The sequence below is a fragment of the Wolbachia endosymbiont (group A) of Lasioglossum morio genome (assembly GCF_947250585.1).
Lineage (GTDB): Bacteria > Pseudomonadota > Alphaproteobacteria > Rickettsiales > Anaplasmataceae > Wolbachia > Wolbachia pipientis.
Map to the genome: position 1 here is coordinate 57,672 of NZ_OX366327.1, position 57,671 is coordinate 115,342.

A 57,671-nucleotide genomic window follows, 5' to 3' on the forward strand; every position below is an offset into this window, starting at 1 on the left:
TATGTCTTTTAATAACTTGCTCTAGCTCATTTTCAGAAAAGTTTTTATTGCCTATAAATCTTATATCCTTAATTTTAGAGGTTTTGCCTTCTTTTATTTTGAAAATTAGATTGACCCTATTACTATCGAGCTTCTCCAACTCATATTCAATTTTAACGCCAACCTTACCGTTATTTCTATAAGTAGTGATTAAATTCATTAAATCGTTTTGCAATTTTGTTTCAGTGAAAATAGTTAGCGATTTTGACTGAATCACATTATTTAGTAACTCTTTGCTATTAAATAACTTATTACCCTTTAATATTATCTTGTTAATTAGTGGATTTTCTTGAATTTTTATTACCAAATTTTTTTTATCATCTATGTAAGCATTAACACTAGCAAATAACTTTGTTTTATATAGATCTTTTATAATTGAGTCTATATCATCGTCGTTTATATAATCACCAGATTTTAGTTTTATATAGAACCCTATTGTCTGGTTGCTTACCCTCTCATTACCAATACATTTGACATCTTTCACCTGCACTTTTTCCGCAGTTCCTAAAGCAACAAGCAGGGCAGGAAAAGAAATAAAAACCACTACCAGTATATAAAATAGCTTTTTCATATTTTATTTCAAAAAAGATCCCTAATATCATTTGACATTCCAGTTGCCATAAGCAAAAACAACACTAAAGCACCAAAAATAGCTGCATATTTTTGACATTTCAAGCTTAAATCCCTACGTATAACCGCTTCTATGATATAATGAAATAAATGCCCACCATCTAGCAGTGGTATTGGCAGCAAGTTAATTGCAGCTAAATTAGCTGAAATGATTGCCATAAAATATAGAACCATAATAAATCCCTTTTTAGCTGATTGTCCTGAATATTTTGCGATTTTTATTGGTCCACCTATTTCATTGATACTCCTTTTACCAACAATAATGTGAAAGAGAGCTTTGATCGTTAAGCACATAGTGTGGTAAGTTTCACTTACTGATAAGCTCACAGCCCCAAGAAAAGACGACTGCTTTAATGTATTGACTGAAATAATCCCTATAGTTTCTCTTTCTATTGTGTTGCCAAAAACGTCTTTGTCCTTGATTATTAATGGAGTTAAACTGGTCCTGTGCTTCTCATTATTTCTGCTATACTCAATCTCCATTCTTGTTTTAGGATTCGACATTATCACACGTGAAATATCTTCAAAGTATTTTATTTTATGCTCATTGATTTGTGTAATAGTGTCACCTGGCAACAAACCAGCTTGCTTAGCTGCACTACCTTCGATTACATTTTCAATCACCGGTGGAGTGCGATAATAACCTGCTATGCTAAAAAATATTGTAAAAGCTATAACAGCAAATACCATGTTTGCAAAAGGCCCTGCAAAAACTACTGCTGCTTTTTTATGACGCGGTTTTGTATGAAATGAATACAATTTTTCTTCTTCCGTTAATTCTTGTTGATCAGCTGGGACACTCGCTGCATTAGTATCTCCTAGCATTTTAACATAACCACCCAATGGAACAACGCTTAATTTCCATCTAGTTCCAGACTTATCGTTAAAACCAAAAATTTCAGGACCAAAACCTATGGAAAAAGATTCAACTTTAACTTTGCATGCTTTGGCAACAACATAATGCCCATATTCATGCACGAATACTATGACAGAAATTATTAAAGAAAATGATAAAAAATAATATATTCCATCGCTAAATTGATGGATAAGATTAGAAATTAATTCCACCTGTATATTTAGATCTTAACAAAATGTTAAGTATATTAAAATGCGCCTCGCTTGACAAGTATTTAGTTTAACTTTTAAATTAAAAAAAGTTTAATTGTAATGACAGATACCTCACTACTCAGAAGAAAATTAATATATAGAAGCTGGCATAGGGGTTGCAAAGAAACCGATATACTTTTAGGGCATTTCGCATTGAAATATCTTGATAAATTTTCCTTAAGCGAACTAATCGAATACGAAAAAATAGTTGATCTTGATGATTACGAATTATATTGTTACATAACTCGTAAGACAAACCTCCCCCCTGGCTTGAATAGTCAGATAGTCAATTTAATTGCTTGCTTTATTGAAGCTAATCCTTTATGCACTCAAGATTAGTGATAATCTTATTTACCTTATCTAGTACCTCAGTATATTCTATTCTTTTCTCGTTTCTATACTTTTCGCGCTCTTGATTTACTTCATCTAATCGCTTTGTTAATTCTAAAATTTTATCCTCAAGAATTAGTGCTGCAAGTAAGAAATTTAATGCATCCGAACCCTTACCTCCAATTTTTTGAGATACAGAACCAACTAGCTTGTCAAAACTATTAGCAAGGCGTAATAAATGGCTCTTCTTCCCACTTTCGCAAGATATTTTGTATGTGTTATTACGTATAACTATTTCTACTACTTGCATATGATGCTAAAAATTTTTACTGTACAATATAAACTTAAATTCCCACTTTTATCTTATTTATGGTATAAGTTTTTATTCATTTACCAAATCAGACAATTTTTTACTGCTACGAAAATATGTTTTAAAGTATTGATTCTTTGTAAACTTCTGTAACATTAAATGGCTTGCTTCTTTCAAGTTATAACTTCTAACTGAAAAAGAACCAAATCCCCTAATTTCGACTCTATTATGATGTTTCAATGTGTTTGAAAGTATCCCAAAAAATCTATCAACTATAGCTGCTATAACAATCTTATCTAAAAAAGGATGTCTTTTTGCTACCCTCGCTATTATATCAGACTTTGTTGCCATTTATATGAAGCCAAAATAAGTAAACCTTATCACTTAGCAGATAATGCTATGTTATATTCTTCAACACCCAATACTTCAACTTCTATTTTTTCTGATATAGAGAATTTTTTATTCTCTGGTAAATGCTCTTGATCTATTAGAAGGGTTACATCGTTCTCAACTTCAACGACTAGTCCATTATCTTCTCTCTTACCTACAATAACCTGTATTTTATCACCTACCTTAACTTTCTTTATCAGTTCTTCAAGAGGATCATACTCTATTTGTTTTATTCCAAGATAAATTCTTGCCCGATTCACGTTAGCCCTTATTACTTTTGCTTCTATTTTATCACCTACATTATACTTCTTTATCTCATCTGAACCATTTTTAGACCAACTAAAATCTTTCACATATATTGTTCCTTCTACGTTCTCATCTATTTCAGAATCACCGAAAGCAACAGATACATATGAGCCGGTATTATTCTTCACTTCACCAGAAACAATAGAACCAGGAGGATATTTATTGATAAATACTTGCCAAGGGTTGTCTACACACCTTTTCATGCTTAAACTCATCCTACTCTTAGCAATGTCAATACTGAGAATTTTTACATATACTTCTTGTCCCCTTGTTACGAGACTACTAACTGGTAAATTACTCTTAACCCAAGTTATTTCTGACGAGTGCACTAAACCTTCAATTCCAGGTCTAAGCTCAACAAATAATCCATAATCTTCTATGCTTGTTACATAACCCTTATGCACACTATCAACTGGATATTTTGACTCTGCATCTTGCCAAGGGCTATCTTCTAGCTGCTTCACACCCAAGGAAATTTTAGCATTTTCCTTATCTATTTTTATAATTTTAACTTTTATAGTCTGACCACAAGTAAAAACTGCAGACGGATGACTTACCCTACTCCAAGAGATATCTGTAATATGTAACAATCCATCTATAACTCCCACTACATCTGATTCATGAATACCGACAAATACACCGTAATGAGTGATACTTTTTATTTTCCCTTCTATTATATCGCCTTCATTTAAAGATTCTAAAAATTTAATTTTTTCACCAGCGTGCAATTTTTCTAACACCAGCTTTCTTGATACTACAATATTGCCCTGCTTCTTATCCATTTTAAGCACGATGAACTTTTGTTCAGTTTCAATAAGGTGCTTCGCATCTTTTACTTGCTTCAAATCCACATGACTCAGCGGTAAAAAAGCGCTTATTCCGTCACCAAGATCAACAATAAAGCCACATTTAATTGAGCGTTTAATAACTCCGCTTACTTCAGCCCTTGTAACTGTATCTTCTTCCAACTTATTCCATTTTTCGTCCCTAATTGCTTTTTCACGACTAAGAACAACATTACCATGATAATCTTCAATTCTTTCCACATAAACTCTGATTTTCGAGCCAATAATGACCTCATCATTACAACCGAGTTCCTTGATCAGAATTCTCCCGTCAGATTTTAAACCAATATCAACCACAACGTCGTTAGGGTTTATTCTTGTAATTACACCTTCTACCACATCTCCTTCTTTAATTTTGTTAACAAAAGAATCTTCAAACAAGGTATTATCTTGATCCTCAAATTGGCCTTGACATATCTCTTCTATAAATTTGTTTGATGATAGCTTTCTGATAGTAACCGGTAGATTTACGACTGGATTATTATTATTCATACCTTTAACTTAAACTTTATTAGAACTCATATATTATATAATATTAACAATTATTGACAAGTAATTTTTCATTAACTCATTTCGAGAATTGTTTAAGCTATATAAAATATAGTGAGAAAATTATATATGTATCAAGAATATGCTATTTAAGAATAGCAAGTGGATTAGATCGTTCTCCAGAAGGTCCAGGCTAAAACCTGATGTTGATGAAATATTGGAAAAATATTCTATTCAAAACAGCAAGGAATCTATAGAGAAGATTGTAAATTCACAAAAAAGAATATGGGTAGAAATAGGCTTTGGCAACGGTGAAAATATGCTTTACCAGGTGCTCAATGAACCTGATCTATTATTTATAGGATGTGAGCCCTACTTAAAGGGGGTTTCTCGCTTGCTGACAAACATAGAAATACAGAACATAAAAAATATTTTAATGTGGACAGAAGATGCAAGAGAATTGATTGCAAATTTTCCTGATAACAGTGTTGAAAGATTCTTTATTCTCTTTCCAGATCCATGGCCAAAAAGAAGTCACAATAAAAGACGATTAATTAATACGGAATTTTTAAATTTATTAGCAAAAAAAATACTTATAACAGGGGAAATATTCATTGCAACCGATCATCAGGACTATGCAGAGTGGATAGCATCACATATAAAGCAGTGTAACTCTTTAATCTATAGGGAAGACGATTTCACAAGTTATACTCTTACAAAATACCACAGAAGAGCGCTCAAAGATCAGCGTAAAGTGAGGTTCTTTAAAGTAAGTGTTATTAATAATTTGCAGACTATGGATCAATAGAGTTTTTGCATATCTCTTTTACGTTAACTATAGATTAAAAATAATAAAAAAAGAGGGAGAAATAGAGTAAATTCCTTTAACTACTTCTCCTTATGAAGGAATAGACTTCTTGCATAACCCAAACTAAGTAGAAAAAAGGTATCATCCAAGTAGCCCCTTTCTCGTCATGCCGCTGCGAATCTTCATACCGCCGCGGCGCTAACAAGTAGCGGGATGATGAGGCTTATCGTCATGCCACCGCGAACCGTCATACCGTCACGGTATCTCTTAGCCGCTAACAAGTAGCGGGATGACGGTTGTCAGGTTAGCTGTTATCCCAGTTTTTGACACTGGGATGACAACGAAGGGCTACTTGGATGACAGGGAAGGATGCTGAAATGAAGGTTTTTCAAATTGTCGATAAACCTAAATCTATAATAACTATTTGCCTTTTTTCTAGGTTATGCAAGAAGTCTACTGAATAACAGTAAGATTTTTCAATCCTGTTCCACAGCAAATTTTAGTGCCATGTGAGTAGTTATGGTGCTGTTAACAATCAAAATAACAAAAACTAAGATGGTGATTAGTAGTGTATAAATATTCAAGGATAAATTTTCAAATTGAGTTAGCATTTTAAAATACACAAAGGTTGGCATTATCATTGGCAAAACAAGAATTTGCGATACTCCTGATGCTAAGTTGTTTTGACCAATCATCAATGCATTTCCAGTAGCTGAAATATTAGTGATTATCAGCGTATTAAATAATAAAGACACTCCAACTGCTATTGAGTGTTCAATACTATTGCCTAGAATTGCAAAGCTGAATATGGAAGAAATTACTGAAATCGGTAACCCAAATAATAACCAGTGAGCGAAAATTTTATAAGCAACTATAAGCCTAGAAGAGAGTGGCTGTACAAAGATTTGCTCTAATATTCCATCATGATAATCAGATGTAAACAAATTATTTGTAGAAATCTGCAAAACAAATGTAGCACATATCCATGTTAATGTTAACATAACTTCTTGTTTATTGTTGTTTTTAAGTGTAAATGAAGATAAACTTAACATTATGATAAAAATACATACTATATAGGTAAAGTTCTTATCATCTATTACTAATTTTTTTACTGAGTCGATCATACTAGGCTTTTAAATGTTTATTATAAATTATAGTGTTTACTTTGAGGTAGTATAATTTTTTGTTCATAAATTATATAGGTTTTATTATTTTTTTGATAATGCAATTATGGAAAAGTTACCAAAAATAAAGTCACCAGAAGATTACACTCCTTCAGAAGATGAAGAATATATGAGCGTAAAACAACTGGAATACTTCAGCTTAAAGTTACAGTCAATACTCGCTGAGCTGGAGAAACAAGAACTAGAAGAGAATAGTATTGATACATACTATTCTGATGGAGATAGTGGAAACGAGGAATTAATCAAGCGTCGAAAAGATAGAAAAGAAAAAATTAAGGAGGCGTTAGAAAAAATAAAATTAGGCACTTATGGTTACTGCGATGGAACAGGAGAAGAAATAGGAGTCGAAAGACTTAAAGCTAATCCGCTTGCTATATATTGTATTGAAGAGCAAGAGAGAGTAGAAAAAGAAAAGAACGTGTACAACATTAACGATTAATTTACACATAAGTGGTGAACCCATAGGACTTCAAGAGGAGCAAGAGGCGCTGAAGTATGTCATGCTATAAAGAAAGTGGAAAATTGGACATTCTCAACTTGACTCCTGCAGATTAAAAATTAAGTTGTATCCGTTCAGACAATGGCGTCAACTTAAGGAAAAATGTCAGAGATTGTGTATAAAATTTCTCTCTAAAATTTTTACCATTAAATTACCCAAAAGCTGCAATAAACAGCACTTTTGTTTCTGTTTTATTTCAACAAAGAAGTCTAAAATGTGTCCTTTTTAGGTGAAATATGCAAAAAGGAAAAAACCTTATTCTACAAATTAAAAATATAATATACTCGAAAACTTTTCAGAAAATCCATTGTGTTGAGTTTTACACGAACAAGCTTTTTCGACAGTATTTTCTATGATTTTAAAGTTAGTTAAAAAAAGTTTGGGAATAGAATGTGAACTTATGGAGCCATTGACATGTACCCTCAAAGCAAGCTTTTTCTAAAGCAAGATATAAGATTTGCCATACAGGCTTTCAAGAATTTAAGCATCCAAACAGCCTATCAGGATGAACCTGAGTTGGAGAGGCTATAGACTTATTGCAGCAGATGGTTCTGGTATGAGATTACCCAGCTCTGGGGAAATTGTATCCGAGTTTGAACCAAATGGAACAACAGGCACCATTGGCAATTTGTTTGTTGATTTGTGTACTTCATTGATTTGCAGTGCTCGTCTTGCAGCTTGGAATATAGGTGAACAAACGTTGGCGGCAGAGCAATTACCCGAAGTTATCACTCAAATGCGTTTATTAAATCAAGAGAAATTATTATTTATCTATGATCGTCTTCAGTAAAATTCATTCAGCAGCATTATGATTTGGAAGTAGATTTTATTTTTCGCTTGCAAAAAAGAAATTATAGTAAGCTATGGGAACGCTGGCGAATTAGATTTTGATTTTATATTAGAAAATGAAAAGCTAAAAAATAAAATGAAAGGACAGAAAGTAAGAGTTATAGTGCTGACATTAGCCAACTGAGAAACAGAGTTTTTGACCGAGACTTTGGAGCAAAGCTTATGTGTTAAGGTGGCACATAGAGGAAACGACTCAAAGTAGGAGCAGAGTTAGAGAATTTTTCTGGAGAGGCTGTATTACAAGAATTTTGGGCAAACTTGGTCATGTGCAATATATTATCGCTTCATATGTGTGATGCACAATGGCCTTGGAACCCAGATCAAATTACTGAGTATCGTTTAAATTTTTCAATTTTATTTGGTGTAATGAGGCAGAAACTCTATCAGGTACTTATTGCGCCAAAAAACTTTCAAGCCCTTTTTAAGTATACGCGCTAAAGTTAAAATCCGACCGGGACAGCCGCAATAAAGTAGATAAGCCTAAACGCCATCATGTCTTTAGGAGAGTTTGCTAATGAAAGTTCTTAAGTTGACGCCATTGGCTGAACGGATACGGAATGACACCATCCTTTTTTCTGGATTCCAGACTGGAATGACACCTCTGGACACTTCCGTCGTAAAGGAACCAGTGTCAGCTACTCGGATGACACCTTTTTTCTACTTAGTTTGGGTTATGCAAGAAGTCTAATGAAGTGAAAATAAATTTATTTACCAAAATAGAGTTGCCTTGGTCTACAGATCTTAGTTTCTTTATCATTTATCATTTCATACCACTGAGTAACCCAACCAGTGGTTCTTGCAAGTGCAAAAATAGGCGTGAACATATTTGAGGGGATATCAATAGCATTCATTATTATACCTGAGTAAAAATCAACATTTGGATATAACTTACGCACGATAAAATATTCATCCTTTAAAGCTATTTCTTCAAGTTTTTTTGCAATTTTAAGCAGTTCATTATTTTGTTCTAGTTTACTTAGAACCTCATGGCAAGCGCCTTTCAATATACGCGCGCGCGGATCATAATTTTTATAAACACGATGTCCAAATCCCATCAATTTAAATGGATCTTTATCATCTTTAGCTTTTTCGATGAATTTATCTATATCTCCACTTTGCTCTATCTCTTTTAGCATATTTATAACTGTCTCATTAGCTCCACCATGTGCTGGTCCCCAAAGTGTAGCAACTCCTGCAGAGAGGCTTGCAAACAGATTAGAACCAGCCGATCCCACCAATCTGACAGCCGCCGTAGAAGCATTCTGTTCATGATCAGCATGGAGAGTAAATATTTTATCCAGAGCTTTTGCAAAAAGGGCGCTTTTATCATTATCAACAGCATCGCCAAATATCATCTTTAAGAAATTTTCACTGTAACTTAATTCATTGTTAGCATTTATGAATTCCTGATTATTGATATGCCTATAAATCATTGCAATAATTGTGGAAACTTGCGCTATTGCAGAAATTCCAAAATCTAGGTCTTCACCATTGACATTGTTGCCATGCTTTTCATGGTAAGATGCTGACAAACTTGCAAAACATGCAATTAAAATCGACATAGGGTGAGCAGTCTTTGGAAATGCTTTGATTACATTTGTAACTTGCTCTGATACTTTGGATAATTTTTGTATTTTGAGAAGAAATTTTTTGTGTTGCTCTGAACTGGGTAATTCACCATAGAGCAATAAATAAATCACAGCAGTAAAATTATTATTCTCTGCCAAATCAGCTATATTATGTCCCCTATATTTAAGAACTCCTTCATCTCCATCAATGAATGTAATTGTAGAAGAGCATGAAGCTGTAGAAACAAACCCTGGATCGTAAGTGAATAATCCTGTCATCTTATATAAATCCTTGATATTTAACACATCAGGACCTGTTGTTCCGCTTAATACAGGTAGCTCGATTTTTAATCCATTACTTAGTTCTAATAGCACTTTTTTATCCATCACTTAAGCTACTTAAATTTTATACAGAATATACAAACTGAGGAGTATATATTAATACAGTTAACTTTACATTAACCGTATTAAGCGGTCATCAATGCTTTTACTTTTGCATTTAAGCGACTTATTTTACGCGCAGCAGTATTCCTATGAATAACACCTTTATTCACACACTTGTGTAAATTAGATTCAGCATTCCGAAATGCCAGAACAACATTTTCTTTGTCGCCAGACTTGATTATATCAACCAATTTTCTAATAGAGGTGCGAGTTTTACTTTTCCGCATCTTATTTATTAAAGTGCGCTTTGCTATTACCTTTATCATTTTTTTAGCACTCTTATGATTTGCCATATATTAATACCTAAAATACTGTACTTTTCTTTTAATTATAAAGTTTTTTTGTTAATTTGCAATATCAGTTTTTCCTATGGTTAATCTACTGCTTCTCTCTTCAATAATTTTTTCTAAACTTTGCAAGAATTCATTTTTGTTTAACCCAGGATATATTGGGGGCAATATTTCTATTACTGCCTTTCCGGGATTCTTTCTCAGAGAAAGTATGCTTTTTGGCCAAAACAAACCAGTGTTTAAAGCAACCGGTAACACAGGAACAGATAATACGCTATATAAAGCAGCAATACCTGGTTGATATTTTATATTTTGGTTTATAGTTGTTCTTGTACCTTCAGGAAATATTATTATGCTTCTATTTTCTTTTATACGCATTTTTGCTAGTTTGATTATATGGCGTATAGAACTGATACCATCTGAACGGTTAATAAAAATCATTTTCAGCGCTATAAGATGCAAACCAATGAATGGAATCCATTTCAATTCACGTTTTAAAATAAAAACCGCTTTTCTAAATAGTAGTATAAAAATAAATGTTTCAAATGGAGATTGGTGTTTAGATGCAATGATAAAAGGTTGCTTAGGGATGTTTTCCATTCCCCTCACTTCATATTTAATGCCACATAATAAACGCAGCATGAATAATACAACTCTCACCGAACAGACGAGGAAAATGGTTATTACACACTCAGAAAAGAAAATTACAGGGAGAGTAATGAAAGTATAGAATACCTCCCATAATATAAGAAAGAAATTAAACAATAAACTTGAAATCACAAACTCACATAAATTTATTTAAATTTAACTTTATTACAAATTAAAAACAATAAATTTAATTATTGATCATCTGAGTAATAGGATGCGAATCAGCTAATTTGTCCTTTAACTTTTCGTTAGCAATATGAGTATATATTTGTGTTGTAGAAAGGTTAGTATGGCCAAGAACTTTCTGTATCAACACAATATTTGCTCCGCTATTTAGTAGATGGGTAGCAAAAGAATGCCTAATCACGTGTGGAGAGATCTTATTTTCATCAATATTGCATTTTCTTGCCAACTCCTTCATTAATTGACCGACCCTCTGCCTTGTAATTGGTTTATTAGGTTTATCACCTGGGAATAGCCAATCGGATTCCTTTTCTTTAGAGATCAGATTATCACGAACTGATAAATAATTTCTAAGGCTCTGCAATGCTTGTTCATTAAAAAGAATTTGCCTCTCTCTACCACTTTTTCCTTTTATTATTATATAGCATTCTTTGTTATTACTGTTTATTAAATGTGACACTTCACATAATTTCATACTAATTAGTTCAGAAACACGCATTCCAGAAGAGTAAAGGATATCTAAAATCGCACATAGCCTTTTACTGCTTATCTCTTTATTCGATTCGCTTGCTGATTTTCTCACTGTGTCCATTAGCAAAAATATTTCTTCGACACTTAAATACTTAGGCAAAGGACGAGAAACTTTTGGATTCTTTAATTCAGCATCATTAGCCGGCGCTGGATTAAAATCTATTATTCCGTCATTAAATAGACACTTGTAAAAATTTTTCATAGCGGATATTTTTCTTGATATAGAGCTACTTTTATATTTTTTTTGTGTACATAAAGATTTCACATAATCTTTAATATTGGTTTTGTTTACACCAACCAAGGTAGTGCCGCTTTCCAATAAAAATTCTTCAAACTGGTGTAAATCCGAACGATAACTTTCCAGAGTATTTTGTGCAGCGGACCTCTCTGAAGCTAAAGCATCTATGTAATATGTTATGTAAAGATTTTCTTTTTTATTTTGCGACTGTTTATTTTTCATTATCAGTTCCTATATTTATTTCTTTGGCTATAATTTGATTAGAAGTGTTCCCTGTGTTTCTTATGAGAAAATATGAGACAAATAAAGCATTTATCAATAGAGTGAACATCACAAACTTTTGCTTTAACCTTTTTCTTAAATTTAATCTTACTCTTATCATAGTTAAATTATAACGTTAAATCTATAAAAAACACCTTATAAAGTGAGCTCTACTATAAATATATAGCCTTTCTTATAATAGTCCGAATGCGATAAGATATGTGTTTATGGCTATAGCAGGCCAGTAGCATATTACGGTCTGTTCGGATTATTGTAAAAAGAGCTATAGAATACTTCTTAGCTGTATCTATCTATATTTATTATAACATAACATTGATTGTAATTCTAACATGGACAGATAGAGATTCCAATTACGTTAGTGTTATGGGTGTTAATAAATTTTTAATATACACCTTTACAAAAGAAGAAATCAAATGGCATCTTTTTTTAATAAAGTGCTAATAAAAGGAACGGTCACATTTGACCCTATAGATTCATTATCTATCTTTTCTATAATTTTATCAATGCTATAGAAAGAACGTTCTATTCTTGCTAAAATATAATTAATCACTTTTAAATCAATTTTTAACTGTTTATCTGAAAATCGTTTTATTAGCATAATTCTTAATAATTCCTCGCTTGCAGGCAAAATTTTTACGCTGATAGTTGATAATATTCGAGAACTTAAATCTCTTAGTTTGAAGTTAAGCTTTTTTGGTGAAATTGAAGAAGTGATTAGCAGCCTCTTGTCGTTTTCTTTCATGTAATTGTAACAATGTAATAACATTGCTTCATCTTTAATGTTTTGTACGTCTTCTAAAATAAAAGCATCGCTATACCTAATCTCGCTTACGAAGTTATTCACATTGATAAAGATTGCATCGTTTATTGATTGCCAAATATGAGCAAGATGAGTTTTACCGGAGCTTTTAGGTCCAAAAAGAATCAGACATTTCCAAGATAAATCATTAACTACCGAATTATATACGTGCTTATTTTCATCTAAGATGATGTAATTTTGCCGGCTATAATCAGCTTGATTGTTGTTAAATAAATTTAATTGCACGTTGAACCTCTTACGTAACCTCTTTCTGGTAGTAATTTTTGCGCAGAAATTTACTTACGCTCCTCAAATGTATCAGGTATTCTGGGCTCATTTCTCCTCTTACCATAAATTGATTATGCAAAAGGTCTGTTAGCCGTTTTTATAAAGCTCACTTTTAAAATATTTATTGATTGCATATTCTACTGATACATTGAACATTGCTATTATTGGAATAAAAAGTAATATACCTGTAAATCCAAAATATGAAGCGCATATAGTAATTCCCAGAATAATTACAGTTGGATGTATATGAACTTTTTTTCCTATTAATAAAGGAACTAATATATTTGAATCTATTAATTGTCCAACACCAAATAATAGCAAAACAGCAGCACTTTCAAACCATCCACTAAATTGAGTGATAGCGCTCAAAAACCCAATAATGGTATATAATAATGGCCCTACGTAAGGTATGAACGTTAACATTCCTGATAAAATTCCAATAACAATAGAGTGTTCCAATCCAATTATGCTCAGACTCACAGAGTAAAAGACCATCATGACAATACATACATTTACCTGCCCCTTTAGATAATTAGATATAATGAAATCCACTTTGGAAAAATAATCTGCAATTTTTCCTCTGTAAGGAATAGGGATTAATTTACTAGCTTTTTCTATAATTAAAGGCCAATCACGTAATATATAGAAAAACACTACAGGAGTAATCACCATTAATGATACCGTGTTAAAGCTTGAACTTAACACTTGGATTATAAAGTTACTAGCAATATCAAGAGCATTCATGAAATAAGATACATAGTTGCTGTAATTTTCTGCTAGATTTTTAGATAAATGATCAAATAAGCTATCCTCGATTTTCATATTAAGAAATTCTAATACAGAGGGGATTACTTTAAGCTTTAATGAAGGCACTTTACTCACTAAGAAATTTAATATTGAAGTAATTTGAACATATATAATAGGTAAAACAAATGTTATGACTAGTATAAAAGCTATTAATAAAATAAGTATTATAAAAATTACAGAACATGAACGTGGTATTCTATACTTTTCAAACTTGACTACTAGCGGATTAAACAAATATGCAATAATAATAGATATTAAACATGGAAAAATCATAGGACGCATCAGGAATAACATCCCTATTATAAAAAGCAGTATGAAACAAATAGTTATATGACGTTTTTGCATGTGTTTAGCATAGCTAATTTACTGAAAAATATGCAATTTATTTTTCCTATGTTGAAAGTATTTTACGATTTGTAATACTATCGTTTTTTACTAAAATTTAGTTGTTTAATCCGCAGGCAAAGATAGATTTTGAGCTCTCTAAATATCTCTTTTGCTATTATAATTATGCTAGTTAATAGGGGAAGTAACTTTTATATGATGTCAGAAATTTTGTTTTTCGGAAAGAATCTTGGATAGAGAGGAAAGCTTCTACAAAAAGAAATATGTGCGCTAAGAAATACAAAATAGCAGCATTAATAGTTGCAGCGGGAGTAGGCAGTAGATGCAATTCTACGATTCCTAAGCAATATATAAAACTGGCAGGTAAACCTGTTTTATTTCATACAATTAAAAGATTTCTGGCTAACCAATATATAGATTACATAAGAATAGCAATTAATAGAGACCATGAAAGTTTCTATGAGAAAGCTATATCACTAATTACAGACACTAAATTACTAAGCCCTGTATACGGAGGAGAAAACAGGCAAAGTTCAGTTAAACTAGGGCTTGAAAGCTTACAAAAAGTTAACCCAGATTTTGTAGTTATACACGATGCTTGTAGGCCTTTTGTGTCAGATGTTCTGATAGATAACTTGGTTGAATCTATGATTAATGATCAATATACAGGAGTAGTTCCAGCAATAGAAGTTGAAGACACTATGTCATTGGTGAGTAATAGTTTTATTGAATCTACGATTTCAAGAGGAAAGCTCAGAGCCATACAAACCCCTCAAATTTTTAATTTCAAAGAATTATTATCATGCCATCAATCAGTCAAAGAATTTACTGACGATTCATCACTAATGGTAGAGCACAAAAAACATGTTGCGATTATTAAAGGTGAGAAAAGCAATTTTAAGTTAACCACAAAAGAGGATATCAATATGGCAAAGCTTCTTTTTGAAGAGCCAAAATTTCGTGTCGGAGCCGGTTATGATATACATAAGTTCATTAAAGTTCAAAATGGTGCTGAAAGCTTTATAAAAATTTGCGGTGTGAAAATTGAACACAACATGGCAATAGAAGCGCACTCTGATGGTGATGTTGCAATACATGCAATCGTTGATGCAATACTCGGAGCACTGGGATGTGGCGACATAGGAGAGCACTTTCCTCCTAGTTCCTCTGAATGGAAAGATTGCAATTCATCTCACTTTCTTGACTTTGCTGCTAAAAAAGCAAGAGAAAAAGGGTACAGCGTGTCTAATTTAGATATTACTATAGTTTGTGAAGAGCCTAAAATATCGCCTTACAAAGTAGAAATGAAGAAATTCATATCAAAAGCATTAGAAATTGATGATGAATTTGTAAATATCAAAGCAACCACTGCAGAGAAATTAGGTTATATTGGAAGAAATGAAGGAATAGCAGTGCATGCTTCTGTGTTATTGCATACAAACTTTTATTGGGAATAGAAACGAAAAAACTTACTTGACACCCTTCGCCAGTCCCCTTATCATGAAACTGAAGCTATTTATTTATCTTCTCTGTACAGATTAAATGACAAAAAAACTCACGTATCTGGCGTCCCATGTTTAATTTTTTGCACTATGTGCACCTTATGTCTTTATAAAATTTCTAGGTTTTTACCTAATATAAGCTGAAATGCGCTTATAAAGCATTTAAAACATCAAAAAACGCCGATTTAAAAAATGGATAGTGAATAACTAGCTACCCTAGGGTTTCTTTTGCCTTTTTTTCTGTTTAGTAAATTTCTTAATGTTTATAATTTAGATTAGTTGCGGCTTAAAAGCAACTAAATCGCGGTTATTAAGCGTTTAGAATAAAAAAACGCCATACTTGAAAGTATAATGTAAGTAATTAGCCAACCACGGGGCTTCTTTTGCCTTTTTTTTTATTTGGTAAATTTCTTAATATTTATGGCTAAACGACAATCGTCATCCCGCTACTTGTTAGCGGGATCTAGAGATACCGCGGCGGCATGACGTAGGACTGCTGTCATTCAAGTAGCTGACGCTGGAATCCAGCCTTGCTGTAATCTCATCAAGAACGTTGTGTTTTAACATAAGATCAGCCACTTTTATGCTTACCAACTTAATAAAATTCCTGGATCCAAGTAGTCAGGCTACTCGGATGACACCTTCATAAAGTGAAATGAGATCCCGCTAACAAGCAGCGGGATGACGAGAAAGGGGCTACTCGGATGACACCCTCATAAAGTAAAATGAGATCCCGCTAACAAGCAGCGGGATGACGGGAAAAGAGGTGCTAGAATGACACCGTTTACTATGTAACATCTCATCATATCACAATGTTCGTACAGTTGTGGCGGTATGACGTAGAAAAACTGTTAACTTAAATCTATATTGACATGTCCCATTTTACGCTTATCCCTAACCTCTTTTTTCCCATATATGGTTAAACTAGCTTTTTCGTTGCTCAAATACTTATGAGAATCATATATATCATTACCTATTATATTTTTCGTCATACAAGGAAAGCGTAATACTACTTCCTGCATAGGTAACCCGCATATTATCCTAACTAGCTGTTCAAATTGACTAACGTTACATGCATCCAAGCTCCAGTGGCAAGAATTGTGAGGTCTGGGAGCTAGTTCATTAACTAACAATTCGTTATCTTTAGTAACAAAAAATTCAATAGCCAGAATTCCTATTACATCAAGCGCATTTGCTATTTTCTTTGCAGCTCGTTGTACCTCTTGAGTTAATTTGCTATCTATTTTAGCTGGCACTGTTGAAGTATCAAGTATTCCATCAACGTGGTAATTTTCTGCTATAGGAAAAAAAGCTACTTTACCGTTTTTATCTCTTGCAACGACTATTGAAACCTCTTTCAGTAAATCAACACTTGCTTCAAGAATGTACTCTGTATTCCAATCAAAGGAAGCAAATTGCTTCACTTCAGAATCATTCTCAAGCACATATTGCCCTTTTCCATCATAACCCATTTCTGTTGTTTTCAGCCTTGTTGGATAGCCAAAAGCTCTACTGTTTTTCAGTAGCTCATTATAATTTTGTATACTTTTGTATTCAGCAGTTTTTATACTCAAGCTTCTAATGAAATCTTTCTCTCTAAGCCTATTTTGCGCAATGTGTAACGCTTTTTTACCCGGATAAAAATTTACATCGATATCAATTGCACTACATGGAATATTTTCAGACTCAATAGTGACCAAATCCACACTCTGTGCAAAAGATTCAAGCGCTTTCTTATCAGAGAAATCTGCTATTGTGAAATCATCAGCAACAGAGCAAGCCGGATCGTCTTTAGCACTGGCAAAAACATGTGTTTTTTGTCCAAGTTTTGTTGCAGCGATAGCAGTCATTTTACCTAATTGTCCACCACCTATTATTCCTATTACTTTTTTGCTAAGCGCATCTGGTTCATTCATACTATAAATTGATATTTCCTAATTAGAGTATACTTGAAAAATCTATGAAAAAAGTATATAATTAAGATACTATTTTCTTATCATGAATATTTTATAATGATAGAATACACACTAACTACCAACTTTGTTGAAGTTACAGTTTTACCAATTTATATTGAAGAGCAATCCATTCCTTATGAAAATTGCTATGTATGGATGTATAACGTTAAGATAAAAAACAAAAGCCAATCAACTATTCAATTGTTAAGTCGTCATTGGCAAATAATAGATTATAAGGGAAAAGTAAATGAAATTGCCGGAGTTGGTGTTATCGGAGAACAACCTGTGATAAAATCTGGAGAGGTATTTAAATACACAAGTGGAACATACTTAAATGTACCGTCAGGAATAATGCAGGGTAAGTATGAATTTCTGAATGAAGAAAGCATAAAAGTTTTTGAAGTTATGATACCACCCTTTTCTTTGGATAGTCCATACATCAAAACTAGACCCCATTAACTATCAAAATAGTTTATTTGTAACCAGACTGCATTCTGTGATTTTTAGCAAAACACGATACACAATCGTCATTCCGCTACTTGTTAGCGGAATCTATGCCGAGATACCGCGGCGGTATGACGGTTCGCGGCGGCATGACGATAAGCTCGTCATCCCGCTACTTGTTAGCGGGATCTATGCTAAGATACCGCGAATGAATCGCGGTATGACGGTTCGTGGCGGTTATGACGTGTTAGCTATAGCTATCTTCAAAAATATGGTTGAATAATTGTTAATAATAGTGTATAATTATTAATATTTTTAAGCACTTTGGCTATGGCTCTTTCAAAATTTCTCGATCCTCGCAATGATTTGTGTTTCAAAAAAATCTTTGGAACGGAAAAAAATAAGAATATCCTGATCCACTTTTTGAACGATATTTTAGGGTTTACTGAGATAAATGCAATACAAGAAGTTGAGTTTCTTAGCACTATTATGGATCCCGAAGTTGCCTCTGATAAACAAAGTATTGTTGATGTTCTCTGCAAGGATTCTCACGGAAATAGATATATAGCAGAAATGCAGCTCGCTAGAGACAAGGGCTTCGAAAAACGCGCTCAATTATATGCCGCTAAAGCCTACTCAAGACAATTAGATAAATCTGGCAACTACATTGATTTAAAGAAAGTCTTCTTTATTGCTATATCAAATTGTAACTTACTTCCTGAAGAAGTTGATTATATTTCTACTCACAATATACGTGATATAAAAACTAACGGCCATTACTTAAAAGATTTTCAGTTTGTCTTTATTGAGTTGCCTAAATTCGCAAAAAATAAAGTAGAGCAGTTAGAAAGTATAGTAGAAAGGTGGTGTTTCTTTTTTAAATACGCAGAAGAAACAACAGAAGAGGACTTAAAAGAGATAGCAGAAAAAGCGCCAATAATAAAGCTAGCATATGATGAATTAGACAAGTTTCGTTGGAACGAAAAAGATTTAGTAGCCTATGAAGAAAGGATAATGGATCTACGCAAAGAAGAAGCTATTCTTGAATACAGACTTGATCTTGCTGAAGAGAAAGGTATACAAAAAGGTATAGAGAAAGGGAAAATTGAAGGGAAAATTGAAGGGAAAATTGAAGGGAAAATTGAAGTCGCAAAAGCAATGCTGGCTAATAATGTTGATGTCAACACTATTGTTAAGTTTACTGGCCTTTCTATTAGTGAGATTGAAGAATTAAGTGGAAATCTGTGAACGGTTACGTTTATTTTTTATCCTTATCATCAAGTGTAAATAAGGTTATTGTAGAGATTAAGCCTATTATAACTATTATTAACGAAAATGGGGCAGCTTCTCTATAGCGCTCATCGCTTACAAGTTCATATATTCTAGTTGATATAGTTTCAAAATTAAATGGTCTTATAATGAGTGTTGCTGTGAGCTCTTTGATAGTATCCATAAATACGAGCAAAAATCCCGATAATATACTCTTCTTGATGAGAGGGATATGAACATTCAAACATGTGGAAATAGGTCCATGACCCATAGTATATGCAGTCCACTCAATTTCATTTGGTGTTTTTTTGAGCCCTGACTCTACCGCCTTGAAAGATATAGCAAAAAAACGAAATAAATATGAGTAAACTAATGCGCCAATAGTTCCTACCAAGCTAATTTCCACAACATATTGAGTAATGAAAGAGGATATTCTGCTTAAAAATATTATTATGCTAATTGCGATAATTGCATTTGGAATTGCGTAGCCTAAAGAAATGAGACGTGCTACATTATTGATTACCTTATTTTTACGCGCCGTATATCCAATAATTATTGCAATGCTAATTGAGATTAGTGCAGTGATGAATGATAAACTAACGCTATTTGCTATTATGTTATAGAATCTTGCTTCATATATGAAAAACCCCTTCTCTATGCTCCAATATATGAGCGGAATCATTGGCAAAATAAAACCTATTAATATCGGCAATACACACATAAGATAAGCAAAGATCAATGGTATAGTGCCACTTATACTCCGTTTATTGTGATAATCTGAATTGGTATTGATTGAAGAGTAGGATATTCCTTTTTTTTGTAGTTTTTTTTCGATAGCTATTAGTGTTGCAACGAAAATCAACTCTGCAACTGCTAAAACAGTAGTTGAATATTTGTCATGCAGTAAAAACCAGGTGCGATATATTCCTGTTGTGAAAGTATCGATAGCAAGAAACTGTGGTGTGCCGAAATCTGTAATTACTTCCATTAGTACCAAAGACAACCCAGCTATAATTGATGGGCGTATGGAGGGTATGATGACAGAAAACAGGCTCTTCAATGAGGAGAACCCAAGTGTTGACGCAATAGTGACTGAGTTACTAACATTCTTTAGACTTGAGCGGACTAACATATAAACGTATGGATATAGGCTGAATCCCATTACTAATATTCCACCACCTAGGGATTTTATTTCAGGAAACCAATAGTCACCTTTGCTCCAATCTAAAATGTCTCTTAATAAGCTCTGCACCGGACCTGAAAACTCTAGCGTATTTACATAGACGAACGCTACTATATATCCAGGAATCGATATCGGAAAGAACAAAGCAATCTCAAAAATTTTACTTCCAGGAAATGAAAAAAATGTGGTGAGCCAAGCTGGAATTACTCCAAATATGAAAGATATTCCCCCTACTCCTACCATCAAAATTAACGTACTCAGTATATATTCAGGAAAAAGTGTACTGATTACCCATTCGGAATTCGCTGAATCTGTAAATAAGATTGATATTAACGATAGTATAGGACAGACGAATAATATACTTACTAAAAATAAGAATATATTTTTAAATACTCTTAAAAACATTAATTTGAATCTATATTTTATATTAAAATGTTATATGTAAAAACTGAAGATATCCAGTAATTAACAGCCGTACTATTGAATATCTTTATAATTTTGTATATCATGTTTTTAGTTGATAAGTGAATAATCATGAGCTTCGTCATTGCAACTTTCTATCACTTTGTAGAACTCTCTAATTATTATGACATGAAAGACGAAATAAAAGCTGCATGCAACAACGTTGAGTTAAAGGGCACTATACTCCTTGCAGAAGAGGGTGTTAATGCAACAATATCTGGTGAAAGAAACGCAATTGATAAAATATTCGATTTTCTACGTTCTGATTATAGGCTAAGGGACCTTACATGGAAAGAGAGTGCAGCAAAATATCAACCATTTAGCAAGATGAAGGTAAAATTAAAAAGAGAGATTGTGAATCTTGGTGTAAGCAATCTTGATATTTCCCTTAAGGGTAAATATGTTGATCCAGAGCATTGGGATGATTTTACTTCTCAACCTGACGTTTTAGTAATAGATACACGAAACGAGTATGAAGTGAAATTAGGCAAGTTTAAGAATGCAATTAATCCACACACACAATGTTTCCGTGAGTTTCCTCAGTGGACAGAGTCATTTTCTGAGAGTAAAGACCTGAAAGTGGCTATGTACTGCACTGGTGGGATTAGATGCGAAAAATCTACAGCATATATGAAAAGCCTTGGATTTAGTGATGTTTACCATCTTAAAGGCGGCATTCTTTCTTACCTTGAAAAAACTTATAATAAAAATGGTAATTGGAAAGGAGAATGTTTTGTTTTTGATGATAGAATTGCTGTTGATAACTCACTTACTCCAAGCAACACAATAAAATGCATATTCTGCTCAAATCAAGTTTCAACTGATAAACTGAAATCAGTTCCACGTGGCCAAGTGGTTTGTTCTGATTGTAAACTTCAGTGTTATAGCTATAATAAATAAAACATCATACTGCTGCAGTTGTATGCACGTTGTGATTTGAGAGCAACCTCTACCAGAAAGGGTGTCATGCCAGTGCCCAGACACTGGCATCCAGGTTCTTTTTTTCTAGATTCCAGCGTCACACGCTGGAATGACAAAAAAGCTGATTTTTAACGTAGATAATGGTTATGCAAGAAGTCTATTTCTTGCCCTTAATCAACTCTAAAGCCTTCTCCAGATCTATGCTCTCAATATCTGCACTCTTGCCCAAAGCAACGTTTGTTTTACCACATTTTATATAGAATCCATACCTACCATTGCAGATAAAAACTTCTTTTCCCTTTTCATTAACCCCGAGAGATTTTAACTCTTTGCGTGGACTGTTTGCAATAATTTGTACAGCTTCGCTCAATTCTGTATTCAGCACCTCTTTGGAGCTTTTCTTAAGAGAAAAGTATTTACCATCATAGAAAATATAGTACCCAAATCGCCCAAGGCCTATTTTTACTTCCTTTCCGGTTTCAGGGTGTTCTCCGATTACTTTCGGCAAGGAAAGTAACTGAGTAGCGGTGCTCAGATCAATATCATTAACATTTATATCTTTTGGTATGGAAACCGTTTTTTTCTTTTTTAACTCGTTATTAAACTCCAGATAAAGTCCAAAAGGACCCTTTTTGATCATCACTTCTTGGTTTGTTATACCATCTACACCTAAACTTTTTGGATATTCTGAATTGTCGTTACTACCTGTAATTTCTTTTGTATGGTTGCATTCAGGATAGTTAGAACATCCAAGGAACACCCCGGCTTTTCCAAAGTTCAATTTCAATATGCCACCTAAGCAAGCAGGACATTTTGTATTCACCTCTTTTCTTCCTTCTTCTGAACAAAACCAATCGATTACCAAATCGTGAATGCCGCTGAAAACTTCATCATGCGTCATTTGCTTGACAGAGTTTACATGACCAAAAAATGGCACCCAAAAGTGGCCTAATTCTTTTTTCCAATCTGCATGTCCATTTGAAATTAAATCAAGCTTTTCTTCCATTTGTGCTGTGAAATCATACTCTACACAACGCTGAAAAAAAGTTTCTAAAAATATAGTAACGATTTTACCACGACTGCTTGGAATAAACCTTTTGCTATCCAATGAAACGTACTCACGATCTTGTAATACCGAAATAATTGTTGCATAAGTTGATGGGCGGCCTATACCGATTTCTTCCATTTTTTTAACGATACTTGCTTCACTATAACGAGGTGGCGGTTGAGTGAAATGTTGTTTTGGCTCAACTGAAATCAGCTTGCATGCTTCCCCTTCCTTCATGGCAGGTAGCAGGCCTTCATTTTCGGCTTCCATGTTATCTTGATAGACTCTATAAAAACCATCAAAGAATATACTCGACCCACTTGCTCGCAGAACTACTTTTTGATCAGTAGAACTAATTTCAACTACCACTTGATCAAGAATCGCCGATTCCATTTGACTTGCAATGGTCCTTTTCCAGATTAAATCGTACAATTTAAATTGCTCTGGCGTTAAGTAATCCTTAATACTACCCGGCGTTCTATTGATATCAGTTGGACGAATTGCTTCATGTGCTTCTTGAGCATTTTTGACCTTTTTTACATATTTACGAGGAGACTGCGGTAAATATTTATCACCATATAATGACTTAATTGACCCTCTAATTGAGTTTATAGCCTCATCTGCAATATGAAACCCATCTGTACGCATGTAAGTTATCAACCCTACAGTTTCACCACCAATATCGATACCTTCATATAAATTTTGCGCTATGCGCATAACACTTTTCACATTAAAATACAGTTTATTCACTGCATCTTGCTGAAGACTTGAAGTAATAAACGGAGGAAGCGGGTTTCTCTTAACTTGCTTGCGTTCTACTGTGCTTACAGCATATTGCCTTGACTCAATCTCCCTGACTAAGTTCTTTGCTTCCTCTTCATTCTTAATATCAAATTTTTCTAGCTTTTTATTGTCATAGTGGCTTAGCATAGCAAAAAAAGCCTCATCTTTGCTATTTTGCATTTCTGCCTTTATGCTCCAATACTCCTGTGTTATAAATTTAATAATTTCATCTTCTCGTTCGCATATAATCTTTAATGCAACAGACTGCACTCGCCCTGCAGACTTGCTCCCCGACAATTTTGTCCACAGCAGTGGTGACAAACTAAACCCAACCAGATAATCCAAAGCTCTACGTGCTTGTTGTGCACGCACTAAATCCATATTTATTTCACGTGGATTCTTTATTGCTTCTTGTACTGCTCTTTTTGTTATCTCATTAAAGACTACTCTATAAATGTTGTTTTCATTACTGATTGCTTTCTTTTCTTTTAATGTCTCTATCACATGCCAAGCCATTGCTTCCCCTTCTCTGTCTGGGTCTGTTGCAAGATATATATCTGATGTTTTGCTTGCGGCTTTTACTAACTCTTTTATATACTTTTCTGCTTTTTCAATGGTCTCATACTTTATAGCAAAATCATTATCCGGATCGACAGAACCGTTTTTTGCTGGAAGATCCCTCACATGTCCAAAGGATGCAGCTACTTTGAACTCTTTACCCAAATATTTACCTATTGTCTTTGCTTTCGCAGGTGATTCAACTATTAATAATGCCATATTGTTAATTATTTTAGTACTTAAAGATAATATGTTGAGAAATATACGATGAAAAGTAAAAAAATATTTTAATGGTTCTTGTGAATTTTACGAACCTGGTTGTGGGACCTTTTCAGAAAACCCTTGGACGTTGCTATTTTTAAGTGACTTTGAAGGCTCATTACAATAGTATATGATCGCAGCAGCAACGAGAAGCTAGATTCCAGTGTCAGCTACTTGCATGACAAAAAAAGGAGCGCTGGGATGACATCCTCCCTTGTGGAAATTGCTCTCAAATCACAATGCCCGTAAAGCTGCAACCCTAGAGCTACTATCTCTCACCCACTGCAAATATTGCACGGTACTATCCACTTGATCATCGTGTCGAGTTTCAGGAAACATTAAAATCTCATACTCAAAATCGTTTAGCCATACTGCTTGATGTGGCAGAAAAACCTTGCCAGACTCTATCATCGGAGCAATCCGGTGGAATCGAGTGAGTTTGTCATCATGTGGCATTATTTCAATAATGGGTAAATCACTGTTTGTCTTTAGCTCTTGTACTAATTGCTGACCACTTGTTTTGGCTTCGATCAAAATCGCGTGTGGTGACCATCTTGCAGCTAGTGATAAAACTTGTTCTTTAAGCTTTGGATACTCAAGCTTTGCGCGATATACATCAAGTAAATAGAATTTATTATCTATTTTTGCCCAGGTGGTGCAGACGCTAAAGTTGCTCATGCTGCTTGTTGAAACTGCAGTGTCCCAGCTCTGAGTGACATATGAGAGACTATCAGGAAAATTTCTATAGCGTTTCAACCACTCTGGTTTAATTATACCACTTGAAAGCGGCAGAGGGTTTTGTTGATATTGCGCAGCAAAAGCATAACTCCCAAGTTCAGCTTTTATTATCTCAACTTCTTCTTTTCCTCCATCGAGGGGATATAACAACTGACCTTCTTCTCTTGAATATAATATCCTTACAGGTGACGCTGGTTTATTATATAATCGCCTGGTCGCACAGTGCTGAGCTACTCGGATGATAGGAACGGGAGGTATTGGCTTTTTGATTGAATAAATAACCTGCTTATTTTCAGAAATCATTGGCAAACAAATATGATGCCATATGTTTTTTGGCTTGGAGAGAAGGTGTCCAGTTAAGTCCTCCTGGTGTAGCCTGTGCATTACAAGAACGATGACTCCTTTTTTTCTATCGTTCAGCCTGGTTACTAAAGTCTGATCAAACCAGTTTGTGGCACGCTTTCTAAGCGTTTCACTCAAAGCTTGAGCAGAACTGAGCGGATCGTCCACAATGATAAAATCACCACCTTCACCAGTTAGTGTTCCACCAACTGATGTTGCGATTCTGTATCCTCTCTGCACTGTTTGAAATTTATATTTGGTATTCTGGTCTTTGGATAGTTCTATCTCTGGAAATAGCGCTCTATACCAACTAGACTGCATCACGCACCTGGTGTCGAGCGAGTGCTTTTCGCTGAGCCGCTGAGAATAACTTGCAACTATTATTCTCGCAGTTGGTTGGTTTCCCAGTATCCATGCGGGCCACGCAACGCTTATGCACATGGACTTCATCGAGCGCGGAGGCATATTGAATATTATTCGTTTCACTTCACCAGCGCTCGCCGCTTCCAGCCTATCTGCTATGACTTTTATATACTGATAATCGTTATACTCACACCCCGGCACTACCGTTTGAAAGCACAGTTCAATGAATTTTAGAAAGTTCATGATATAATGTTGAAACCAGCGCGTAACGCTGGGATGACAAAAAAAGGAGCACTGAAGGCTATAGGTTGTAAGCGAGACGTCATGCCGCTGCAAAATAATTAACCGTCATACCGCGATTCATTCGCGGTATCTCTTAACATAGATCCCCTACTATACCTTAACATAGATCCCGCTAACAAGCAGCGGGATGACGAATTACTTAACCATCATCTACACCGTCATACCGCGATTCATTCGCGGTATCTCTTAGCCGCTAACAAGCAGCGGGATGACGGTTGTTGTTTAGCTATAAATATTAAGAAATTTACTAAATGAAAAAAAAGGCAAAAGAAGCCCTGGGGTTATTATCCGCTTTAAAATATTGGCGTTTTTTATGTTTTAAACGCTTGACAAGCAAGATTAAGCTGCTTTTAATTGCAACTAACTTACGCTGCAAATGTTTAAGAAATTTACTAAGCAGAAAAAAAGACAAAGAATCCCCGAGTTAGCTAGTCTTTTACTATCTCTGTCGAGTATTGGCATTTTTTGATGTCTTGTAACGCTTTATAAGCGCGTTCAGCTTATTTAGATAAAAATCTAGATGTAGATGAAGTTTTGTAAAGACATACAGTATCTATATACTGCAAAAAATTGAACATAAGACGCCGATACATTAAGTAATCCTTACCTTTTAATCTGCAGATTGGCGAAAGCAAATACAATAGCTTCACTATCATGATAAGGGCGCTGGTGGAGTTTGTCAAGCAACTTTCTATATAATATTTTCTAAAATAAATAGACTTCTCGCATCCAATTTCGGTAGCGCGCGACACACAACTGCAATGACAAGGTTTTGTAAGATAAACATCATATTCACACGAAGTACTTGACTTCACTTGTACTAAGAAGCATTTTATATATGTTGTGTGCCCGTAGCTCAGCTGGATAGAGCAACAGCCTTCTAAGCTGTGGGTCGTAGGTTCGAATCCCACCGGGCACACTCTTCTATCAATACTTTCTATAAATCTTCAAATACTCTGGCACCACATTTTCAATTGCTAATGGTCGAACCTTCATTGTTTCAAGGTCAACTGACTTTTCGATTGAACTATTCATCATAACTTTCACCTGATCTTGAGTAAGCATAGGGTTCGTATCTCCGGTTACTGGTTTTAGCAGCATAGAAATAATTTTATTTTCTAAAAAGAAAGCTATTAACTTTGCCATTGGAAAAGATACATTGATCAACAAACACTTTCTGTTAGTAACATTCAGAATAAACTTCAATAAGCTTTTGAAGGAGTAAACCTTTGGTCCACCCATGTTATAAATTTTCTTGTCTTGCTTATTAAAACTGATAATACGATATACCACTTCAGCTAAGTCTGTTACACATATTGGCTGAAATTTAGTTGTTCCATTGCCAATTAGTGGTAAGAAAGGAAGAATAGTTGCTAATCTTGCAAATTTATTAAAGAAGTTGTCTTCTTTACCAAATACAAGGCTTGGCCTAATTATTATTGCTTTTTGAAATGCTGAAGTTACAGCTTTTTCACCTTCCAATTTACTTTTGGCATATTTTGACAACTTGCTATTTTCTATTCCCATAGCAGAAAAATGTATCATCATAGGTACATTTTTCATTTTTGCAGCTTTTGCTATCCTTTCAGCTATTTTAACGTGAACAGCGTAAAAATCGTGCTTTTTTGCTTCATATAATATTCCCACTAAGTTTATAGCTACATCACATTCTTCCATACCCTCCAGAACTGATTTTTCATCAAAAAAATCGCCTTTAAATATTGATATTTGTCCTAAATTGCCACACAATTTTAAACAAGCAGCTTTTTCCTGATTACGAGTGAATATCTTTATTAAATATCCTTCTGCTGCCAAGCGTCTTACGATGTGTTTCCCTATAAACCCCGTTCCACCAAAAATAATTACACGTTTTGTCACAATTAAAGTTCCTAATAATTTGTTACTGTAAATTAATACAATGATTTCGCTTAATATTTTATTACGAATTCCCGTACAATAAGATCCATTTTCATTCCTCGTGAGCCTTTAACTAGAATTGCGTCATTATTCTGAATAATGTTAGCTAAATCACTTTTCAATTGATTAGAATCATTAAAATGCGTGCCTCTTATATTATCTGGCAAAAGCTCATGCAATTCTAACATAAATTTACCAACTGTATAAACTTTATCTATATTATTTTCTGTGATAATCTTAACCAAATCTGTATGAAACTCTATGCTTTCATCACCAAGTTCCAACATATCACCAAGCAAAGCTATTTTTCTCTGATTAGAATATGTACTCAAAGTTTTTATTGCAGTTTTCATCGAAGCAGGGCTGGCGTTATAGGAGTCATCAATTAAATGTATATATTTTTTATTGTATTTGACCTTATGAATATTGCCTCTACCTTTCGCTACACTAAAATTCTTAAGTGCAAGTGGTAATTTTGATAAATCAAGTCCGAGGCTTTGCACAACTGCTGCAACAGCAAGTAGCGAATAAGCAAAATGCTCACCTTGTACACGTAAATTACAGTTTATAATTTGATTATCACTCAGCCTGATTTTTAAACTTAATCTATTAGCAACTCGGTTTGATGTCATTCCAGCGCGTGACGCTGGAATCCAGTCTTTATTATACAACCGTCTGATATGCTCATTTGCAATTGAACTTCCTGGATCCAAGTAGTCAAGCACTGGGATGACAGAAGATAGTGCTGAAATGACAGAAGATTCATCGTTTCTTATTAAGTTTAGTAAACAAACTTCAGCATTTTTATCTTTACCGAAGCTTATTACATTTCTATTGGCGTGTGATGAGAGATAATCATAATATTTATTATCTCTGCTTAAAACCAAAGTACCGTTATTTTTCATACCATACAGAATTTCTAACTTCGCTTGTGCAACGTCAAATAGTGATGAAAAATTTTCAGTATGTGCAGGTTCGATGTTGGTAATAACTGCAATATTCGGATTACTAATTTTTGATAATTCTTTTATTTCACCAGCTTTATTCATTCCCATTTCAAGAATTAAGTACTGGCAGTTTTTTGGAGCTTTCAGAATTGTCAAAGGCAATCCTATATTATTATTTAAGTTACCTTCATTTACATGAGATACTCCATATTGCGATAAAACAGTGTGCAGCATATCCTTTGTAGTGGTTTTCCCAACACTGCCTGTAATTGCAATAACTTTAGCATCAACAAGAACATTTCTAATGTAGTATGATGCCATACCGTGCAAAGCTTTCAGGGTATCTTGTACAATAATGAGAGGGAAATTTTTATATTTACCCTCACTCACTATTGCAGCGACAGCCCCTTTTAAAAACGCTTCATGCAAAAAATTATGGCCATCAAAATTCTTTCCCTTGAGGGCAATAAATAAATCACCTTTTTTTATGCTTCTTGTGTCCGTTGAAATATTTGAGCTATGTATCCAATTACAACCATTTACGTCTCTTCCGCCAGTTGCATCAATGATATTATTTGTGTTCCATTTAAACATAATTTAGAGTATTCTTTATAATAAATTGAACAATAAAAGTAGCGAAAATACTACATGTTTTAGACAATGTGCAAATAATGGTTGCAATCCCTATAATTCTATCTTATAATGGATATAGAAGTTTAAATTTTTTCGTCTATAATTAAAATGTATTTAGTTATAGAAAGTACCTTGGAGGTATGTATGGCAGAATCTATTTGGGCTAAGATAGGCGGAGCAGTTAAAACAGGTGTAGAAGCTACAGGTCGGGTGTTTGCTCTTGTGCCTAAAGCACTTATTTACCCTATAAAGAAGCCGTTTGCTTCAACGGGTGAAATGAAACATGATGCTACAGTTTCGTTAAAGAAAGCTGTTGGTATAGATGTACCTGAAGAAGAAAGGGAATATGATCCACCTATAGAAACCACACAGGCTAGTAAGGATCTTGGTGTACAAATAACAGAGCAAAAGAAAGGGATAGGAAAGGTAAGTTTTTTAGTGTCAAGAACTCTGACGGGAGATATACCTTATTTGAATGATGAACAATTGAATAAAATAAAAGCACTAAAAAGTGAGTATTCAAACATCACTATACATAGAGAAGAAAATAAAATTGTAATTGAAGTTGATGTTAAAAAAATAATTGAAGACATTAAAACTGACTCTAAAAATAAAGGAAAGAGTCCAGAGGAGATAAAAAAGCTTGCTATTGAAGAAATTAAACAAAAAGTTGACGGTAACCTTAAAGATCTAGCAAAAATTACTGGTGGAGAATTTAAAGTTCACACAGACTTAAAATTGCTGTATGGTATTGCAGAAAAATTGTATAAGGAATATGATAATCAAAAGCAGTCATCAGAAGCTACGAAACCTGCAGGACTTACAAATAGCGAAGGGTTACTAAAGGCTGGTCAGCCTTCAGTAACTATAGCTTCAGGTGAGAAAAAATGGGCGCAAGAAGCTATAAAGCCAGGTAAGTCGCAAAGTTGTGGAATGCAAAAATAAGTTATAGGGGAGTATTATGAGTGAAGCTAAAAAAATAGAGGAAAGACATCATAGTTTAACTGTTCCTGGGGATATGTATCACTTACAACCAGGAGTTATTACTGGAAAAAGGGTAAGTGGAATAGAACCCTTTTTGAAAGAACAGCAGGACATGGTAAAAGTAAGGGAACTTGTAAGCTCTTTAAATCTTGAAGATGCTTCTGGTGAAGCGATAAAACCACTATCTACACCTAATGTAGAGAAAAACGAAGAAAGAGGGAAAGGTCGCTCTTAAAATATGAGCAATGAAGTTTATGATAGCGATAACATCTTTGCTCAAATATTAAGAGGTGAGTTACCTTGTGAGAAGGTACATGAAAATGAAAATGTACTAGCTTTTCATGATAAGTACCCTGACGCACCAGTTCATATTTTAGTTATATCAAAAAATCAATATATTTCATATGATGATTTCATTCTAAAAGCTCCTGAAGAGGAAATAGCGGATTTCTTCAAAACTGTAAGAGAGATAGCACACAAATATAATCTAGAAAAAACAGGATATAGATTAGTCACTAACTACGGTGAAAATGGAGAGCAGGTTGTACCACACTTTCACGTGCATATTTTAGGTGGTAAAAAGTTAGGAAAGCATGTAAACTCATAGTGTTATATGTTTTGTTAAATGAGCGAATATTTAACCATAGTAATCTTTATCTGCGTATCAATTGTAGTATCTTTTGCTTTAGGTATATTGCCTATGTTTCTTGCAGTGAGTAAGCCAGATGGTGAAAAGCTTTCCACATATGAGTGTGGCTTCAATCCACTATCCAGTGCAAGAAAAAATTTTGACATTAAATTTTATCTAGTTTCAATATTATTTATAATATTTGACTTAGAAATTGCTTTTCTTTTTCCTTGGGCTGTTTCTTTATCTAAGATAAGCTATGGTGGATTTTGGTCTATGATGGTATTTCTTGCAATACTCACTATAGGTTTTATCTATGAATGGTGTAAAGGTGCATTAGAGTGGGAGTAGTTTATGACAAATCAAATTCTATCTAATGATGACTGGGGTCGTTATAAAAAAGAAGGGTTTCTTGTCACTAAATTTGGTGATTTAACAGATTATGTAATGAATTGGGCAAGGTCTGGTTCATTGTGGCCAATGACATTTGGTCTTGCATGTTGCGCAGTTGAGATGATGCATACTGCATCCAGCCGTTATGATCTTGATAGATATGGTATAATGTTTCGTGCAAGCCCACGTCAATCAGATGTGATGATTGTTGCTGGCACACTAACTAATAAAATGGCAGCAGCATTGCGCAAGGTTTATGATCAAATGGCAGACCCGAAGTATGTTATTTCCATGGGAAGTTGTGCAAATGGTGGTGGTTATTACCATTACTCTTATTCAGTAGTCCGAGGCTGTGATAGAATTGTGCCAGTTGACGTGTATGTCCCTGGATGCCCACCAACCGCTGAGGCGTTGCTATATGGAATGCTATGCCTACAAAACAAAATAAAACGGACTCGGAATGGATAAAACTGCAAAGTATATACAAAAAAAGACCAAATGCGAGTGCATTCAAAAAGATGATGGCATTATTGTAATATATTCAACTTTAGATGAAATTGAAAAGCATCTATTCTTTCTACGTGATGATGAAAAGTGTAGGTTTGAACTATTAGTTGATATTTTTGGGGTTGACTATCCAAATAGAGAGAAGCGTTTCGAGCTAATATACAATCTGCTCAGCATTGTGCATAATATTAGAGTACACATAAAGCTTCAGTTATGTGAAAGCGACATGCCTCCAAGTGTAGCGAAGATATTTAGTACGGCTTTGTGGTTTGAGCGTGAAGTGTTTGATATGTATGGAATAGAGTTTTCTGATCACCCTGATTTGCGTAGGATTCTAACAGACTATGGATTCAAAGGTCATCCAATGTTAAAAGATTTCCCTCTCACTGGTTATGAGGAAGTAAGATATGATATAGAGACAAAAAAGGTTGTGTATAATCCTATAGATTTACCGCAAGATTTTCGTATGTTTGATAGCTTATCGCCTTGGGAAGGTAAAACCATAAAAGTAAATACAAAGGAGTAGAAAATGACAGTACAAAGAAAAAAAATATCTTTAATCGGTGCAGGAAATATCGGTGGAACTCTCACCCATATGATTGCACTAAGGGAACTCGGTGATGTTGTTTTACTTGATATTAGTGATGGAATACCACAAGGTAAAGCACTCGACATAGCAGAATCATCCCCTATTGATGGATTTGATGTCAATATTACTGGCACAAATAGGTATGAAGATATAAAAAACTCCGATGCAATTATAATAACCGCTGGCATCGCTAGAAAACCTGGAATGAGCAGGGATGACCTCCTGCAAACCAATGCTAAAGTAATGAAGGAGGTTGGCGAAAATATTAAAAAATATTCTCCAAACGCGTTTGTAATAGTGGTTACCAACCCTTTGGATGCCATGGTTTCAGTGGTGCATAAATTTTCAAACCTTCCAACTAATATGATTGTTGGCATGGCAGGAGTGCTTGATTCTTCCCGTTTTCGTTACTTTCTTGCAAGTGAGTTAAATATCTCAGTTGAAGATATATCTGCTTTTGTGCTTGGAGGACATGGCGACACTATGGTACCACTAATCAATTGTGCTTCAGTTGCTGGAGTTCCACTTACTCAAATTATCGATATGGGTCTTATCACACAGAAAAAAGTCGATGAAATAGTTGAACGCACTCGCAATGGCGGTAAAGAAATAGTTGATCTGCTTAAGTCTGGATCTGCATACTACGCTCCTGCATCTTCAGCTATATGCATGTTAGAATCATATTTAAAAGATAAGAGGCGCATATTACCATGTGCTGCTTACCTTAATGGTGAATATGGTGTAGAAGAGTTGTTTATTGGTGTTCCTGTAATTATTGGAAAAAACGGAATTGAAAAGATCCTAGAAGTTAAAATGAATGATAGTGAACAAGAAATGTTTAATAAGTCTGTAAACTCGGTGAGAGAGCTGGTGAAATCTTTAGGTTCATAAGCAAATTAATGGTTTTATAGAGCTTCTTTATAGCTCAAACAGCCTAAAAAAGTTGCTTGTGGTTACCTTCGCTACTTGTTCTGGTGACTCATTCCACAACTCTGCCAAACAATCAACAACGTATTTCACCATTGCTGGTTCATTCTTTTTTCCCCTATAAGGCTCAGGTGATAGATATGGTGCATCAGTTTCGACTAAAACACGCTCGCGTGGTACATTTTGTGCAATTTCTCTGAGTAAGCTCGCATTTTTAAAAGTAATAATTCCAGAAAATGAAATATATAACCCCAAATCTATAGATTGATAAGCAAGTTCTTTAGAGGAAGCAAAGCAGTGCATTACTCCACTAAAAGCACCGGCTTTCATTTCTGACCTTAACATATCGATCATCTCATTATCAGCGCTTCTTGTGTGAATAACTAAAGGTAGTCCAGTTATTCTTGACGCTTCTATATGTAATGCAAAACTTTTTTTCTGATTGTCTTTGTTGTCAGATTTATAAAAATCTAACCCGGTTTCACCGATACTAATTACCTTTTGGTTCTTGGTAAATTCAACTAATTCATCAACATGTATACACTCACCGTTTTCTATAGCAGCATCAAGCGGATGTATACCAACAGAGGAGTAGACCTGATCATAGGATGAAGAAATTTTTAATAACTTAGGAACATCGTCAATGCTTACGCATATGTTATGCAAAACCTTTACACCATTTTGCTCTGCCCTTGAAATTACTTTTGGTATTTCATCGTCAGAAAAATAAATCAAGTGGCAATGAGAATCTACTATCATGAGCTTATTGTTGAGGCTTTTATTATAGAAGAAAACTCTTCTATCACTGTTTTATAAACTTCTTTTTTAAATGATATAGCACTGGCTACTAAACTATCTATACCTTGCCAACGCCACTCTTTGAACTCTGGATGACCAGTATAATTAATATCAATGTCCTCATCCTCTCCGCAAAACTTCATTAAGAACCACCTTTGCTTTTGACCAGAATATTTTCCATTCCAGCATATTGGTATAACTTCTTCAGGCAAGTTGTAGTATATCCAATCCTTGCTTTTAGTTATAACCTTTACTTTATTAGTACCAACCTCCTCTAGCAACTCACGTAACGCTGCTTGTTCCAGTTCCTCACCATCATCAACACCTCCTTGTGGCATCTGCCAGTAAGAATCGCTATCAAAGCGTTTTCCAATAAAGGCATGTCCTTGTCTGTTAAATAGCATTATGCCAACACAAGGACGGTACTTATCTTTCTGCTCAACCACGAGTACGCTCTGTTTTTAAATGATTTGTTACAGAAGTTTTAATTAATTTTCCATTTTTTTCTTTCTTCATCTCTTCAACAATTTTCTTTGCAACTTCCTTTGCACTCAAGTTCGAGTTATCAATTTCAAGCGAACCCTCAGGTATAAATAGCCTTTTCCCTTCAATTTTCTTTATAGCAAAATCCGGATCAGTAATTTTATTTTCCTGATATCTCTCTTCTGATTGGACACGTCTTACTAGTTTTTCATTATTACAATGTAATACTACAGAAAAAATTTCCATGTCCATTTTTTTACTTAAATTTACCACTGAGTTATATAATCTTTGGTCATAGGGATCACCCTCTATCAATTCATTTGTAAATATATAATGTTTTGATTTTACGTAGTGTTTTTCCAGTATTGCTAATACATTTTCCCTAACTGCAAAAATTTTTTCCCATAGGTCATCTGGAACTTCAGCGTTTTGTAATTTAACAATATCAAATATAATATTATTGAATAGATTATTGCTTACTATTACTGCACCAATGATTTTACACAGTTCCTTTGCAGTAGTAAACTTACCACTGCCTGGAAAGCCGATTAAGTAGATGAGAGTCTTGCCCATAATGAATACTAGTAAAAAGCTATTTTCAATTATATAAAAAGTATATACATTGTACATGCTAAAAACATGATGATAAAATAGATGCAGGTAATACCTTTAACAAGTAGTTGCGTTGAAAATAGTTCATATTTAGAAATTTTGAGTATATAATTATAAATGAATCATATAACCTGTAAACAATGCTTAGCGATATGGAATCGATAAGAAGTACAATTGAAGAGATAATAGATCAAAATAAAGGTCATGATATAGTAACTTTTGATGTGCAGAATAAAACCGTTATTGCAAAATATATGATTATTGCATCTGGTGATTCAAGCCGTCACGTTAAAGCTTTAGCTGAGCACGTAATAAAAAGCCTCAAGCCACATGATAAAATAGATGTAGAAGGTATGGATGAAGGCAATTGGGTGGTTTTGAATTTTCAAGGCATAATGGTTCACATATTCAGGCCGGAAGTAAGGGAGTATTATAAAATAGAAGAGTTATGGAACTGATTGCCTGGATAGCTGGTGCACAACTGCACAAACGTTGTAATTTTGAAGGCAACTCCTGCACAGGTAGTGGTGTCATGAAAGTAGCTGACACTGGAATCCAGTTTTTCATGCAATTTCATCGAAAACGTTGTATAGTGTGCTTGTTTATAATTAAGTTCCAGTGTCTGGGCACTGGCTTCTCTATTAGGGTTACCTTCGGCATTAATGACAGGATAGACTGGGGTTTATAAAATGAAACACGCATCTGAATTTTTAAATTTCATCCAAGAAAGAGGGTACCTATACCAATGCACAAACATTGAAGGACTAGATCAATTATTATTGCAGAGCAATTATATAGTTGCATACATTGGGTTTGATTGCACAGCACCAAGTCTTCATGCTGGTCACCTAATTCAGATTATGATGCTCTGTCACCTACAAAAATTTGGTTATAAGCCGATAGTCTTACTTGGAGGTGGCACAACAAAAATTGGTGACCCATCCTTCAAAGATAAAGCAAGAAGCATCTTGCCTGTAGAGAACATCAATCAAAATACATCCAGTATAAGGAGAATATTAGAGAAAATGGTGTCTTTTAATGACAGCAAGACTGGTGCAATGATAGTAAATAACGCAGATTGGTTGGATAACATAAAATACATAGATTTTTTGCGTGATATAGGAGCTTATTTTTCTGTAAATCGTATGCTAAGTTTTGATAGTGTGAAAACCAGGCTGGATAGAGAGCAAACCTTAAGCTTTCTGGAATTTAATTACATGCTATTGCAAGCTTACGACTTTATTGAATTAAACAAAAAATATGATTGTCGTCTGCAGATTGGAGGGTCAGACCAGTGGGGAAATATAGTAAACGGAATTGAACTTGGAAAAAAGTTGAATTTACCTGAGCTATTTGGCCTTACCATGCCTCTTTTATTAAATGCACAAGGAAAAAAAATGGGCAAAACTGAAAGTGGAGCAGTGTGGCTTGATGATAATATGCTAAAGCCTTACGACTACTGGCAATATTTTCGCAACGTTGATGATCAAGATGTTGGACGTTTTTTAAGATTGCTCACTGATGTGCCAATTGATGAGATTAGAAAATTAGAGTCTTTAAAGGATCAAGAAATAAATGAAGCAAAAAAGGTCTTGGCAACAGAAGTGACAAAAATATGTCATGGTGACAAAGAAGCGGAACTTGCACAATTTGCTGCAATTTCTGCTTTTGAGAATGAAGATAGCTCACTACTTCCTGATTACATCATAAAAAAAGAACAAGTTGCAAGCGGCATATCCTTAGTAGACCTACTACATGACACCGGGTTTGAACCTTCAAAAGGCGCTGCAAAGCGTTTAATACAGGGCAACGGATGCAAGATTAATGATAATGTTGTAAACAATATTGATCATGTAATAAATTTCGAAAGCTTTAAAGATCAGCCATTTATAAAATTATCTGCAGGAAAGAAACGCCATATAAAAGTTGTGGTAGATTAGGTCTCGAAGTAAGAAAACAAATTTTATACAAGTGAGAAATTAGATATGGAGCAAATTTTCAAAATTCGAGAATTATGTATAAAACAACTGGAAAGATAGTAGAAAGCGAAATTCTATTATATATAGCTAAAGTGGCTTAGGTTTACCTACAATTTGAAAAACAACAAATTCGTCATTCCGCTACTCATTAGCGGAATCTATACCGCGAATGAATCCATAACTGTACGGACATTGCAATTTGGGCCTACCAGGAGGGCAATGCCTCTTATCCAAGTACCCTCTTCTTGTCATCCCAGTGCGTGACACTGGGATGGCTTTGTTGCATAGCAACTGAAAAAATCTGGTGGCTACTGACAAAATTCATTATAAAATAGCCATTTAACCTTGAAAGAAAAAATATGCCACAAAAAATGAGGGTCAGTAACCATAGCGAATATAACAAATTTCTAGAAAAAAGAGGAAATATTTTTCATTATATCAACGAAGCCATAGAAAAGTGGTACGAGAATGGTCCAAAAATACCAGGTGGCAACAATATTTATAGCGATAAAGTTGTAATTTTGGTGCACATAATAACTTGTTTATTTAGAATAGGCCTGAGGCAAACAGTTGGGTTTATAGCAGGATACCTTGAGCAAATTGGGAAAAATTTGCAAGTTATCAGCTATTCACAATCATCAAGAAGGTTTAAGAAACTTAATATTAAGATCAATGATTGCAGAAAATAATATGGAAGATATCGAAATTGCTATAGACAGTACAGGAATTAGTATATACAACAACACTCCTGGTCATAGCAAGGAAAATAGCGAAGATAGAAAGTATCGCAGCTATGAACAGACAAGAAAATTGCATGTAATGTTGAATACAAACAGCAAAAAAGCCATAGCTGTAAAATACAGTAACGGCTGATCACTATGGAGCTTGTGATTTGCTAAAAGAAGTCGATTTTCAGTATGTCATAAAAGTACTATATGCAGATAGGGCATATGACAGAGAAAAGCTCTATAAGCTGTGTAATCAATATGGTATAAAAACGAAAATTCCTCCGAAAAACAACGCAGCAGAGCATCCAAAGTTAGACTATATGGCTGAGAGAAATTCTGCAGTCAAGCTCATAAAGTCATATGATGAAGATGGTATAAAGAAGTGGAAAAAAGAGATGAGTTATGGAAAAAGATCTTATATAGAAAGTTTTTTCTCGCGACTGAAACAAACATTCGGGTTTAGTTTTAGGAATAAATCTGAGACAAATAGAGAGAAGGAACTACTTGTTAAATGCTATTTGCTCAATAAGTTCACTGATATTGGTATGGCTAAATTTGAGATAGCTTCATAAATTTATTGTGCGTTACCTACTATCCGAAGAGCGATGCAACAAAGCCCACTGGGATCCAGGAATTTTATTAAGTTGGTAAGTATAAAAGTAGCCGTTTTATGTTAAAACACAACGTTCTTGATGAGATTACGGTAAGGCTGGATTCCAGTGTCAGCTACTTTCATGACACCATTTGCTGTGCAATTTACCTTCAAAAATGAATGTTCATACAGTTATGGAATGAATCGCGGTATGACGTAGGGAAACCTTTCTTGAGTTAGCTATAGCACTATAAAATTGTCCGCAGGGCCATATAAAAGTCGTGGTGAGTTAATAAATTTTTATGGAAGAAAGGATATATTAGAAAATTGAGGGTTTTAAAGGAGGTAAAAATGAGACTGTATTATAAAGATATCACAGGTCTTATCAAAGAACCCTACCGCTCCAGAGGAAGGGATTATTTTGACAAAAGAAAGGTACAGATTATATCTGTTAATGAATCTCAAGCTAAATCAAAGGTAGTTGGATCAAATGTATATCGAGTAACACTAAAGCACGATGGTCCTCTTTTGAATGGAACATGTTCCTGTCCTGCATTTGTGTATTATGGTCCATGTAAGCATATGGCTGCAACAGGTTTTGCTTTGGTTGCACTTGATAGAAAGGAGTATCGATCGTCTGCGCGCCCAGATGAACAGACTCTCTTTGAAAGGTTTTACTAAGAAAAACAAAGCAAGAGCTAATTTCAATAATTACTCGTTCCAGTAAACATTATCCTGAGATTTTTGAAGAACTAAAGGATAAAGAATATGAGCAATTTATTCAAAGTGAACTTTCAAAATCCGAGAATTATGTATAAAACAACCGGAAAGATGGTGAGATCAGGTAATCTATGGCTAAGACGTCATACCGCCGCGGTATCTCTTAGCCGCTAACACGTAGCGGGATGACGAGATGCCACCACGAACCGTCATACCGCGCGATTCATCCGCGGTATCTCTTAGCATAGATCCCGCTAACAAGCAGCGGGATGACGGTTGTCGTTTAGCTATAAACATTAAGAAATTTACCAAACGAAAAAAAAGGCAAAAAAAGCCCCATGATTGGCTAATTACTTACATTATACTTTCAAGTATGGCGTTTTTTTATTCTAAACACTTAATAACCGCGATTCAGCTACTTTTAAACCGCAACTAATCTAAATTATAAACGTTAAGAAATTTACTAAACAGAAAAAAAGGCAAAAGAAACCCTAGGGTAGCTAGTTATTCACTATCCATTTTTTAAATCGGCGTTTTTTGATGTTTTAAATGCTTTATAAGCGCATTTCAGCTTATATTAGGTAAAAACCTAGAAATTTTATAAAGACATAAGGTGCACATAGTGCAAAAAATTAAACATGGGACGCCAGATACGTGAGTTTTTTTGTCATTTAATCTGTACAGAGAAGATAAATAAATAGCTTCAGTGTTTATGATAAGGGGGCTGGCGGAGTTTGTCAAGTGGTTTTTTAGCCACGTTTCCCTGTTATAATGTTCGTTTGCTTGACCTAAGATCCAGGAGTATTTAAACTGAACCCTATACAGTGCTAAAAATGATAGGAAATCTAAGCGGAATAGTTGATGAAGTGCGCAGTGATCACATAATCCTGAATGTGAATGATGTTGGCTATATGGTGTATCTTTCAGCCAAAACTTTAAATGCATGTTCCATCGGAAGTAGAGTTAAATTACTTATCGAAACCTATGCAAATAACAGAGAAAATGTCGCTCAGCTATATGGTTTTATAAGCAAAGAAGAACAGCAGTGCTTGAGGTTGCTTGTCAAAGTAAGCGGCGTTAGCTATAAAACTGCAATGTCAATTTTGAGTAAATTAACTCCAGAACAGCTATTTTTGGCAATTATGAATGAAGATAAAGTAGCACTCAAGATGAGTGGACTTGGCTTGAAACTCATAAATCGAATCATCACTGAATTGAGTGGCAAAGTAAGTAAACTAGAAATAAATAACAATAATTTTCATCCAATTAATGAAGATGCCCTTTCAGCTTTGATCAATCTTGGGTATGAAAAAATGAAAGCTTATGATACGATAAAAAAAATACAAGACGAATCGTCAAATCTGGGCACTAAGGATATTATTCGCATAGCGCTTAAGGAGCTCTCAACATTATGAAATCAATATCGTGCGGTAAAGAATATACTGAAGATGCGCGCAATATCAACATCAGACCTGAACAACTTGATGATTTTGTCGGACAAAAAGACTTAATACAAAATTTAAAAGTGTTTATAAATGCTGCAAAGACGAGAACTGAAGCTTTAGATCACGTTTTATTATATGGTCCTCCAGGGCTTGGCAAAACAACTTTAGCACAAATTGTTTCTAAAGAATTAAGAGTTAGCTTTCGCGCAACTTCTGGTCCTTTACTTAGTAAAGCTGGAGATTTGGCCGCAGTGCTTACCACTTTAAATGCAAAAGATGTTCTATTTATCGACGAAATTCATAGATTAAATCGCAGCATCGAAGAAGTTTTATATACTGCTATGGAAGATTTTTGCTTGGACATATTAGTAGGTGAAGGTCCATCTACTCGCACTTTAAGGATAGATCTACCACCATTTACGCTAATTGGAGCAACAACACGGCTTGGATTACTTTCTGCGCCACTGAGAGATCGTTTTGGCATTCCTTTGCACCTTGAGTTTTATTCTTTTGAGGAGCTAGTCGATATTATAAAAAGAGGCGCAAGAGTTCTTTCTGCTGAAATTGAAGAGGGTGCTGCGCGGGAAATTGCCTGCCGTGCGCGCGGCACTCCAAGAATTGCTTTGAGGTTACTCAGAAGAATAAGGGATTTTGTTGAAGTGAAAGATGATAAAAAAATTACTTATGAAGTCGCTGATTCTGTATTACTAAAATTGGGTGTAGATAAAATGGGACTCAATAAACTTGATATGAATTATCTAAGATTTTTATTCAACACTTCAGGCCCTGTTGGAATTGACACCATATCTATTGCGCTATCCGAAGATGTTGGCAATATTGAAGAAACAGTAGAACCTTATTTAATCAAAATTAGTTTTGTAAAGCGCACACCAAGAGGGCGCGTTCTAACCGATCAAGCAAAGGAGTATTTGAGCTTTCAACATTAAACGTCATAATTTATATTGACTAATTGAGATAATGCTCGTATGTTGACATTTGTGTATTAAGGATAATGGAGGCATATATGTTAGATAGTAATGAAACTGTATCTTTGATTGTTGATCAAAATATTGCTGCTGGTAGCGTATCTGGGTCAATACCGAATAAGGATAAATGTAGGTACGTCACTCTTGATGATGAAGAAACATGGAAGAGGTTCTTTGTAGATCAGAACAACCCTTCTACTAATACTACTAATAAAGTAATAGTGAAACCTCATGTTCATAAGAATAGCGATGGTATGTATAGATATACTGCTGAGGAGACCAAATATCATGGTCGGGAAATTGTAGGCAAAGCTGCTAAACAAATTGAAGAAGAGATATCTAAAAATATTGATGCAAAGCTTATAAAATTAAGAGAAACTAAAAATATAGATAACAGTGTTAAGCCTGTCATAAGAATTGCGCTGAACGATTATATAAAAGAAGTAAATTTGCATGATATTCTAAGTGGTAATATGTGCAAAAAGTACGATGTAAAGACAGTTACGTTGCTACTACCTGACCAAAAAACAAGGGGGGTACGTTGCCAAATTGATAAGGATGGGGCAAGAATTTATGAAGTGGCTAATGGGTCATATCAAATGACTTTAAAGTGGAATGCTCAAGGAAAAGAATGTAATATTAAAATTAATATTCATATTCATGATAATGGCTCCGTAGAACTTATTGAGGGTAATGGTGTTACTATGGAGCAATTAGCTGCACATAAAGAAGTAAAAGTAGGAAGGCAATATGAAGCAAAGCCTTTACATGAAGTGTTAGCATCACAATTGCCACAAACACAATTACAACAAAGCTCTGAAGAAGTAAAATTTTTGGAGCAGCATTCAACAAATGTAGAAGACTTGAGCGGCGCATCACAAAAGCATCAAGCTCCTGCTGCTTCAAAATAGGTAAAGTAGTGAAAATTCAGTATAAGTTGCTTGCATCTGCAAGTAACTTATACTCTTATAATGAGCAACATAATACTACCAAGAAATTTCTATGAGCGGTCAACTTTAATTGTAGCTGGAGAGTTATTGGGAAAAGTCCTCAAATTTTCTAACTTTAGTGGAATAATAACCGAAGTTGAAGCCTATATAGGAATGAATGACCCAGCTTGTCATGCGGCAAGAGGCTATACTAATCGAACCTCAGTAATGTTTGGTGTGCCGGGGTTTTCGTACGTATATTTTATATATGGAATGTACTACTGTTTAAACATTGTAACAGAAGCAGAAGGGTTCCCAGCAGCAGTGTTAATACGGGGATTAAAGCTTATTGAACCACTTGAAGCAAATTTAGGTGGACCAGGAATATTGTGCAAAAGATTAAATATTACAAAAGAACATAACAAACAGGACCTTACTATAAGCCACGAATTTTGTGTTTATGAATCCCACCTCAAACCAGATTATATTTGCACTCCGAGAATCGGAATTAGTAAAGGCCAAGAGAAATTTTGGCGGTTTAAGATTTTCTAAACTTAAGACCTTGCGTAGACTATTTGCCAATCGGATAATCACCAGTGAAACAAGCATCACAATATTGTGGTATAGCATTGTTACGCACCTCTCCTTTAACAGCCTGATATAGTCCATCAATACTCAAGAAGGCTAGGCTATCTACTCCTATAACTTCCTTAATTTCCTCTACAGATTTATTTGCAGCAATTAAATCTTTGCACTCTGGCGTATCTATTCCATAAAAACAAGAATGCTTAATTGGTGGGCTTGAAATTTTGAGGTGAATCTCTTTTACTCCTGCATCCTTTAGCATAACTATTATATTTGTTAACGTACTACCACGCACTATACTATCATCTATTAAAATTATGTTTTTACCTTTCAAAATGTGCTTATTAGCATTGAATTTTAATTTTATTCTAACTTTACGTACTTCAGCGGTTGGTTGTATAAAAGTTCTTCCTATGTAATGATTACGAATTATTCCCAGTTCCATAGGTAACCCTGAATGCTTTGCATATCCAATAGCTGCAGGTATTCCAGAATCAGGTATTGGTACAACCATATTTACATTGTTTCTTGGTGGGCTCTCTTCTGCAAGTATTCTTCCTATTTCTTTTCTTATATCATATATGGACCTATTCTCCATTATGCTGTCTGGTCTCGAAAAGTAAACGTATTCAAAAATACAAAAACTTGATTTTTGCTGTGGGAAAGGAAACATTGAGGCTAGCTTACTATCCGAACTGATGGTAACTAATTCGCCTGGTTCTATTTCTCTAACAAACTCTGCATTTATTATATCAAGAGCACAAGTTTCAGATGCAAGAACGTAAGAACCGTTTAACTTTCCTAAAACAAGAGGCCTGATTCCAGATGGATCACGTACTCCAATAACTACTTCTTGATTGATTGCCACAAAAGAATAAGCACCTTGTATTTGCCTTAATGCATATATAAAACTCTCTAAAAAGCTATCTTTTTCACCGCTTGCTGTCAGATGCACTACTACTTCTGTATCAATATCTGACTGAAAAACGCACTCTTGTTTAATTAATTGTTCGCGTATCGGAGAAATATTAATTAAATTACCATTATGTGCTATGGCAAAATCCCCAAATTTGCCACTTTTGCCAAACATGGGCTGCACTCCAAATTTACTACCACTTGTTGAGTATCGAACATGACCTATTGCACAATCTCCAGGTAAGGATTTCTTTATTTCATCTATATCATCAAATACGCTGCTCACTTGACCTTGAAAGTGATAAGAGTGCAGCTTATCGTTGTTACTGGTTACTACGCCAAAAGACTCTTGACCTCTATGCTGCAAAGCGTGGAGAGCAAGTATAGAGTTAAAAGCAGCACTTTGGTTGCAACTTATGCCAAATACCCCACACTCCTCACGCATTTCATCTAGCATAAAAACTATTAAGTAAAGTTTAATTTTACTTTAGCATAGGTAAAATACAAGCATTTTGTTGTTCATCTGCTTTTATTGCCAGCAATAATCCTATGCATATCAAGCTTGCAGCAGTTGTACTTCCTCCATAGGAAAGAAATGGCAATGGGTCGCCTATCACAGGTAAGAGGCCCATTGTCATTCCGATGTTTATAAAAAAATGAGCGCTAAAAAAGGCGAAAATGCCGATAGATACCGACTTAGAAAAATAATTTTTCGACCTATAAGCGATAGAGAAAATTATGCCAAGTAATGAGGTATAAAGCAAAATTAAAGCCATGCTACCTAAAAAGCCCCACTCCTCACTCAGCACTGCAAAAGCAAAATCTGTACGCTTTTCCGGCAAAAATCCAAGTTGAGTTTGACTTCCGTTAACAAAGCCCTTACCAAGCAAACCTCCTGAACCAATAGCTATTTGAGATTGCTGCGCATTATAACCTATTCCAAGTGGATCCACTGATGAATCCAAAAACGACAATATCCTTTGCTTGTGATAAGGACGTAAAAAAGGCCAGATAGCCGGTACTGCAAAAATGCCAAGAGTTCCACATATTACCGAATGAGATCTTTTTATTATTGCTGTGAATATAATTGACATCCCTATAAGTAACATTATTACAGCTGTGCCTAAATTAGGTTGCTTTAACACCAAGAACACGGGTAAGAAAATAATTATAAGTGCCTTAAGCAATCTTTTAAATTCCATCATTTTATACACACTCTGCTTATCAAAATAGCGAGCAAGCGCAAGTATTAAGCCTACTTTTGCAAATTCTGATGGTTGCAAACTAATTGATCCAATTCTTATCCACCTTGTTGCACCCATTATGTGTGAGCCAAAAAAATTTACTGCTAATAGCGAAATCGCTGCTGCTATATAAAAAAAGTAGGCGTGCTTCAAATAAAAATCTAGCTCTATGAATGACATAGCTATAGCGAGTAGGAAAAAGAAGGAAAATATGACTATTTGGTGAATTGCAAATGGTACCCACTTTCCTCCAGCAGAAGAGTATTGAACAACAATGCCAACGCAAAACAGCGCTATCACGTTAATGACTAATAACCAATGAATCTTCTTCAGCCTACCCACAATAAAGACCTTATAACCTTAAAGTATAGTAAAATATGAAACAAAGATAAAAATCAAAAAACCAACTTCTCAACTACTAACCGAATTGGAGTGCTATATATTCCAGTTACTACTGTTAAAGCTGCCATAAACAATAGACAGAAAAGCATAGGAAATGGCACATCATTAATTTTGCCTAGTGTCATTCTAGTGCGTGACGTTGCATCATTTTCAAAATACATTTTCTCTACCATCTTCCACATGTATATTAGTGCAAGAAAAGAACCGGCAGCAAAAGCTATCAGGGAAATCCACGCGCGAGATTCGATAATTGCTTTCATTATATACCACTTGCTTACAAAGCCATTTGTTAAAGGCACACCGATTAATGCTAAACTGAATAGAGTGAACGCAAGTGCTGTATAAGGCATTGATTTCTTGAGTCCCGATAAATTCTCTATTTTTGTTGTATCAAATTTGTAAGAAATACATCCTGCAGCCATAAATAAAGATGTTTTTATTATGCTGTGGTTTACTATGTGAAGAATTGCTGCAAATACACCTGTTTTTGAGTTAAAACTCAGTGCTAAAATTATATAACCAATTTGGCTAATACTAGAGTGAGCAAGCAGTCTTTTTATGTCTTTTGCGGTTATTGCAAATATCGACCCAAATACAATAGCGCAAAGTGCGAGGATAATTATCACATTGTCCAGTAGCGGCTTAAACAAGAAAAAATTTTGATGAAAAACAGTATAAAAGATTCTGATGAAAACATATATCATCACTTTTGTCACTGTGCCTGAAAAGAATATGCTAATGAAACTTGGCGCCTCACTATATGCATTAACCAGCCACCTGCTTAATGGAAACAGTGCCATTTTGATTGAGAGACCAACAAAAATGAACAACGTGCCAAGTTTTATGATGTTGTTATCGTATAATGGAACTATTCTTTCAGCCATGTCAGACATATTGAGCGTTCCAGTCATTGAATACAAGAGCCCGATGCCAAATAAATAAAATGTTGCACCTATTGTTCCACTAATTAGATATTCAAATGCTGCAACCAAGGCTTTTTTATCCCTTCCCATTGAAACTAATACATAAGAAGAAAGAGATGAAATTTCCAAGAAAACGTAAAGGTTAAATATGTCGTTTGTTACTAGAATCCCGAGCAGTCCGCTTAAGCACAGTAGAAATAGAGAGTAAAAACCAGTGATTTTGTTTTTGCTAATCTCTTTTTCGTTAATATAAAAGCTATAAAGCACACTAATCAGCGCTATAAAATTCACTAGGGTTAGAATTAAGGAATTTAACACGTCGATTCTTAACTCTATTCCATACGGAGGAGCCCAATTTCCAAGGTGATAAGTTATAATTTCACCTTTATATGTTTTAATGAGTAGTATTGATGAAATGATAAGAGTGATTGTTGTTGCAATAAAAGAAATAAACCAAGATACCTTGTGTTTCTTGGCAAGAAAGCAAAACATTGATGCAATTATTGGGATAATAACTTGTAAGATTGGTAATTGCATTAAATTGTTGTTAATATATCGTTAAAGTATTAGTATATATAATACTTTTTGTTTTAATACCCTTATGTTATCTAAAATTTGTAATGCAATAAAACGCCTATTACGAAGAGAAGATAAATTTGTAGGAAGAGATGAAAATGGAAATTCTTACTATGAATCAAGTAAAGGAAAAAGGTGGGTTATGTATAGCAGTGTTTCTGAGCCTACAACAGTGCCTCCGGAATGGCATATATGGCTTCACTATACTGATAATGTAGTACCAGTTAATAATAAAAAAAGAAAAGTAAAACATACTCCTAATTTAACGGGTACAAAAGATGCATACTATCCAAACCAAAAAGTGAAAAATTACTATAAAAGCTGGAGTCCTGATAACTAAAGATGCGAAGGTCAAATATACTTGAAATAACCGCTGGATTATTTGTATTAATTTTTACTATTTTTCTGATTTTCTTTGCTATTGATAAGCTATCTTACATAAAGAAAAACTATAAGGATTGCTATAAAATATATGGTCTTTTTGCTAACGCTAACGGTATAGGAGTTGGTGATAGTGTCAAGATCTCTGGTGTAGATGTTGGAAGCATAACTGGTGTATCACTTGACAAAGCTACCTACGTAGCACGAATCGATATGTGTATAAGCAAAGACATAAAATTGCCAATTGATAGTTCAGCTCTGATCACTAGCAGTGGAGTTGTTGGCAGTAAATTTGTTAATATATCACCTGGATCAGATATTAAACTAATCTTGCATGGTGGTAAAATAGAGTATACTCAAGCTGAAGCAAACATGGGTGGAATAATGGACAGAATTCTTGGTATGTTTACGAAGTGAAAATGGCAGGATTCCAAGTGTACCCGTTCAGGTGAAGCCTCCTGTAGTTCTAAAGTATTTAAGGAGTTTGCCTTATTTCTTGCCTTTTCTACCGCTTGCTTTGGGGTTTATAGTATAGAAAGTGCCTTAACAGTTGCAGTGCATGTCTATTAATGATAAAATGAAGATTAATTCATTTTGATATTATGATTGGTTTACTGTTTGCCGTACTATTGTTCCTCTGTGGTAGTGATGCACTTGCAAAACAGGAGCCACGTTCAATAGCTGGAGATAATCACATAAAGGTAATAAATTATAACCCACAGGCTATACATAAGTATACGGGTTTTTATGGTTATCAGTCCAGTATATTGTTTGAACCAGGGGAGATAATACAAAACCTTTCAATGGGTGATTCAACTGGTTGGCAACTTCTTCCTCAAGGTAACAGATTGTTTATTAAGCCCATAGATGATATTGCTGATACTAATGCAACTATAATTACCAATAAAAGAGTTTATTACTTTGAACTTCATGCTGAAGAAGCAACTGGACTAGATGATCCAAGATTAGCATATGAAGTAAGGTTTCTTTATCCACTATTTAGCAGTGATGAGATTTACACAACAAATAACGGTGATATCTTCGAACAAGCTAGTCATACCATTATTCCTGATATCAATGATATTGAAGTTGTAAAGAAGGGATTAAATTTTAATTATTCCATCTCGCACGTCAAAGGTAGTCAGTCAATAATACCAATTAAGGTTTTTGATGACGGAAAATTTACATATCTACAATTCAATAAAATAAACTCTGATTTTCCGGCAGTTTTTATGGTTGATTCTGCAGGATATGAGTCTTTAGTAAATTTCCGTACAGTTGATAACTACCTGATAATCGAAAGGGTAAGTTCAGTGTTTACCTTAAGGAATGGATCGAGTACAGTTTGCCTATTTAATGAAACCATACCTTTCAAAAAAGGGTAAAGGCTATAATGCCCGAGATATGGGTGCAAAATTTTTTCTATGATGTTCTGTAATTCCATAAAGGCCAATAGCGTTAAGGTGCTCTTTTGTCCCATATCCTTTATTTTTATACCAATTATATTCAGGATGCTTATTGTGCAATTCTTGCATAAGCCGATCTCTCGTAACTTTTGCAACGATTGAAGCTGCTGCAATTGATGTACTCAAATTATCACCATTTACTATGGATTTCACTTGCCATTTCACTTCAGGTGGTTGATTACCATCAACTAGCACATAATCTAATTCTAGGTCCAAGTCTATCAACGCACGTTTCATTGAAAGTTTTGTTGCTTGCAAGATATTGTATGAATTTATTTCTTCTACGCTTGCCATTCCTATACCAAATTTTGCAACGGATATTATTTTTTCATATAGGACTTGCCTACATTGAGGAGTCAACTTTTTCGAGTCGTTGATTCCATCAATAATTGTATTTCTATCAATAAACACTACGGCTGCGGATATTACTGGACCAGCTAGCGGACCTCTTCCAACTTCATCCACTCCTGCTATCACTCCTGATAATTTATTTTCTAATGTAAAGTCTGGGTATTTCATAGGTTTTTATAATAAGAAAGTTATAGTAAAAACTGAACAGATAATAGAAATTATCCAAAATTTCATAACGATTGCATTTTCTGACCATCCCTTCTTCTCAAAGTGATGATGTATTGGTGCCATAAGAAAAACTCTTTTTCCTTCTCCATATTTAAACTTTGTATATTTAAAATATGATATCTGAATAATAACAGATAGAGTCTCTATTACAAAGATTATTCCAATAATGGCAAAAAGCATTTCTCTTTTAATTAGGACACTAGTTAACCCTAAAGCCGCACCTACCGACAAGCTACCAACATCACCCATAAATATTTTTGCTGGATGTGTGTTAAACCACAAGAAACTTAGAATAGCTCCTATAAATGCAATGCAGAATAAAGTAATATTCATATCTGCCTGAGTTATATATGCAATTAGCCCCAAAAAAGCAAAGGAAGTGATAACTTGAGTTGCAGCAAGGCCATCCAAACCATCTGTGAGATTCACAGCATTAGAAGAGCCGACAATTACAAACGCAGCAAACGGAACATATAGATAGCCAAAATCTATTATTACTCCTTTAAATAGGGACGTTTTTGTAAAACATTCAGCAGAGTATAGCTTAAGTATAAACACACCAACCAGAGCAACAATAAACTGAATAAGTATTTTGGTTTTTGCACTTAAACCTCGATAGTGATTTGTCTTCAATTTTAAATAATCATCAATAAATCCAAGTAGAGCAAAAAATAGAGTTATCAATATCAGCAGCAAAATTTCTGGTGTTAACTGAGCCCAGAGTAAAATTGGTAATAAAGAAGAAATCAGTATTATTATTCCGCCCATAGGTGGTACATTCTTTTTTGTTATTAAATGACTTTCTGGTCCACATGATCTAATTGGTTGCCCATCTTTGCTTATTTTTTTTAGAAGCTTTATAAAATAGGGAAAAAGAATAAACCCAAAAACAAATGAGGTAAAAAATACTTTTGTAGCTAAGATCATCTGCTTACTTAAATTGACTAAGTGTCATACCACCTATAGCTAATAAAGTCAACTTCTGTCATCCTATAGCCTGACCCACAACTGTACGAACATTGTGATTTGGGCCCATCAGTAGGGTGTCATCCCAGTCTGGAATCCACAACTGTACGAACGTTGTAGTTTGGACCACCAGTGGGGTGTCATCCCAGTGTCCAGACACTGGTTCTATGCAACTTAATTAAAAACGTTTGTTTTAGTGTAAGACAATTACCTTTAGCTTATCAGCTCAGTTATTAAGCAAAATTTCTGGATTCCAGACTGGAATGACACCATTTGCTGTGCAATTTACCTTCAAAAATGAATGTTCGTACAGTTGTGAACCTGTGGCAGGTATTACATAAGAGCATTTCCCTCTTCTAAATTAAAACGCACTTTTGCCTCCTTTGCAGTCTATACTTTAGATGTATTTAATTTACAAATACTAATTATTTATTAATAATGGTGATATGTAAATATAGTTATAAAATAATTGTTACACTTGAATTCCTTCCTGGTTTCTGTTGTTATCAGAACATTTAAAACACTTTAAGAAAGCTGCTTAGTTAAATTAACTTAGACAAGTAAATAGCAGTTTTGCAGCCTGTTTTTATGAATGATGATAAGATGTTGTAGCCAAATGCGCTTTCAGCATTGTGCTGAATTGCAATATCTTTGTGCTCTAACTCCTCGTCGCGAAATTTACTTATAGTTTCTCTTAATTCCCCATCTTCTAAATGTGAAACTTGCTCTTTGTAGTGCTCCCCGATAACTTCTTCAACTGCAGCAGTGCAAGCCATAGCAGCTTTTTTGCCCATAATGGCAGTTGCAACGCCAAGCGACACTCCTAAAACACGCCAAACAGGCAACAAAACAGTAGGACGAACTTTTTGCTCTTTGATTTTCTCATTAAAATAGTGAAAATGCTTTTTTTCCTGCTCTTCCATTTCAATTATTTCATTGATTATAGAAGATTTCTTAAGAATAAATTTTTGACCAGAATAAATGCAAATAGCTCCATATTCTCCAGCGTGATCTACTCTAATTGCCTGTTGCAAGAACTGATTGTTGCTGTACCTTAAATTATTTAGATTTCTTTCTTTCTCCACAATACACCTTACCTGATACGAACAGAGCTACTATGAGATAAATTAGATTCCATGTTGCTAAGGAAACACCTAGAACGTAATGAGGTCTGTCACAAGATGGAGAGTAATTAGGATTTAGTAGATTATTTCTGAGCTCTTCTATACTAACGTTACCACTTGCTTGCTCTGTACAACCTAAAACATCATGAAATAAGTGGAGTTCAAGACCTATATGATAAAAAGATATTACTGCACCTATGAGGTAGCTGCAAAACATTGCATAGATTAGAATTTTGTTGTCTTTAAGCATGCACGCTACTGCAAGTAATCCGGCGATATAGTAAACTATTCGCTCGTATGTACATAACTTGCATGGCAGCATGTTGAAAAAATATTCTAGCACATATGCAAAAATTAGAGCAGCGGCACTCGACAGCAGAAAGATTGCAGGAATTCTGGAATTATTACACATAACTTTAAGTAAATTATCCCTGAAAGTATAAAGCAGAGTATTCATTTTACATAGGGATTTTTATTTTTTTTCAAAAGCAATCTAACTGGCACACCGTCTGCAAAGAAATTTTTTCTGAGATCGTTAATTAAATAGCGTTTGTAACTTTCATCAACACTTTCAGGTATGTTACATATCAAAGAAAAAGCTGGAGGTTTAGTACCAATTTGAGCAATATACTTCATTTTAACTGCTTTGCCTTTTACAAGCGGGTGAGAATGTTTTCCTACAGCATCCATGAGCCACTTATTCAGTTTTGCAGTGCTGATCTTCTTGTTCAAGGATTCACTCACTTCAAGACACTTATCTATCACATCACCGCAGCGCATGCCTTTCAACGCAGAAACTGTTATAGTTGGCACTTCCAAGAATAACCTGGTTACTTCTTGCTGTTTTACAAATTTTATTAATTTACTTCTGTCATCCTTACCTATTAAATCCCACTTATTTAAAACAACAATAATCCCTTTCCCTCCCTTAATTGCAGCTTCACCAATTGATAAATCCTGTTGCTCAATACCAATTAGGGAGTCTAGCATTAAAACTACCACATGAGAGCGCTTGATTGATTCTAAGCTTTTCTCAACAAATCTTGATTCTAATTCATCTGTAACATTAGCCTTTCTTCGAATTCCTGCAGTATCAATAAGAGTAATTAACTCTCCATCATGATCATATGTAATATCCACAGAATCACGTGTGGTACCTGGCTCTGAACTTGTTATTAGTCTGTTTTCTGCAAGTAAACCATTTAAAAAAGTTGACTTGCCTACGTTTGGGCGACCGATTATCGAAATTCTTAATTTACCGGACTCATTAGAGCTCTTATTGTCATCCCAGTGCTTGACACTGGGATCCATATTATTTTTTTTCTGGATTCCAGTGTCAAGCACTGGAATGACACCGAAAGGAGGACTATTTGCACTGATATTTTCAATAACACTAGCCAACGCATCATAAAGATCAACCATACCAAGATTATGTTCGGCAGAGATGTATACCGGGCCTATAAAATCAAAAAACTGCAAATAATCAACATTTTCAGACTTATGACTCTCGCATTTATTTGCTATCAGTATCACAGGTTTATTTATTTTTCTCTTCAGCCACTTTGCAAATTCTTTGTTTTGCTCATTTTGCACTTTTGCATCAACAAGAAAGAAAATTATATTTGTACTCAATAAAGAAAATTCGATTTGTTCAATAACTTGTAGTGAAAAACTAGTTTGGTCGTTCCATCCTCCTGTATCTATAACTTTAAACTCCAAATCGCTAATTCTCCCTATTCCCTCACGTCTATCCCTCGTCACCCCTGGAATATTACTCACTACTGCTGCTTTTCTTCCTACTAATCTGTTGAATAGGGTCGATTTTCCAGCATTTGGTAGGCCTACTATGGCGATTTTTAGCATAATTCAAGGGCATGTTCTATATGAAGTAAATTATAACCGAAACTTTTCAATTTAACTATTGACTTTGTAGATTATATAAGCATACTACAGTTAGAATTTTTTTATTTCGTTATGTAAAATATGGGGTAGTTATGCTAGTGTCAGAGCAAATAGAGAGTGTAGATAGAGAAGAATTAAAGCAACAAAATCATATACATAAAGATACAGAGTATTCGGAAGAGACGACAATATATGGGCATATTAATCAACATATGGAAAAAAACATCTCAAATACATTGCATGAAATATATGATGCTCTTATGTCATATAACGAATCGGAACAGCCAATGGCGTCAACTTAAGAACTTTCATTAGCAAACTCTCCTAAAGACATGATGGCGTTTAGGCTTATCTACTTTATTGCGGCTGTCCCGGTCGGATTTTAACTTTAGCGCGTATACTTAAAAAGGGCTTGAAAGTTTTTTGGCGCAATAAGTACCTGATAGAGTTTCTGCCTCATTACACCAAATAAAATTGAAAAATTTAAACGATACTCAGTAATTTGATCTGGGTTCCAAGGCCATTGTGCATCACACATATGAAGCGATAATATATTGCACATGACCAAGTTTGCCCAAAATTCTTGTAATACAGCCTCTCCAGAAAAATTCTCTAACTCTGCTCCTACTTTGAGTCGTTTCCTCTATGTGCCACCTTAACACATAAGCTTTGCTCCAAAGTCTCGGTCAAAAACTCTGTTTCTCAGTTGGCTAATGTCAGCACTATAACTCTTACTTTCTGTCCTTTCATTTTATTTTTTAGCTTTTCATTTTCTAATATAAAATCAAAATCTAATTCGCCAGCGTTCCCATAGCTTACTATAATTTCTTTTTTGCAAGCGAAAAATAAAATCTACTTCCAAATCATAATGCTGCTGAATGAATTTTACTGAAGACGATCATAGATAAATAATAATTTCTCTTGATTTAATAAACGCATTTGAGTGATAACTTCGGGTAATTGCTCTGCCGCCAACGTTTGTTCACCTATATTCCAAGCTGCAAGACGAGCACTGCAAATCAATGAAGTACACAAATCAACAAACAAATTGCCAATGGTGCCTGTTGTTCCATTTGGTTCAAACTCGGATACAATTTCCCCAGAGCTGGGTAATCTCATACCAGAACCATCTGCTGCAATAAGTCTATAGCCTCTCCAACTCAGGTTCATCCTGATAGGCTGTTTGGATGCTTAAATTCTTGAAAGCCTGTATGGCAAATCTTATATCTTGCTTTAGAAAAAGCTTGCTTTGAGGGTACATGTCAATGGCTCCATAAGTTCACATTCTATTCCCAAACTTTTTTTAACTAACTTTAAAATCATAGAAAATACTGTCGAAAAAGCTTGTTCGTGTAAAACTCAACACAATGGATTTTCTGAAAAGTTTTCGAGTATATTGCATTTTTAATTTGTAGAATAAGGTTTTTTCCTTTTTGCATGTTTCACCTAAAAAAGACACATTTTAAACTTTTTTGTTGCAATAAAACAGAAACAAAAGTGCTGTCCCTTGCACTCTTTGGATAATTTAATGATAAAAAATTTAGAGAGAAATTTTATACACTATCGCTGATATTTTTCCTTAAGTTGATGCCATTGCCTGAACACTTACCTAATGATGAAGCTATCGAAAACATAGCAAAGAGACTTCAAAAATCTATAGACGATGCAAAAAAGCACAAGGTCATGTTTAGTGTTGATGTATTCCAAGGAGAAAAAAGTCATCAATAATAGATTATTCGATACTGATCTTATACCACCTCATGGAGCAAGATAAAAATGTTACTGAGACTGGAAAAGAAAAACTACGGCCTCTTATGTTAGAAATGTTTAATCTAGTTTCAACAGGCACTGATGTGAGCCAAGAAGTTCGGAGATTATTGCCAGAAGATATACTGAAAGAACGCGGCGAATATTTGTCACGTCTAAAACAAATTGTAAGTGATAGTATTGAAAATGACAAAAAAAAAGAAATTGTAGTAGAAAGAGATAATAAATTTTATTGTGTACAGTGTCCAGAAGAAAGTGTTATAACTCCTGCAAAATTTCTGAGTAATCCAGAATTTCAAAATTTAGATGGAGCATTACAGATTGGAGAAGGTAACGTAATCCGAACACAAAATAGACAATATCGTGACATGAAGGGCAGATTCCAGATGACTTTTCCAATAAGCAACAGTGAAAAGATTGTGATGACCTTATCTTCTGAAAAAGCTGAAAGTTTTGGTAAAATAATGGTACATATGGATGACAAAAGTTGTGAAATCTTCTCAAAGTACCTAAAAGAGCTAGAAAAAGAACCACATATAAGCAAGGTTGTTGAAGCTGCTAAAAGTTTTGTGCAAAACAAATCTCCTCTTTCTTCTGTAGACAATGCTAATGTTCAGCAGCTTCAGAGCAATGTCAAAAGTTTACAGAGTAGTGACCGAAATCGAGGTTGAAAAAGTTTTAATAATTGTTATACACATACACTGTTGCATATAGCAATAGTGTATGTGTATAGTTAGTAGGGTTTGTAAACTTAATAAAGTCTACAACTAATTTGAAAACTACTTTATTGTATGCAAGACTTTAAAATACTAGAAAATCTAAAAACCAAAGCACTAGAAGCTGAAAAAGGAGGCGGTTCTGACAGGATTACCAAACAACATGAAAAAGGGAAATTAACTGCTAGAGAAAGGCTCAGTATATTGCTCGATGAAAGTTCTTTTGCAGAATACGATAAATTCGTAAAACATCATGCAAATGATTTTGGCATGCAAAATGCTAATTTTTTAGGTGATGGGGTAGTGATTGGTCATGGTACTATTTATGGCAGAAAAGTTTTTGTTTATTCTCAGGATTTTACTGTCTTTGGTGGTTCACTTGGTGCGTCACATGCAAAAAAAATATGCAAAATTATGGATATGGCAATTAATGCCAGAGTTCCAATTATCGGACTAAATGATTCTGGTGGAGCCAGAATTCAGGAAGGAGTAAATTCTCTTGCTGGTTATGGAGAAATTTTTCAAAGAAACGTAAATGCATCGGGTGTTATACCACAAATTTCTTTAATTATGGGCCCATGTGCAGGAGGTGCAGTTTATTCCCCAGCATTAACTGACTTTACTTTCATGGTGAAAAACAGTTCATATATGTTTATAACCGGGCCAGATGTAGTAAAAAAGGTTACCTACGAAGATGTAAGTTTCGAAGACCTCGGTGGAGCAAAAATTCATACAAGCAAAACAGGAGTAGCGGATTTTGCATTCAATAATGATGTTGAAATGCTGCTAAAAATGCGTGAATTCTTTACTTTCTTACCAGCAAATAATCAAGAATCACCAAAATCTGCACCAATCTGTAATGATGTTGACGACATTGATGAATCCTTAAACACTCTAATTCCTACCAATCCTAATACTCCTTATGATATGTATGAACTCATTGAAAAGGTGTGCGATGAGAGGAATTTCTTTGAACTGAAGCCTGAT

At 34.6% G+C, this 57,671-nt stretch carries 59 protein-coding genes, 1 tRNA gene and 3 pseudogenes (2 of these 63 cut by a window edge); 31 read left to right on the forward strand and 32 right to left on the reverse strand.

From position 1 onward, the window contains the following. Both bamA and rseP read right to left on the reverse strand, forming a co-directional pair. A protein-coding gene (bamA, locus tag OOK89_RS00270) for an outer membrane protein assembly factor BamA (protein ID WP_264719027.1) crosses the window boundary here: on the reverse strand, positions 1–610 show its start. Its footprint begins 1,727 nt before the window's first position; 610 of the gene's 2,337 nt are visible here — the first part of the coding sequence; it begins with the start codon at positions 608–610; its stop codon lies beyond the left edge, outside the window. Between the two features lie 8 nt (positions 611–618). Next, positions 619–1,737: an RIP metalloprotease RseP gene (rseP, locus tag OOK89_RS00275; protein ID WP_264707283.1), complete on the reverse strand. Its 1,119-nt coding sequence runs from the start codon at positions 1,735–1,737 to the stop codon at positions 619–621. A gap of 99 nt (positions 1,738–1,836) precedes the next feature. On the opposite strand from rseP, the gene OOK89_RS00280 reads away from it, so the two are divergent. Next, entirely contained in the window at positions 1,837–2,115 is a 279-nt protein-coding gene (locus OOK89_RS00280; protein ID WP_006279484.1) for an FAD assembly factor SdhE, read from the forward strand. On the opposite strand, the gene OOK89_RS00285 is transcribed toward OOK89_RS00280, so the two are convergent. The 3 genes from OOK89_RS00285 to OOK89_RS00295 all read right to left on the reverse strand — a co-directional run bounded on the left by OOK89_RS00285 (position 2,090) and on the right by OOK89_RS00295 (position 4,449). Further along, entirely contained in the window at positions 2,090–2,416 is a 327-nt protein-coding gene (locus OOK89_RS00285; protein ID WP_151808012.1) for a cell division protein ZapA, read from the reverse strand. The two genes, OOK89_RS00280 and OOK89_RS00285, sit on opposite strands and share 26 nt — an antisense overlap. 72 nt (positions 2,417–2,488) lie before the next feature. Beyond that, entirely contained in the window at positions 2,489–2,767 is a 279-nt protein-coding gene (locus OOK89_RS00290) for an HU family DNA-binding protein (protein ID WP_151808013.1), read from the reverse strand. Positions 2,768–2,796: 29 nt separating this feature from the next. Beyond that, positions 2,797–4,449, reverse strand: a complete 1,653-nt coding sequence (locus OOK89_RS00295) for a 30S ribosomal protein S1 (RefSeq protein ID WP_012673366.1) — start codon at positions 4,447–4,449, stop codon at positions 2,797–2,799. Positions 4,450–4,588: 139 nt separating this feature from the next. Between OOK89_RS00295 and trmB the strand changes: the two genes are divergently transcribed. Then, the gene (gene trmB, locus OOK89_RS00300; RefSeq protein WP_012673367.1) at positions 4,589–5,254 is read left to right on the forward strand and encodes a tRNA (guanosine(46)-N7)-methyltransferase TrmB; all 666 of its coding nucleotides are present in this window, start codon (positions 4,589–4,591) and stop codon (positions 5,252–5,254) included. A 476-nt stretch (positions 5,255–5,730) separates the two neighbouring features. Here trmB and OOK89_RS00305 read toward each other — a convergent pair whose 3' ends face one another. Beyond that, positions 5,731–6,378: a heme exporter protein CcmB gene (locus OOK89_RS00305; protein WP_010963039.1), complete on the reverse strand. Its 648-nt coding sequence runs from the start codon at positions 6,376–6,378 to the stop codon at positions 5,731–5,733. Positions 6,379–6,484: 106 nt separating this feature from the next. Here OOK89_RS00305 and OOK89_RS00310 point away from each other — a divergent pair, with 106 nt between their 5' ends. Beyond that, complete coding sequence (locus OOK89_RS00310; RefSeq protein WP_064124828.1) at positions 6,485–6,877, forward strand: TraR/DksA family transcriptional regulator; 393 nt, start codon at positions 6,485–6,487, stop codon at positions 6,875–6,877. 296 nt (positions 6,878–7,173) lie between these two features. After that, a pseudogene (locus OOK89_RS00315) lies at positions 7,174–8,301 on the forward strand (transposase). A gap of 189 nt (positions 8,302–8,490) precedes the next feature. Here the strand turns inward: OOK89_RS00315 and OOK89_RS00320 are convergent. From OOK89_RS00320 to OOK89_RS00350, 7 genes are all read right to left on the reverse strand, one after another. Beyond that, complete coding sequence (locus OOK89_RS00320; protein ID WP_264719294.1) at positions 8,491–9,741, reverse strand: citrate synthase; 1,251 nt, start codon at positions 9,739–9,741, stop codon at positions 8,491–8,493. A gap of 80 nt (positions 9,742–9,821) precedes the next feature. Continuing rightward, complete coding sequence (rpsT, locus tag OOK89_RS00325; RefSeq protein ID WP_012673338.1) at positions 9,822–10,091, reverse strand: 30S ribosomal protein S20; 270 nt, start codon at positions 10,089–10,091, stop codon at positions 9,822–9,824. Positions 10,092–10,142: 51 nt separating this feature from the next. Then, a complete protein-coding gene (locus OOK89_RS00330; protein WP_010081980.1) occupies positions 10,143–10,730 on the reverse strand; it encodes a lysophospholipid acyltransferase family protein in 588 nt (195 codons plus the stop codon). Between the two features lie 193 nt (positions 10,731–10,923). Further along, positions 10,924–11,910 (reverse strand): tyrosine recombinase, encoded by a 987-nt coding sequence (locus tag OOK89_RS00335; protein ID WP_151808093.1) that lies wholly within the window; start codon positions 11,908–11,910, stop codon positions 10,924–10,926. Further along, positions 11,900–12,070 carry a hypothetical protein gene (locus tag OOK89_RS00340; protein WP_007549057.1) on the reverse strand — a complete coding sequence of 57 codons (171 nt, stop codon included), beginning with the start codon at positions 12,068–12,070 and terminating at the stop codon, positions 11,900–11,902. Before OOK89_RS00340 ends, OOK89_RS00335 begins: the two co-directional genes overlap by 11 nt. A gap of 309 nt (positions 12,071–12,379) precedes the next feature. Then, positions 12,380–13,015 (reverse strand): DnaA ATPase domain-containing protein, encoded by a 636-nt coding sequence (locus tag OOK89_RS00345; RefSeq protein WP_006280257.1) that lies wholly within the window; start codon positions 13,013–13,015, stop codon positions 12,380–12,382. Between the two features lie 129 nt (positions 13,016–13,144). After that, a complete protein-coding gene (locus OOK89_RS00350) occupies positions 13,145–14,209 on the reverse strand; it encodes an AI-2E family transporter (RefSeq protein ID WP_151808091.1) in 1,065 nt (354 codons plus the stop codon). Positions 14,210–14,472: 263 nt separating this feature from the next. On the opposite strand from OOK89_RS00350, the gene OOK89_RS00355 reads away from it, so the two are divergent. Beyond that, the gene (locus OOK89_RS00355) at positions 14,473–15,666 is read left to right on the forward strand and encodes a bifunctional 2-C-methyl-D-erythritol 4-phosphate cytidylyltransferase/2-C-methyl-D-erythritol 2,4-cyclodiphosphate synthase (RefSeq protein WP_264719028.1); all 1,194 of its coding nucleotides are present in this window, start codon (positions 14,473–14,475) and stop codon (positions 15,664–15,666) included. A gap of 896 nt (positions 15,667–16,562) precedes the next feature. Here the strand turns inward: OOK89_RS00355 and OOK89_RS00360 are convergent. Further along, positions 16,563–17,627 carry a 5-(carboxyamino)imidazole ribonucleotide synthase gene (locus tag OOK89_RS00360; protein ID WP_264374023.1) on the reverse strand — a complete coding sequence of 355 codons (1,065 nt, stop codon included), beginning with the start codon at positions 17,625–17,627 and terminating at the stop codon, positions 16,563–16,565. A 96-nt stretch (positions 17,628–17,723) separates the two neighbouring features. On the opposite strand from OOK89_RS00360, the gene apaG reads away from it, so the two are divergent. Beyond that, a complete protein-coding gene (apaG, locus tag OOK89_RS00365; protein ID WP_007549064.1) occupies positions 17,724–18,125 on the forward strand; it encodes a Co2+/Mg2+ efflux protein ApaG in 402 nt (133 codons plus the stop codon). A 315-nt stretch (positions 18,126–18,440) separates the two neighbouring features. Then, positions 18,441–19,358, forward strand: coding sequence for an Rpn family recombination-promoting nuclease/putative transposase (locus OOK89_RS00370; RefSeq protein WP_264719029.1), 918 nt, complete (start codon positions 18,441–18,443; stop codon positions 19,356–19,358). A 10-nt stretch (positions 19,359–19,368) separates the two neighbouring features. Here OOK89_RS00370 and OOK89_RS00375 read toward each other — a convergent pair whose 3' ends face one another. Next, complete coding sequence (locus OOK89_RS00375) at positions 19,369–20,967, reverse strand: ABC transporter permease (protein ID WP_264719030.1); 1,599 nt, start codon at positions 20,965–20,967, stop codon at positions 19,369–19,371. A 129-nt stretch (positions 20,968–21,096) separates the two neighbouring features. On the opposite strand from OOK89_RS00375, the gene trhO reads away from it, so the two are divergent. Continuing rightward, the gene (gene trhO / locus OOK89_RS00380; RefSeq protein ID WP_006280186.1) at positions 21,097–21,924 is read left to right on the forward strand and encodes an oxygen-dependent tRNA uridine(34) hydroxylase TrhO; all 828 of its coding nucleotides are present in this window, start codon (positions 21,097–21,099) and stop codon (positions 21,922–21,924) included. A gap of 178 nt (positions 21,925–22,102) precedes the next feature. Here trhO and topA read toward each other — a convergent pair whose 3' ends face one another. The 3 genes from topA to terL all read right to left on the reverse strand — a co-directional run bounded on the left by topA (position 22,103) and on the right by terL (position 26,281). Further along, complete coding sequence (topA, locus tag OOK89_RS00385) at positions 22,103–24,553, reverse strand: type I DNA topoisomerase (protein ID WP_264719031.1); 2,451 nt, start codon at positions 24,551–24,553, stop codon at positions 22,103–22,105. A gap of 87 nt (positions 24,554–24,640) precedes the next feature. Continuing rightward, entirely contained in the window at positions 24,641–24,730 is a 90-nt protein-coding gene (locus tag OOK89_RS06555) for a hypothetical protein (protein ID WP_419198969.1), read from the reverse strand. Positions 24,731–24,829: 99 nt separating this feature from the next. Continuing rightward, positions 24,830–26,281 (reverse strand): phage terminase large subunit, encoded by a 1,452-nt coding sequence (gene terL, locus OOK89_RS00390; RefSeq protein ID WP_264719032.1) that lies wholly within the window; start codon positions 26,279–26,281, stop codon positions 24,830–24,832. A 905-nt stretch (positions 26,282–27,186) separates the two neighbouring features. On the opposite strand from terL, the gene OOK89_RS00395 reads away from it, so the two are divergent. After that, positions 27,187–27,260 (forward strand) — tRNA-Arg (locus tag OOK89_RS00395). 8 nt (positions 27,261–27,268) lie between these two features. Here OOK89_RS00395 and OOK89_RS00400 read toward each other — a convergent pair. Then, positions 27,269–28,219, reverse strand: a complete 951-nt coding sequence (locus OOK89_RS00400) for a complex I NDUFA9 subunit family protein (RefSeq protein ID WP_264719033.1) — start codon at positions 28,217–28,219, stop codon at positions 27,269–27,271. Between the two features lie 50 nt (positions 28,220–28,269). Then, positions 28,270–29,799, reverse strand: coding sequence for a UDP-N-acetylmuramoyl-tripeptide--D-alanyl-D-alanine ligase (locus OOK89_RS00405; RefSeq protein WP_077188612.1), 1,530 nt, complete (start codon positions 29,797–29,799; stop codon positions 28,270–28,272). Positions 29,800–29,982: 183 nt separating this feature from the next. On the opposite strand from OOK89_RS00405, the gene OOK89_RS00410 reads away from it, so the two are divergent. Genes OOK89_RS00410 through mdh form a run of 7 tightly spaced genes read left to right on the forward strand, consistent with a single transcriptional unit; the run spans position 29,983 to position 33,830 of the window. Further along, the gene (locus tag OOK89_RS00410) at positions 29,983–30,783 is read left to right on the forward strand and encodes a hypothetical protein (RefSeq protein ID WP_264719034.1); all 801 of its coding nucleotides are present in this window, start codon (positions 29,983–29,985) and stop codon (positions 30,781–30,783) included. A gap of 16 nt (positions 30,784–30,799) precedes the next feature. After that, positions 30,800–31,057: a hypothetical protein gene (locus OOK89_RS00415; protein WP_006279579.1), complete on the forward strand. Its 258-nt coding sequence runs from the start codon at positions 30,800–30,802 to the stop codon at positions 31,055–31,057. A gap of 3 nt (positions 31,058–31,060) precedes the next feature. Further along, the gene (locus OOK89_RS00420) at positions 31,061–31,429 is read left to right on the forward strand and encodes an HIT domain-containing protein (protein WP_010082356.1); all 369 of its coding nucleotides are present in this window, start codon (positions 31,061–31,063) and stop codon (positions 31,427–31,429) included. 18 nt (positions 31,430–31,447) lie between these two features. After that, positions 31,448–31,801, forward strand: a complete 354-nt coding sequence (locus OOK89_RS00425; protein WP_006279576.1) for an NADH-quinone oxidoreductase subunit A — start codon at positions 31,448–31,450, stop codon at positions 31,799–31,801. 3 nt (positions 31,802–31,804) lie between these two features. Continuing rightward, a complete protein-coding gene (locus OOK89_RS00430; RefSeq protein ID WP_006279574.1) occupies positions 31,805–32,311 on the forward strand; it encodes a NuoB/complex I 20 kDa subunit family protein in 507 nt (168 codons plus the stop codon). Next, positions 32,304–32,876, forward strand: coding sequence for an NADH-quinone oxidoreductase subunit C (locus OOK89_RS00435; protein ID WP_007548576.1), 573 nt, complete (start codon positions 32,304–32,306; stop codon positions 32,874–32,876). The genes OOK89_RS00430 and OOK89_RS00435 overlap by 8 nt, the downstream gene beginning before the upstream one ends. A gap of 3 nt (positions 32,877–32,879) precedes the next feature. After that, entirely contained in the window at positions 32,880–33,830 is a 951-nt protein-coding gene (gene mdh / locus OOK89_RS00440) for a malate dehydrogenase (protein WP_264719035.1), read from the forward strand. A gap of 27 nt (positions 33,831–33,857) precedes the next feature. Here mdh and OOK89_RS00445 read toward each other — a convergent pair whose 3' ends face one another. From OOK89_RS00445 to OOK89_RS00455, 3 genes are read right to left on the reverse strand one after another with little or no spacing between them, the layout of a single operon-like run. After that, entirely contained in the window at positions 33,858–34,625 is a 768-nt protein-coding gene (locus OOK89_RS00445) for a TatD family hydrolase (RefSeq protein WP_010082353.1), read from the reverse strand. After that, positions 34,622–35,068 (reverse strand): RNA pyrophosphohydrolase, encoded by a 447-nt coding sequence (locus tag OOK89_RS00450; protein WP_007548581.1) that lies wholly within the window; start codon positions 35,066–35,068, stop codon positions 34,622–34,624. The genes OOK89_RS00445 and OOK89_RS00450 overlap by 4 nt, the downstream gene beginning before the upstream one ends. 34 nt (positions 35,069–35,102) lie before the next feature. Continuing rightward, positions 35,103–35,720 carry an AAA family ATPase gene (locus OOK89_RS00455; RefSeq protein WP_022626414.1) on the reverse strand — a complete coding sequence of 206 codons (618 nt, stop codon included), beginning with the start codon at positions 35,718–35,720 and terminating at the stop codon, positions 35,103–35,105. 179 nt (positions 35,721–35,899) lie between these two features. Between OOK89_RS00455 and rsfS the strand changes: the two genes are divergently transcribed. From rsfS to OOK89_RS00510, 9 genes and pseudogenes are all read left to right on the forward strand, one after another. Next, the gene (gene rsfS, locus OOK89_RS00460; RefSeq protein WP_006279567.1) at positions 35,900–36,217 is read left to right on the forward strand and encodes a ribosome silencing factor; all 318 of its coding nucleotides are present in this window, start codon (positions 35,900–35,902) and stop codon (positions 36,215–36,217) included. Beyond that, on the forward strand, positions 36,208–36,447 hold the full coding sequence (locus OOK89_RS00465; protein ID WP_010963049.1) for a hypothetical protein: 240 nt from the start codon (positions 36,208–36,210) through the stop codon (positions 36,445–36,447). The genes rsfS and OOK89_RS00465 overlap by 10 nt, the downstream gene beginning before the upstream one ends. A gap of 1 nt (position 36,448) precedes the next feature. Beyond that, positions 36,449–37,699, forward strand: a complete 1,251-nt coding sequence (gene tyrS, locus OOK89_RS00470) for a tyrosine--tRNA ligase (protein ID WP_007548582.1) — start codon at positions 36,449–36,451, stop codon at positions 37,697–37,699. Between the two features lie 398 nt (positions 37,700–38,097). Next, a pseudogene (locus tag OOK89_RS06560) lies at positions 38,098–39,038 on the forward strand (IS5 family transposase). 371 nt (positions 39,039–39,409) lie between these two features. Further along, positions 39,410–39,739: an SWIM zinc finger family protein gene (locus tag OOK89_RS00490; protein WP_264719036.1), complete on the forward strand. Its 330-nt coding sequence runs from the start codon at positions 39,410–39,412 to the stop codon at positions 39,737–39,739. A gap of 872 nt (positions 39,740–40,611) precedes the next feature. Then, positions 40,612–41,193, forward strand: coding sequence for a Holliday junction branch migration protein RuvA (ruvA, locus tag OOK89_RS00495; protein ID WP_264719037.1), 582 nt, complete (start codon positions 40,612–40,614; stop codon positions 41,191–41,193). After that, positions 41,190–42,170, forward strand: coding sequence for a Holliday junction branch migration DNA helicase RuvB (gene ruvB, locus OOK89_RS00500; RefSeq protein ID WP_264719038.1), 981 nt, complete (start codon positions 41,190–41,192; stop codon positions 42,168–42,170). The genes ruvA and ruvB overlap by 4 nt, the downstream gene beginning before the upstream one ends. Before the next feature lie 77 nt (positions 42,171–42,247). Then, on the forward strand, positions 42,248–43,120 hold the full coding sequence (locus OOK89_RS00505) for a hypothetical protein (RefSeq protein WP_264719040.1): 873 nt from the start codon (positions 42,248–42,250) through the stop codon (positions 43,118–43,120). Positions 43,121–43,180: 60 nt separating this feature from the next. After that, complete coding sequence (locus tag OOK89_RS00510; RefSeq protein WP_264705328.1) at positions 43,181–43,690, forward strand: DNA-3-methyladenine glycosylase; 510 nt, start codon at positions 43,181–43,183, stop codon at positions 43,688–43,690. 19 nt (positions 43,691–43,709) lie between these two features. Here OOK89_RS00510 and purF read toward each other — a convergent pair whose 3' ends face one another. The 3 genes from purF to OOK89_RS00525 are packed head-to-tail and all read right to left on the reverse strand — an operon-like array spanning position 43,710 to position 47,744. Next, complete coding sequence (purF, locus tag OOK89_RS00515) at positions 43,710–45,095, reverse strand: amidophosphoribosyltransferase (RefSeq protein WP_264719042.1); 1,386 nt, start codon at positions 45,093–45,095, stop codon at positions 43,710–43,712. Between the two features lie 25 nt (positions 45,096–45,120). Next, entirely contained in the window at positions 45,121–46,224 is a 1,104-nt protein-coding gene (gene rodA / locus OOK89_RS00520) for a rod shape-determining protein RodA (protein WP_264719044.1), read from the reverse strand. Between the two features lie 53 nt (positions 46,225–46,277). Then, on the reverse strand, positions 46,278–47,744 hold the full coding sequence (locus OOK89_RS00525; protein WP_264719045.1) for a proton-conducting transporter transmembrane domain-containing protein: 1,467 nt from the start codon (positions 47,742–47,744) through the stop codon (positions 46,278–46,280). A 64-nt stretch (positions 47,745–47,808) separates the two neighbouring features. Between OOK89_RS00525 and OOK89_RS00530 the strand changes: the two genes are divergently transcribed. From OOK89_RS00530 to virB9, 3 genes are all read left to right on the forward strand, one after another. After that, positions 47,809–48,123 (forward strand): NADH-ubiquinone oxidoreductase subunit NDUFA12 family protein, encoded by a 315-nt coding sequence (locus OOK89_RS00530; RefSeq protein WP_007548590.1) that lies wholly within the window; start codon positions 47,809–47,811, stop codon positions 48,121–48,123. 2 nt (positions 48,124–48,125) lie between these two features. Further along, positions 48,126–48,581 (forward strand): outer membrane lipid asymmetry maintenance protein MlaD, encoded by a 456-nt coding sequence (mlaD, locus tag OOK89_RS00535; protein ID WP_007548591.1) that lies wholly within the window; start codon positions 48,126–48,128, stop codon positions 48,579–48,581. A gap of 185 nt (positions 48,582–48,766) precedes the next feature. After that, positions 48,767–49,549 (forward strand): P-type conjugative transfer protein VirB9, encoded by a 783-nt coding sequence (gene virB9 / locus OOK89_RS00540; protein ID WP_015589382.1) that lies wholly within the window; start codon positions 48,767–48,769, stop codon positions 49,547–49,549. Positions 49,550–49,552: 3 nt separating this feature from the next. Here the strand turns inward: virB9 and OOK89_RS00545 are convergent, their stop codons facing one another. From OOK89_RS00545 to der, 5 genes are all read right to left on the reverse strand, one after another. Continuing rightward, complete coding sequence (locus OOK89_RS00545) at positions 49,553–50,149, reverse strand: ribonuclease HII (RefSeq protein ID WP_015589381.1); 597 nt, start codon at positions 50,147–50,149, stop codon at positions 49,553–49,555. A gap of 6 nt (positions 50,150–50,155) precedes the next feature. Continuing rightward, positions 50,156–51,136, reverse strand: a complete 981-nt coding sequence (gene mraY / locus OOK89_RS00550) for a phospho-N-acetylmuramoyl-pentapeptide-transferase (RefSeq protein ID WP_151807633.1) — start codon at positions 51,134–51,136, stop codon at positions 50,156–50,158. Between the two features lie 581 nt (positions 51,137–51,717). Beyond that, positions 51,718–52,260 (reverse strand): demethoxyubiquinone hydroxylase family protein, encoded by a 543-nt coding sequence (locus OOK89_RS00555; protein WP_006279362.1) that lies wholly within the window; start codon positions 52,258–52,260, stop codon positions 51,718–51,720. Then, positions 52,235–52,756 (reverse strand): disulfide bond formation protein B, encoded by a 522-nt coding sequence (locus OOK89_RS00560; protein ID WP_015589379.1) that lies wholly within the window; start codon positions 52,754–52,756, stop codon positions 52,235–52,237. The genes OOK89_RS00555 and OOK89_RS00560 overlap by 26 nt, the downstream gene beginning before the upstream one ends. Then, a complete protein-coding gene (gene der, locus OOK89_RS00565; protein WP_264719046.1) occupies positions 52,753–54,162 on the reverse strand; it encodes a ribosome biogenesis GTPase Der in 1,410 nt (469 codons plus the stop codon). The genes OOK89_RS00560 and der overlap by 4 nt, the downstream gene beginning before the upstream one ends. A 131-nt stretch (positions 54,163–54,293) precedes the next feature. Between der and OOK89_RS00570 the strand changes: the two genes are divergently transcribed. Next, positions 54,294–54,503: a hypothetical protein gene (locus OOK89_RS00570; RefSeq protein ID WP_010081834.1), complete on the forward strand. Its 210-nt coding sequence runs from the start codon at positions 54,294–54,296 to the stop codon at positions 54,501–54,503. 9 nt (positions 54,504–54,512) lie between these two features. Here the strand turns inward: OOK89_RS00570 and OOK89_RS00575 are convergent. Further along, positions 54,513–55,640 (reverse strand): annotated as a pseudogene (locus tag OOK89_RS00575) (transposase). A gap of 321 nt (positions 55,641–55,961) precedes the next feature. Between OOK89_RS00575 and OOK89_RS00580 the strand changes: the two are divergent. Both OOK89_RS00580 and OOK89_RS00585 read left to right on the forward strand, forming a co-directional pair. Next, a complete protein-coding gene (locus OOK89_RS00580) occupies positions 55,962–56,639 on the forward strand; it encodes a hypothetical protein (protein WP_264719047.1) in 678 nt (225 codons plus the stop codon). A gap of 120 nt (positions 56,640–56,759) precedes the next feature. Next, a protein-coding gene (locus OOK89_RS00585; RefSeq protein WP_007548724.1) for an acyl-CoA carboxylase subunit beta crosses the window boundary here: on the forward strand, positions 56,760–57,671 show its 5' portion. It continues 615 nt past the right edge of the window; only the first 912 of its 1,527 coding nucleotides appear in the window; the start codon lies at positions 56,760–56,762; its stop codon lies beyond the right edge, outside the window.

Coding starts and splice junctions, on each gene's coding strand:
- OOK89_RS00355 (WP_264719028.1), top strand. CDS start 14,473: ATGTGCGCTAAGAAATACAAAATAGCAGCATTAATAGTTGCAGCGGGA.
- OOK89_RS00545 (WP_015589381.1), bottom strand. CDS start 50,149: ATGAAATACCCAGACTTTACATTAGAAAATAAATTATCAGGAGTGATA.
- OOK89_RS00310 (WP_064124828.1), top strand. CDS start 6,485: ATGGAAAAGTTACCAAAAATAAAGTCACCAGAAGATTACACTCCTTCA.
- OOK89_RS00340 (WP_007549057.1), bottom strand. CDS start 12,070: ATGATAAGAGTAAGATTAAATTTAAGAAAAAGGTTAAAGCAAAAGTTT.
- ruvA (WP_264719037.1), top strand. CDS start 40,612: ATGATAGGAAATCTAAGCGGAATAGTTGATGAAGTGCGCAGTGATCAC.
- topA (WP_264719031.1), bottom strand. CDS start 24,553: ATGGCATTATTAATAGTTGAATCACCTGCGAAAGCAAAGACAATAGGT.
- OOK89_RS00580 (WP_264719047.1), top strand. CDS start 55,962: ATGGAGCAAGATAAAAATGTTACTGAGACTGGAAAAGAAAAACTACGG.
- OOK89_RS00425 (WP_006279576.1), top strand. CDS start 31,448: ATGAGCGAATATTTAACCATAGTAATCTTTATCTGCGTATCAATTGTA.
- OOK89_RS00360 (WP_264374023.1), bottom strand. CDS start 17,627: ATGAATGAACCAGATGCGCTTAGCAAAAAAGTAATAGGAATAATAGGT.
- ruvB (WP_264719038.1), top strand. CDS start 41,190: ATGAAATCAATATCGTGCGGTAAAGAATATACTGAAGATGCGCGCAAT.
- apaG (WP_007549064.1), top strand. CDS start 17,724: ATGATAGAATACACACTAACTACCAACTTTGTTGAAGTTACAGTTTTA.
- OOK89_RS00280 (WP_006279484.1), top strand. CDS start 1,837: ATGACAGATACCTCACTACTCAGAAGAAAATTAATATATAGAAGCTGG.
- OOK89_RS00570 (WP_010081834.1), top strand. CDS start 54,294: ATGCTAGTGTCAGAGCAAATAGAGAGTGTAGATAGAGAAGAATTAAAG.
- OOK89_RS00505 (WP_264719040.1), top strand. CDS start 42,248: ATGTTAGATAGTAATGAAACTGTATCTTTGATTGTTGATCAAAATATT.
- OOK89_RS00430 (WP_006279574.1), top strand. CDS start 31,805: ATGACAAATCAAATTCTATCTAATGATGACTGGGGTCGTTATAAAAAA.
- mdh (WP_264719035.1), top strand. CDS start 32,880: ATGACAGTACAAAGAAAAAAAATATCTTTAATCGGTGCAGGAAATATC.
- trmB (WP_012673367.1), top strand. CDS start 4,589: ATGCTATTTAAGAATAGCAAGTGGATTAGATCGTTCTCCAGAAGGTCC.
- OOK89_RS00510 (WP_264705328.1), top strand. CDS start 43,181: ATGAGCAACATAATACTACCAAGAAATTTCTATGAGCGGTCAACTTTA.
- OOK89_RS00410 (WP_264719034.1), top strand. CDS start 29,983: ATGGCAGAATCTATTTGGGCTAAGATAGGCGGAGCAGTTAAAACAGGT.
- OOK89_RS00320 (WP_264719294.1), bottom strand. CDS start 9,741: ATGGATAAAAAAGTGCTATTAGAACTAAGTAATGGATTAAAAATCGAG.
- OOK89_RS00420 (WP_010082356.1), top strand. CDS start 31,061: ATGAGCAATGAAGTTTATGATAGCGATAACATCTTTGCTCAAATATTA.
- OOK89_RS00335 (WP_151808093.1), bottom strand. CDS start 11,910: ATGAAAAATAAACAGTCGCAAAATAAAAAAGAAAATCTTTACATAACA.
- trhO (WP_006280186.1), top strand. CDS start 21,097: ATGAGCTTCGTCATTGCAACTTTCTATCACTTTGTAGAACTCTCTAAT.
- OOK89_RS00330 (WP_010081980.1), bottom strand. CDS start 10,730: ATGCTGCGTTTATTATGTGGCATTAAATATGAAGTGAGGGGAATGGAA.
- terL (WP_264719032.1), bottom strand. CDS start 26,281: ATGAACTTTCTAAAATTCATTGAACTGTGCTTTCAAACGGTAGTGCCG.
- OOK89_RS00350 (WP_151808091.1), bottom strand. CDS start 14,209: ATGCAAAAACGTCATATAACTATTTGTTTCATACTGCTTTTTATAATA.
- virB9 (WP_015589382.1), top strand. CDS start 48,767: ATGATTGGTTTACTGTTTGCCGTACTATTGTTCCTCTGTGGTAGTGAT.
- OOK89_RS00525 (WP_264719045.1), bottom strand. CDS start 47,744: ATGCAATTACCAATCTTACAAGTTATTATCCCAATAATTGCATCAATG.
- OOK89_RS00405 (WP_077188612.1), bottom strand. CDS start 29,799: ATGTTTAAATGGAACACAAATAATATCATTGATGCAACTGGCGGAAGA.
- OOK89_RS00490 (WP_264719036.1), top strand. CDS start 39,410: ATGAGACTGTATTATAAAGATATCACAGGTCTTATCAAAGAACCCTAC.
- purF (WP_264719042.1), bottom strand. CDS start 45,095: ATGCTAGATGAAATGCGTGAGGAGTGTGGGGTATTTGGCATAAGTTGC.
- OOK89_RS00530 (WP_007548590.1), top strand. CDS start 47,809: ATGTTATCTAAAATTTGTAATGCAATAAAACGCCTATTACGAAGAGAA.
- der (WP_264719046.1), bottom strand. CDS start 54,162: ATGCTAAAAATCGCCATAGTAGGCCTACCAAATGCTGGAAAATCGACC.
- mlaD (WP_007548591.1), top strand. CDS start 48,126: ATGCGAAGGTCAAATATACTTGAAATAACCGCTGGATTATTTGTATTA.
- OOK89_RS00560 (WP_015589379.1), bottom strand. CDS start 52,756: ATGAATACTCTGCTTTATACTTTCAGGGATAATTTACTTAAAGTTATG.
- OOK89_RS00435 (WP_007548576.1), top strand. CDS start 32,304: ATGGATAAAACTGCAAAGTATATACAAAAAAAGACCAAATGCGAGTGC.
- OOK89_RS00445 (WP_010082353.1), bottom strand. CDS start 34,625: ATGATAGTAGATTCTCATTGCCACTTGATTTATTTTTCTGACGATGAA.
- rpsT (WP_012673338.1), bottom strand. CDS start 10,091: ATGGCAAATCATAAGAGTGCTAAAAAAATGATAAAGGTAATAGCAAAG.
- OOK89_RS00450 (WP_007548581.1), bottom strand. CDS start 35,068: ATGCTATTTAACAGACAAGGACATGCCTTTATTGGAAAACGCTTTGAT.
- OOK89_RS00455 (WP_022626414.1), bottom strand. CDS start 35,720: ATGGGCAAGACTCTCATCTACTTAATCGGCTTTCCAGGCAGTGGTAAG.
- rsfS (WP_006279567.1), top strand. CDS start 35,900: ATGCTTAGCGATATGGAATCGATAAGAAGTACAATTGAAGAGATAATA.
- tyrS (WP_007548582.1), top strand. CDS start 36,449: ATGAAACACGCATCTGAATTTTTAAATTTCATCCAAGAAAGAGGGTAC.
- OOK89_RS00370 (WP_264719029.1), top strand. CDS start 18,441: ATGGCTCTTTCAAAATTTCTCGATCCTCGCAATGATTTGTGTTTCAAA.
- OOK89_RS00415 (WP_006279579.1), top strand. CDS start 30,800: ATGAGTGAAGCTAAAAAAATAGAGGAAAGACATCATAGTTTAACTGTT.
- OOK89_RS00375 (WP_264719030.1), bottom strand. CDS start 20,967: ATGTTTTTAAGAGTATTTAAAAATATATTCTTATTTTTAGTAAGTATA.
- OOK89_RS00285 (WP_151808012.1), bottom strand. CDS start 2,416: ATGCAAGTAGTAGAAATAGTTATACGTAATAACACATACAAAATATCT.
- OOK89_RS00295 (WP_012673366.1), bottom strand. CDS start 4,449: ATGAATAATAATAATCCAGTCGTAAATCTACCGGTTACTATCAGAAAG.
- OOK89_RS00465 (WP_010963049.1), top strand. CDS start 36,208: ATGGAACTGATTGCCTGGATAGCTGGTGCACAACTGCACAAACGTTGT.
- mraY (WP_151807633.1), bottom strand. CDS start 51,136: ATGATCTTAGCTACAAAAGTATTTTTTACCTCATTTGTTTTTGGGTTT.
- OOK89_RS00290 (WP_151808013.1), bottom strand. CDS start 2,767: ATGGCAACAAAGTCTGATATAATAGCGAGGGTAGCAAAAAGACATCCT.
- OOK89_RS00305 (WP_010963039.1), bottom strand. CDS start 6,378: ATGATCGACTCAGTAAAAAAATTAGTAATAGATGATAAGAACTTTACC.